Origin of the sequence: Enterococcus durans NBRC 100479 = LMG 10746 (genome assembly GCF_001544215.1) — a bacterium.
Classification (GTDB): domain Bacteria; phylum Bacillota; class Bacilli; order Lactobacillales; family Enterococcaceae; genus Enterococcus_B; species Enterococcus_B durans.
In genome coordinates this window covers 1-57671 of the sequence record NZ_BCQB01000002.1, presented here as the reverse complement: position 1 = coordinate 57671, position 57671 = coordinate 1, and the positions used below count along the sequence as shown (strand labels likewise).

Annotated in this window: 47 protein-coding genes (1 of these 47 running past the window's edge); 38 read left to right on the top strand and 9 right to left on the bottom strand. The window is 38.8% G+C overall.

Going from position 1 to position 57671, the window contains the following annotated elements:
• Both purK and purB read left to right on the top strand, forming a co-directional pair.
• A protein-coding gene (purK, locus tag ED2_RS00935; RefSeq protein ID WP_005876455.1) for a 5-(carboxyamino)imidazole ribonucleotide synthase crosses the window boundary here: on the top strand, positions 1–583 show its 3' portion. Its footprint begins 542 nt before the window's first position; the window shows 583 of its 1125 coding nt (coding positions 543–1125); its start codon lies off the left edge, out of view; the stop codon is at positions 581–583.
• A 13-nt stretch (positions 584–596) separates the two neighbouring features.
• The gene (purB, locus tag ED2_RS00930) at positions 597–1892 is read left to right on the top strand and encodes an adenylosuccinate lyase (protein WP_016176769.1); all 1296 of its coding nucleotides are present in this window, start codon (positions 597–599) and stop codon (positions 1890–1892) included.
• 141 nt (positions 1893–2033) lie between these two features.
• Here purB and ED2_RS00925 read toward each other — a convergent pair whose 3' ends face one another.
• Positions 2034–2408 carry a hypothetical protein gene (locus ED2_RS00925; RefSeq protein WP_005876458.1) on the bottom strand — a complete coding sequence of 125 codons (375 nt, stop codon included), beginning with the start codon at positions 2406–2408 and terminating at the stop codon, positions 2034–2036.
• 253 nt (positions 2409–2661) lie between these two features.
• Here ED2_RS00925 and purC point away from each other — a divergent pair, with 253 nt between their 5' ends.
• The 28 genes from purC (at position 2662) to ED2_RS00785 (ending at position 37071) form a co-directional block, all read left to right on the top strand.
• The gene (purC, locus tag ED2_RS00920; RefSeq protein WP_016176768.1) at positions 2662–3378 is read left to right on the top strand and encodes a phosphoribosylaminoimidazolesuccinocarboxamide synthase; all 717 of its coding nucleotides are present in this window, start codon (positions 2662–2664) and stop codon (positions 3376–3378) included.
• Between the two features lie 29 nt (positions 3379–3407).
• Positions 3408–3662 (top strand): phosphoribosylformylglycinamidine synthase subunit PurS, encoded by a 255-nt coding sequence (purS, locus tag ED2_RS00915; RefSeq protein ID WP_005876462.1) that lies wholly within the window; start codon positions 3408–3410, stop codon positions 3660–3662.
• A gap of 1 nt (position 3663) precedes the next feature.
• Positions 3664–4338 carry a phosphoribosylformylglycinamidine synthase subunit PurQ gene (gene purQ, locus ED2_RS00910; protein ID WP_016176767.1) on the top strand — a complete coding sequence of 225 codons (675 nt, stop codon included), beginning with the start codon at positions 3664–3666 and terminating at the stop codon, positions 4336–4338.
• A gap of 1 nt (position 4339) precedes the next feature.
• Complete coding sequence (gene purL, locus ED2_RS00905; protein ID WP_016176766.1) at positions 4340–6562, top strand: phosphoribosylformylglycinamidine synthase subunit PurL; 2223 nt, start codon at positions 4340–4342, stop codon at positions 6560–6562.
• Entirely contained in the window at positions 6547–7986 is a 1440-nt protein-coding gene (purF, locus tag ED2_RS00900; protein ID WP_005876468.1) for an amidophosphoribosyltransferase, read from the top strand. The genes purL and purF overlap by 16 nt, the downstream gene beginning before the upstream one ends.
• Before the next feature lie 23 nt (positions 7987–8009).
• Positions 8010–9056: a phosphoribosylformylglycinamidine cyclo-ligase gene (gene purM, locus ED2_RS00895; RefSeq protein WP_016176765.1), complete on the top strand. Its 1047-nt coding sequence runs from the start codon at positions 8010–8012 to the stop codon at positions 9054–9056.
• Positions 9053–9643 carry a phosphoribosylglycinamide formyltransferase gene (gene purN / locus ED2_RS00890; RefSeq protein ID WP_005876472.1) on the top strand — a complete coding sequence of 197 codons (591 nt, stop codon included), beginning with the start codon at positions 9053–9055 and terminating at the stop codon, positions 9641–9643. The genes purM and purN overlap by 4 nt, the downstream gene beginning before the upstream one ends.
• Positions 9640–11175 (top strand): bifunctional phosphoribosylaminoimidazolecarboxamide formyltransferase/IMP cyclohydrolase, encoded by a 1536-nt coding sequence (purH, locus tag ED2_RS00885; RefSeq protein WP_016176764.1) that lies wholly within the window; start codon positions 9640–9642, stop codon positions 11173–11175. The genes purN and purH overlap by 4 nt, the downstream gene beginning before the upstream one ends.
• A gap of 16 nt (positions 11176–11191) precedes the next feature.
• On the top strand, positions 11192–12466 hold the full coding sequence (gene purD, locus ED2_RS00880; protein ID WP_005876475.1) for a phosphoribosylamine--glycine ligase: 1275 nt from the start codon (positions 11192–11194) through the stop codon (positions 12464–12466).
• Between the two features lie 114 nt (positions 12467–12580).
• Positions 12581–13495 (top strand): aldo/keto reductase, encoded by a 915-nt coding sequence (locus tag ED2_RS00875; RefSeq protein ID WP_005876477.1) that lies wholly within the window; start codon positions 12581–12583, stop codon positions 13493–13495.
• Between the two features lie 91 nt (positions 13496–13586).
• Positions 13587–14837, top strand: a complete 1251-nt coding sequence (locus ED2_RS00870; RefSeq protein WP_016176763.1) for a hypothetical protein — start codon at positions 13587–13589, stop codon at positions 14835–14837.
• A 228-nt stretch (positions 14838–15065) separates the two neighbouring features.
• Positions 15066–16043, top strand: a complete 978-nt coding sequence (gene guaC / locus ED2_RS00865; protein WP_005876481.1) for a GMP reductase — start codon at positions 15066–15068, stop codon at positions 16041–16043.
• Between the two features lie 242 nt (positions 16044–16285).
• Entirely contained in the window at positions 16286–17710 is a 1425-nt protein-coding gene (locus ED2_RS00860) for an aminotransferase-like domain-containing protein (RefSeq protein WP_016176762.1), read from the top strand.
• Positions 17711–18162: 452 nt separating this feature from the next.
• Positions 18163–19272 (top strand): pyruvate dehydrogenase (acetyl-transferring) E1 component subunit alpha, encoded by a 1110-nt coding sequence (gene pdhA, locus ED2_RS00855; protein WP_005876485.1) that lies wholly within the window; start codon positions 18163–18165, stop codon positions 19270–19272.
• 2 nt (positions 19273–19274) lie between these two features.
• Positions 19275–20252, top strand: a complete 978-nt coding sequence (locus ED2_RS00850) for an alpha-ketoacid dehydrogenase subunit beta (protein WP_005876487.1) — start codon at positions 19275–19277, stop codon at positions 20250–20252.
• Positions 20253–20274: 22 nt separating this feature from the next.
• Positions 20275–21915, top strand: coding sequence for a dihydrolipoyllysine-residue acetyltransferase (locus ED2_RS00845; protein WP_016176761.1), 1641 nt, complete (start codon positions 20275–20277; stop codon positions 21913–21915).
• A 7-nt stretch (positions 21916–21922) separates the two neighbouring features.
• Complete coding sequence (gene lpdA / locus ED2_RS00840) at positions 21923–23329, top strand: dihydrolipoyl dehydrogenase (RefSeq protein WP_016176760.1); 1407 nt, start codon at positions 21923–21925, stop codon at positions 23327–23329.
• 257 nt (positions 23330–23586) lie between these two features.
• Complete coding sequence (locus ED2_RS00835; protein ID WP_016176759.1) at positions 23587–24156, top strand: hypothetical protein; 570 nt, start codon at positions 23587–23589, stop codon at positions 24154–24156.
• 465 nt (positions 24157–24621) lie between these two features.
• Positions 24622–24897, top strand: coding sequence for a UPF0223 family protein (locus tag ED2_RS00830; protein WP_005876495.1), 276 nt, complete (start codon positions 24622–24624; stop codon positions 24895–24897).
• Positions 24898–24901: 4 nt separating this feature from the next.
• Positions 24902–25684, top strand: a complete 783-nt coding sequence (locus ED2_RS00825) for an inositol monophosphatase family protein (RefSeq protein WP_005876497.1) — start codon at positions 24902–24904, stop codon at positions 25682–25684.
• Positions 25685–25835: 151 nt separating this feature from the next.
• The gene (gene typA / locus ED2_RS00820) at positions 25836–27665 is read left to right on the top strand and encodes a translational GTPase TypA (protein ID WP_016176758.1); all 1830 of its coding nucleotides are present in this window, start codon (positions 25836–25838) and stop codon (positions 27663–27665) included.
• Positions 27666–28365: 700 nt separating this feature from the next.
• Positions 28366–30129, top strand: coding sequence for a DNA helicase RecQ (recQ, locus tag ED2_RS00815; protein WP_016176757.1), 1764 nt, complete (start codon positions 28366–28368; stop codon positions 30127–30129).
• Between the two features lie 128 nt (positions 30130–30257).
• Entirely contained in the window at positions 30258–30560 is a 303-nt protein-coding gene (locus ED2_RS00810) for a DUF1507 family protein (RefSeq protein ID WP_005876504.1), read from the top strand.
• A 2-nt stretch (positions 30561–30562) separates the two neighbouring features.
• Entirely contained in the window at positions 30563–31729 is a 1167-nt protein-coding gene (locus ED2_RS00805) for an FtsW/RodA/SpoVE family cell cycle protein (RefSeq protein ID WP_016176756.1), read from the top strand.
• Between the two features lie 21 nt (positions 31730–31750).
• Complete coding sequence (locus tag ED2_RS00800) at positions 31751–35179, top strand: pyruvate carboxylase (protein ID WP_060789672.1); 3429 nt, start codon at positions 31751–31753, stop codon at positions 35177–35179.
• Between the two features lie 15 nt (positions 35180–35194).
• A complete protein-coding gene (locus ED2_RS00795; protein ID WP_016176755.1) occupies positions 35195–36322 on the top strand; it encodes a CAP-associated domain-containing protein in 1128 nt (375 codons plus the stop codon).
• A complete protein-coding gene (locus ED2_RS00790; RefSeq protein WP_005876512.1) occupies positions 36309–36755 on the top strand; it encodes a YlbF/YmcA family competence regulator in 447 nt (148 codons plus the stop codon). The genes ED2_RS00795 and ED2_RS00790 overlap by 14 nt, the downstream gene beginning before the upstream one ends.
• On the top strand, positions 36730–37071 hold the full coding sequence (locus ED2_RS00785; RefSeq protein WP_005876514.1) for a YlbG family protein: 342 nt from the start codon (positions 36730–36732) through the stop codon (positions 37069–37071). The genes ED2_RS00790 and ED2_RS00785 overlap by 26 nt, the downstream gene beginning before the upstream one ends.
• Before the next feature lie 93 nt (positions 37072–37164).
• Here ED2_RS00785 and ED2_RS14645 read toward each other — a convergent pair whose 3' ends face one another.
• Positions 37165–37326 carry a transposase gene (locus tag ED2_RS14645; protein WP_286011079.1) on the bottom strand — a complete coding sequence of 54 codons (162 nt, stop codon included), beginning with the start codon at positions 37324–37326 and terminating at the stop codon, positions 37165–37167.
• 508 nt (positions 37327–37834) lie between these two features.
• On the opposite strand from ED2_RS14645, the gene ED2_RS00780 reads away from it, so the two are divergent.
• On the top strand, positions 37835–43198 hold the full coding sequence (locus ED2_RS00780; protein ID WP_016176754.1) for a SpaA isopeptide-forming pilin-related protein: 5364 nt from the start codon (positions 37835–37837) through the stop codon (positions 43196–43198).
• Between the two features lie 646 nt (positions 43199–43844).
• Here ED2_RS00780 and ED2_RS00775 read toward each other — a convergent pair.
• Entirely contained in the window at positions 43845–44138 is a 294-nt protein-coding gene (locus ED2_RS00775; protein WP_016176753.1) for a hypothetical protein, read from the bottom strand.
• An 847-nt stretch (positions 44139–44985) separates the two neighbouring features.
• Here ED2_RS00775 and rsmD point away from each other — a divergent pair.
• The 7 genes from rsmD to holA all read left to right on the top strand — a co-directional run bounded on the left by rsmD (position 44986) and on the right by holA (position 52293).
• A complete protein-coding gene (gene rsmD, locus ED2_RS00770) occupies positions 44986–45546 on the top strand; it encodes a 16S rRNA (guanine(966)-N(2))-methyltransferase RsmD (RefSeq protein ID WP_016176752.1) in 561 nt (186 codons plus the stop codon).
• The gene (coaD, locus tag ED2_RS00765) at positions 45543–46034 is read left to right on the top strand and encodes a pantetheine-phosphate adenylyltransferase (RefSeq protein WP_005878700.1); all 492 of its coding nucleotides are present in this window, start codon (positions 45543–45545) and stop codon (positions 46032–46034) included. Before rsmD ends, coaD begins: the two co-directional genes overlap by 4 nt.
• Entirely contained in the window at positions 46024–47067 is a 1044-nt protein-coding gene (locus tag ED2_RS00760; protein ID WP_005878698.1) for a SepM family pheromone-processing serine protease, read from the top strand. The genes coaD and ED2_RS00760 overlap by 11 nt, the downstream gene beginning before the upstream one ends.
• Before the next feature lie 278 nt (positions 47068–47345).
• Positions 47346–48044, top strand: a complete 699-nt coding sequence (locus ED2_RS00755; RefSeq protein WP_016176751.1) for a helix-hairpin-helix domain-containing protein — start codon at positions 47346–47348, stop codon at positions 48042–48044.
• A gap of 373 nt (positions 48045–48417) precedes the next feature.
• Positions 48418–48951, top strand: a complete 534-nt coding sequence (locus ED2_RS00750) for a ComE operon protein 2 (RefSeq protein WP_005878694.1) — start codon at positions 48418–48420, stop codon at positions 48949–48951.
• Positions 48944–51196 (top strand): DNA internalization-related competence protein ComEC/Rec2, encoded by a 2253-nt coding sequence (locus tag ED2_RS00745; RefSeq protein ID WP_016176750.1) that lies wholly within the window; start codon positions 48944–48946, stop codon positions 51194–51196. The genes ED2_RS00750 and ED2_RS00745 overlap by 8 nt, the downstream gene beginning before the upstream one ends.
• Before the next feature lie 53 nt (positions 51197–51249).
• The gene (holA, locus tag ED2_RS00740; RefSeq protein ID WP_016176749.1) at positions 51250–52293 is read left to right on the top strand and encodes a DNA polymerase III subunit delta; all 1044 of its coding nucleotides are present in this window, start codon (positions 51250–51252) and stop codon (positions 52291–52293) included.
• A 311-nt stretch (positions 52294–52604) separates the two neighbouring features.
• Here holA and rpsT read toward each other — a convergent pair whose 3' ends face one another.
• The 6 genes from rpsT to ED2_RS00715 form a co-directional block, all read right to left on the bottom strand.
• On the bottom strand, positions 52605–52859 hold the full coding sequence (gene rpsT, locus ED2_RS00735) for a 30S ribosomal protein S20 (RefSeq protein ID WP_005878687.1): 255 nt from the start codon (positions 52857–52859) through the stop codon (positions 52605–52607).
• Between the two features lie 398 nt (positions 52860–53257).
• A complete protein-coding gene (locus ED2_RS00730; RefSeq protein ID WP_005878685.1) occupies positions 53258–53527 on the bottom strand; it encodes a hypothetical protein in 270 nt (89 codons plus the stop codon).
• Positions 53528–53797: 270 nt separating this feature from the next.
• Positions 53798–53926 (bottom strand): hypothetical protein, encoded by a 129-nt coding sequence (locus tag ED2_RS15875; RefSeq protein ID WP_005878682.1) that lies wholly within the window; start codon positions 53924–53926, stop codon positions 53798–53800.
• 67 nt (positions 53927–53993) lie between these two features.
• Complete coding sequence (locus ED2_RS00725; protein WP_005878680.1) at positions 53994–54449, bottom strand: DUF441 domain-containing protein; 456 nt, start codon at positions 54447–54449, stop codon at positions 53994–53996.
• An 82-nt stretch (positions 54450–54531) separates the two neighbouring features.
• Positions 54532–56451, bottom strand: a complete 1920-nt coding sequence (locus ED2_RS00720) for a heavy metal translocating P-type ATPase (RefSeq protein ID WP_005878678.1) — start codon at positions 56449–56451, stop codon at positions 54532–54534.
• Positions 56452–56726: 275 nt separating this feature from the next.
• Positions 56727–57560, bottom strand: coding sequence for an undecaprenyl-diphosphate phosphatase (locus ED2_RS00715; protein ID WP_005878677.1), 834 nt, complete (start codon positions 57558–57560; stop codon positions 56727–56729).
• Positions 57561–57671 lie beyond the last annotated feature (111 nt).

Below are 57671 nucleotides of genomic sequence, written 5' to 3'. Positions count from 1 at the left end.
GGAAGCATGGATCCCTTTTGAAAAAGAAATCTCGATCATGGTAGCAGGGAATGGTCAAGGCGAATATAGTACATTTCCAGTAGTTGAAAATATCCATCGTAACAATATTTTACACGAAACGATTGCACCAGCTCATGTTTCTAGTGAAGTAATCGAAGAAGCAGAGCGGATCGCTCGAGTAATTGCCGAAGCAGTGAGCTTGTCGGGCGTTCTAGGTGTCGAGTTGTTTTTGACGAAATCAGGTGGATTATACGTGAATGAACTAGCACCACGTCCGCACAATTCAGGACATTACTCCATCGAAGCTTGTTCGATGAGTCAGTTTGATGCCCATATCCGTGGAATTTGTGGTTGGCCATTGAGTGACAAAGTTCGTTTGCTCAGCGATGCAGTCATGGTAAACGTATTAGGAGAACAACTGCTTGAAAGTTATCATCTCATCGACAAGAAGCCTGACTGGCAATTTCATTTTTATGGGAAATCACAAGCGAAAAAAGGACGTAAAATGGGACATATCACCATTTTGACTGAAGATATCCAACAAACATTGGATGAAATAAAGAAAACCAATATTTGGGATTAAAGGAGAATAATTGATGCTAGAACGTTATACACGACCTGAAATGGGCAATATCTGGACAGAACAAAATAAATATCAAGCATGGCTTGAAGTGGAGATCTTAGCTGATGAAGCTTGGGCCGAATTAGGAGAAATCCCTAAAGAAGATGTACAAAAAATCAGAGAACATGCTTCATTCGATATTGACCGGATTTTAGAAATCGAAAAATCGACACGTCATGATGTTGTGGCCTTCACACGTGCAGTTTCGGAAACGTTAGGTGAAGAGAGCAAATGGGTCCATTACGGATTGACAAGTACAGATGTTGTCGATACAGCTTATGGCTATCAGATCAAACAAGCAAATGATATTTTAAGAGAAGATTTGAAACGTTTTACAGCAATTATTGGCGAAAAGGCAAAAGAACATAAGTTGACAGTCATGATGGGGAGAACGCATGGGGTACATGCTGAACCAACGACTTTTGGTTTGAAATTGGCTACTTGGTATTCTGAAATGAAGAGAAATATCGAACGTTTTGAACATGCTGCCAAAGGAGTGGAAGCTGGCAAAATCTCTGGCGCAGTGGGTACATTTGCCAACATCCCGCCTTTTATCGAAGAATATGTTTGTGACAAGTTGGGTATTCGCCCACAAGAAGTGTCTACACAGGTTTTACCACGGGATCTACATGCAGAATATTTTGCAACAATGTCCTTGGTTGCAACGAGTATCGAGCGTTTTGCGACGGAGATACGAGGATTGCAAAAATCTGAGACACGAGAAGTAGAAGAGTTTTTCGCTAAAGGTCAAAAGGGGTCCTCTGCAATGCCTCATAAGCGAAACCCGATTGGATCAGAGAATATGGCTGGGTTGGCGAGAGTGATCCGCGGTCATATGGTCACGGCGTATGAAAATGTATCATTGTGGCATGAAAGAGATATCTCACATTCTTCAGCAGAACGCATCATTTTACCTGATACGACGATCTTATTGGATTATATGTTGAATCGTTTTGGGAATATTGTTAAAAATCTAACGGTTTTCCCTGAAAATATGAAACGAAATATGTCTGCTACATTTGGCTTGATCTATAGCCAACGTGTCATGCTCAAATTGATCGACAAGGGTATGACAAGGGAAGAAGCTTATGACTTGGTGCAACCAAAAACGGCATATGCTTGGGACAACCAAGTACAATTCCGTCCGCTATTAGAAGAAGATCCAGCCATTACTTCGGTTTTATCGAAAGAAGATATCGATGATGCATTTGATTACCGTCATCATTTAAAAAATGTGGATGTGATTTTTAAACGGGTAGGATTAGAATAAACAACGAATAGTTGAATATAAAAAAGTTACTGCAGTGCTACGATCACTAGATCGATTGTGAACTATCAGAATAACCAAAAAGGGTACGACAAACGGATTGTCGTACCCTTCTTTTGTATTTATAACTGTAAGGTTCAAAAACTACGCGTAAACAGCGTGATCTCCATAAGCAAAATGTTGTGTATGAAGTAGCTGTAATAATTCTTCAATAAAAGTATAAGTGAATTCTTGTTGATCGTAGGTTACTTGAATTCGATAATGGTTTTTAAAAAGTCTTTGTTCATGAATTTGGCAGATGACCAAATGATGCTTCGTGTTTGTTTGGAACTGAAACGTTCTTTTACGGCATTCCGTTCGTCGTTTAGCCGCACGGCGGATTTTACGGAAGGTATAAAAGCTCGTATCTTTGTTACATAAATAGACATCTTTGATTGAGAGCAAGTCATTATACAGACGGGCTTTCTCTTCTGGTGATAATTCCGATAAAAAACGTTTGGCATAGGTTGACTCTTCCATTCAATTACCTCCTTGAACAAAGTATCCAAGTTTATTTAATTCTACTATAGCACCATTTTTTATCTGTGTAAACGCTTGTCAAGATTTTCCATCAGCTTTAAAAGATAAAAACACGAACATTAGATAATTTTAATGGTGAAAATGTACATATTTTTATTGATTGATCTGACAAGCCTTGTTAAAATCAAAAGTGAAAACACGAACAAAAAAAGCGGTTTGCTGATGAACGTAAAGTAACTAAGGAGATGGAACTGTGGATAAGAGAGATTTGCTCTATGAAGGAAAAGCCAAGAAAATGTATCGTACTAGTGATGAAGAAGTGATTTGGATCGAGTATCTCGATCAAGCTACTGCGCTTAACGGTGCAATGAAAGATGAGATCGTTGGTAAAGCAGAACTGAGCAATCAGATCACAAGTAAGATATTCAATTATCTAAACGACCAAGGTATTGAGAATCATTTTATTAAACAACTATCAAAACACGAACAATTAGTAAAAAAATTAAATATCATTCCTTTAGAAGTAGTCGTGCGTAATGTCGCTGCGGGGAGCTTTTCTAAACGTTTGGCGATACCAGAAGGACAAAAGTTACCTCAGCCTATCGTTGAATTTTATTACAAAAATGATCAACTAGATGATCCATTTATCAATGATGAACATGTTTTGTTTTTGAAGGTAGCAACGATGGCGGAAATTGCTGAATTAAAGGAACAAGCAAAACGAGTGAATGATGCTTTAGTACCATTGTTCAAACAGATCGGCTTACAACTGATCGACTTTAAATTGGAATTTGGCAAAACCAGTGATGGAACTATTCTTTTAGGAGATGAGATTTCTCCTGACACGTGTCGCCTTTGGGATCTAGAAACGGAAGCCCACATGGACAAAGATGTTTACCGCCGAAAAATCGGTGAGATCGTTCCTGTATATCAAGAAGTATTGAATCGCTTAGAAAAAATCAATCAATAAAAAAACAATGGGTAAAAGGAGAAAAGCACATGTATTTTGTAAAAGTCTATGTCACCTATAAAGATTCTGTTTTAGATCCTCAAGGAGAAGCGGTCAAGAATGCCGTTCATCGTTTAGGGTATGACACTGTAGAAGAGATTCGAATCGGCAAATACTTCGAGATCCAAGTCTCTGCAGAGAAACAGGCAGTTGAAGAAACGATCGAAGCAATCTGTGACAAATTGTTGGCGAATGTCAATATGGAAACGTATCGTTATGAAATCGAACAATTGGAGGAAATCTAATATGAGATTTGCTGTGGTCGTCTTTCCTGGATCAAATTGTGATGCAGATATGTTATGGGCAATACGTGAAATCATGGGTGTCGAAGCCGATTACGTTCGTTATGATGAAACTTCATTAGCAGGTTTTGATGGTGTTTTGCTTCCTGGTGGATTCTCCTATGGCGATTACTTGCGTTGTGGAGCGATTGCCCGTTTTTCATCGATCATGGAAGAAGTGATTCGTTTTGCCGATGAAGGAAAACCAGTTTTTGGTACCTGTAACGGTTTCCAAATATTGACGGAAGCAGGCCTGCTTCCAGGTGTCTTGAGAAGAAATGATTCTTTACGCTTTATCTGTAAGTCAGTACCGTTAAAAGTGAATAACCAGACACCTTTTACTTCGGAATATGAGGCCGATGAAGTCATTCAGTTACCTGTAGCACATGGGGAAGGAAATTATTTTTGTGATGAAGAGACCTTACAGGAATTGAAAGAAAACAATCAGATTACCTTTACTTACGCTACTGAAAATATTAATGGTAGCGTAGCAAATATCGCAGGTATCACGAATAAAAAGGGGAATGTACTAGGTATGATGCCTCATCCAGAAAGAGCGATGGAAGAATTGTTGGGTTCAGAAGATGGAAAACGATTTTTTGCTTCAATGATCAAGAACTTTGGAAAGGTGACTGTTTGAAATGAAAACATTAAGTGAACCAAGTGCTTTAGAAATCAAAGAGAAAAAAATCTATTCACAGTGGGGATTGACTGATGAAGAATATCGCATGATCGAAGAAGATATTCTAGGAAGAATGCCTAACTATACAGAAACAGGTTTGTTCTCTGTGATGTGGAGCGAACATTGTTCTTATAAAAACTCGAAGCCCATCTTACGTAAATTCCCAACAAGCGGTCCGCAAGTTTTACAAGGTCCTGGTGAAGGGGCTGGGATCGTTGATATCGGTGATGGTCAAGCAGTTGTTTTCAAAGCGGAAAGCCATAACCATCCTTCAGCAGTTGAACCTTATGAAGGTGCAGCTACAGGAGTTGGAGGAATTATCAGAGATATTTTCAGTATGGGCGCACGACCAATCGCCATTCTAGATTCATTGCGTTTTGGTGAGCTAGATAATTCTCGTACGAAATATTTATTAGATGAAGTTGTAGCTGGTATCAGCGGTTATGGAAATTGTATCGGTATCCCAACTGTTGGTGGTGAGATCGCTTTTGACCCATGTTATGAAGGGAATCCATTAGTTAACGCAATGTGTGTAGGCTTGATCGATCACCAAAATATTCAAAAGGGACAAGCTTCAGGAGTCGGGAATTCAATCATGTATGTTGGTGCAAAAACCGGTCGCGATGGTATCCACGGTGCGACATTTGCTTCTGAAGAGTTCAGTCAAGAAGAAGAACAACAACGCTCAGCTGTTCAGGTAGGCGATCCATTTATGGAAAAACTTTTATTAGAGGCTTGTTTAGAACTTGTTTTAGATCATGCCGATATCTTAGTGGGAATCCAGGACATGGGGGCTGCTGGCTTGGTTTCTTCAAGCTCTGAGATGGCGTCTAAAGCAGGTTCAGGTTTGGTGCTGAGTTTAGATGATGTCCCACAACGGGAAAGCCATATGACACCTTATGAGATGATGCTTTCTGAATCACAGGAACGGATGTTGATTTGTGTTAAAAAAGGTGCAGAAGCACAAGTGAAAGAGTTATTTAAAAAATATGATCTGGATGCTGTGACGATCGGTAAAGTGACAGATGATGGACTTTATCGTCTATACCATCATGGGGAAGAAGTAGCGAATTTGCCAGTGGATGCGTTGGCAGAAGACGCACCAGTCTATGAAAAAGAAGCAAAAGAACCTGCTCGGATCAAAGAATTCAAAGAATTAGGGCAATATCAGCCAGTAATTACTGATCCTAACGAAGTATTACTTGATCTATTACGTCAGCCAACGATTGCTTCGAAACATTCGATTTATGAAACGTATGATTCACAAGTACAAACGAATACAGTGGTCAGACCGGGAAGTGATGCGGCAGTTTTACGGATTCGTGGGACAGAAAAGGCATTGGCGATGACTACTGACTGTAATGCTCGCTATATCTATCTGAATCCTGAAATCGGTGGGCAGATCGCTGTAGCAGAAGCAGCAAGGAATATCGTTGCAAGCGGTGGGCAACCACTAGCAATCACAGATTGTTTGAATTATGGCTCTCCAGATAAACCAGAAGTATTCTGGGAATTAAAAACATCTGCTGAAGGTATCTCTGAAGCGTGCAAAGTATTAGGAACGCCCGTTATTTCTGGAAATGTTTCTCTCTATAACGAAACAGATGGTCAAGCAATCTATCCAACGCCGATGATCGGAATGGTCGGCTTGATTGAAAAACAACAGAATATCACGACACAAGAATTCAAAGAAGCGGGGGATCTTATCTATCTGCTTGGTGAAACTTACGAGGACTTCAATGGCAGTGAACTCCAAAAATTACAATTAGGAAAAATCCAAGGAGATATCGAACACTTTGATTTGACGATTGAAAAAGAGAGCCAACAAATAGTGTTAGCAGCGATTAAGGCTGGAGTAGTCGCAAGTGCGCATGATTGCGCAGAAGGCGGGGTGGCTGTTGCCTTGGCAGAAGCAGCTTTTCCTAAAGGATTCGGCTTAGACGTACGGACGACAATGACAACAGCACAACTGTTCTCTGAAACACAGTCAAGATTCGTTTTGACGACTTCGTCAGAGAATAAAGCAGCTTTTGAAACAATCGTAGGCGAAAAAGCGACATTGATCGGGCAGGTAACCACGGAAAAAAGAATCACCATCCAAGCTTCTGATGGAAAAATCGATGTGGCTACTCAAGTTGCCTACAGAAACTGGAAGGAAGCGATCGAATGCCTTATGAAGTAAAGAGTTTAAATGAAGAGTGCGGGGTATTTGGCGTATGGGGGCATTCAGACGCTGCGAGTATCACTTACTTTGGTCTTCATAGTTTGCAACATCGTGGGCAAGAAGGAGCCGGGATCGTATCGAATGATCAAGGGAAACTGTTAGGTCATCGAGATCTCGGATTGCTTTCGGAAGTGTTCAAAGATCAAAGAAAATTAAAGGCGTTATCGGGTGAGGCTGCGATCGGCCATGTCCGTTACGCAACGGCGGGAAATGGAAGTGTCGATAATATCCAGCCTTTCCTATTTAAATTTTATGATCAGTCAGTTGGTCTAGCGCACAATGGTAACTTAACGAATGCACGATCACTACGAACAGAATTAGAAAAAGATGGAGCGATCTTTCATTCTAATTCTGATACAGAAATCCTGATGCATTTGATACGCCGAAGTGGTGAGCAGACGTTTCTTGGCAAACTAAAACATGCGTTGAATGAGGTGAAGGGTGGTTTTGCTTATCTTTTACTGACAGAAGACGCCATGATTGCGGCTCTTGATCCTAACGGGTTTCGTCCGCTTGCGATTGGACAAATGAAAAATGGTGCATATGTGATTGCTTCGGAAACTTGTGCTCTGGAGGTAGTGGGTGCCAAGTTTGTGCGTGACGTTCGTCCAGGAGAAATCGTGATCATCGATGATTCAGGTTATCGTATCGAAACGTATACAAAAGATACGCAACTAGCTATCTGCTCAATGGAATATATCTATTTTGCGCGCCCCGATTCCAATATTGCAGGGATCAATGTCCATACAGCGCGTAAGAATATGGGACGGAATTTAGCAAAAGAAGCGTTAGTCGATGCTGACATGGTAGTTGGTGTTCCTAATTCATCTTTGTCTGCTGCTAGCGGCTATGCTGAAGCAAGTGGTATCCCTTATGAAATTGGTTTAGTCAAAAACCAATATATTGCACGCACATTCATCCAACCAACCCCTGAACTGAGAGAACAAGGTGTCCGAATGAAACTCTCAGCAGTTCGCGGTGTGGTCGAAGGAAAGAGGATCGTGATGGTCGATGATTCGATCGTTCGAGGAACGACTAGTCGGCGGATCGTTCGTTTACTGAAAGAAGCAGGGGCGAAAGAAGTCCATGTCCGGATTGCTTCACCACCATTGAAATATCCATGTTTTTATGGCATCGATATCCAAACAAGAAAAGAGCTGATTGCAGCGAATCATAGTGTAGAAGAAATCAGACAATGTATTGAAGCTGACTCACTTGAATTTTTAAGTGAAGAAGGATTGATCCAAGCAATCGGTCTAGCGGAGGATGCTCCATATTCTGGTTTGTGTATGGCTTATTTCAATGGAGATTATCCTACTCCACTCTACGATTACGAAGAAAAGTACCAGGAATCATTAAAAGAAAAAGTATCGTTTTTTTGATTATTAAGGAGGACACGAACGAGATGGGAAATGCTTACGCGAATGCGGGTGTGAATGTCGAAGCAGGTTATGAAGTAGTCGAAAGGATCAAAAAGCATGTCAAAAGGACAGAACGACTTGGTGTAATGGGGGCTCTTGGCGGTTTTGGCGGGTGTTTCGAGCTTGGCTCATTCAGCTATTTGAAGGAACCGGTCCTAGTTTCTGGTACAGACGGTGTGGGAACGAAATTACTCTTAGCGATCGAATCTGGGATACACGATACGATCGGAATTGATTGTGTAGCGATGTGTGTGAATGATATTCTTGCGCAAGGTGCTGAACCACTCTATTTTCTGGATTATTTGGCAACAGGAAAGAATTCTCCAGAAAAGTTAGAAAAAGTTGTAGCGGGAGTAGCTACTGGCTGTGTTGAGGCCAATATGGCTCTGATCGGCGGCGAAACAGCGGAAATGCCGGGGATGTATACGGAAGACGAGTATGATCTTGCTGGTTTTGCGGTAGGTATCGCTGAAAAAGCGCAATTGATCACAGGAAAAGCAATCAAAGCTGGGGATGTCCTTCTTGGCTTGCCCTCTAGTGGTATTCATTCTAATGGCTATTCATTGGTGCGCAAAATCTTCTTTGAGAAACACGCTTTTGCATTATCTGATACGATCAGCGGATTATCAGAACCGCTTAGTACAGAGTTGCTAAAACCTACAAAAATCTATGTTTCTTCACTATTACCTATTATGAAAGAGCAAAAAATCAAGGGCGCAGCTCATATCACTGGTGGCGGTTTTGTTGAAAACATCCCCCGCATGCTGCCTGAAGAAACAGCGGCTCGCATCCAACTAGGTTCTTGGCCAACATTGCCGATCTTCGATTGTTTAGAAAAATACGGCGAAATTCCGACGAATGAAATGTATGAAATCTTTAATATGGGGATCGGGATGGTATTAGCAGTAGAAGCCACCGAAGCTGATGAGATCATGGAGAAAATACAAAAACAAGGGGAAGCTGTTTATCGTATTGGAGAAGTCGTGCCGTTAGAAACAGAAAAAGTGGAATTTGCTGAGGCAACAAGATGAGGATCGCAGTATTTGCTTCGGGAAATGGCAGTAATTTTCAAGCGTTGGTCGAATATTTCCGTGAAAGAGGGTTAACAGATCAATTTGTGTGGCTTTTTTGTGATCAACCGAATGCGTACGTTTTAGAACGTGCGAGTAAACTGGATATTTCGACAAGTGTGTTTTCTCCAAAAGAATTTCAGACGAAAAAAGCATACGAAGAAAAAATATTGGAATGTTTGTTGGACAAAGAAGTAGATCTGATTGTTTTAGCAGGATATATGCGGATCATCGGTTCTACTTTACTAGATCAATATGAATCACGGATCATCAATATCCATCCTTCTTTATTACCTGATTTTCCAGGATTACATGGTATTCGTGATGCGTTTGAAGCAGGAGTAAAGAAAACAGGAGTGACGATCCATTACATTGATAAAGGTGTTGATACTGGTCCGATCATTTGTCAAGAAAGTGTAGAAATCAAAAAAGGGGATACACTGGAAGAGTTAGAAAGACGGATCCATCAAGTAGAACATCGAATCTACCCAAAAGTGATAGAACAAGTTGTAAAAGAAATGAAGACGATGGAGGCTCATATAAAATGACAAGAGCATTAATAAGTGTGTCAGATAAAAAAGGCGTTATTGCGTTTGCTGAAGGGCTAATAGAAAATGGCATTGAGATCATCTCTACTGGTGGGACGAAGAAAGTGCTTGATGAAGCAGGTATTCCCACGATTTCAATTGAAGAAGTAACGGATTTTCCTGAGATGATGGATGGTCGTGTCAAAACCCTTCATCCAAAGATCCATGGGGGATTGTTGGGTCGTCGAGATCTAGCTAGTCATATGGAGGCCATGGCAGCTTCGCAGATCACGCCAATTGATTTTGTCTGTGTCAATTTATATCCATTTAAAGAAACGATCATGAAATCCGGTGTAACGGAAGAAGAAGCAATTGAAAATATCGATATTGGTGGACCAAGTATGTTGCGTAGCGCAGCTAAAAACCATCAGTTTGTGACAGCAGTCGTTGATCCTGCAGACTATCCTGTGGTTCTTTCGGAATTGAAGGAACTGGGGGGAACGTCCCTTGCAACGAGAAAAAAATTAGCTGCAAAGGTATTTCGCCATACTGCTGCATATGATGCTTTGATCGCACAGTATCTAACCGGTCAAGTAGCTGAACGCGAACCAGAAAAATTGACGCTTACCTTTGATCGAAAACAGGATCTTCGCTATGGAGAAAACAGTCATCAAAAGGCAGCGTTTTATGAAACGGCATTGCCGGAAAGTTATTCGATTGCCCAAGCACAACAACTTCATGGAAAAGAATTGTCCTTCAATAATATTCGTGATGCGGATGCGGCGCTACGGATCATGCGAGAGTATCAAGAACCGACTGTTGTTGCGTTGAAACATATGAACCCTTGTGGGATTGGTTCTGCTTCAACGATTTTTGCTGCTTGGAATGCTGCTTATGAAGCAGATCCTGTATCGATTTTTGGCGGAATCATCGTTCTCAACCGAGAAGTAGATCTGCCTACAGCTGAAGCGATGCATAAGCTTTTTCTAGAAATCATCATTGCACCATCGTTTACACCAGAGAGTTTAGAAGTATTGAAAACGAAGAAAAATATTCGATTGCTGACTGTTGATTTTACTGTGAAAGATTCCACGTATACGGAAGAAACGGTTTCTGTTTTAGGTGGATTATTAGTCCAAGACGAAGATGTTGCGATGGAAGAGAAACAAGATTGGCAAGTAGTGACTGATCGAAAACCGACTGAAAAGGAACTAGCTGCTATGGCTTTTGCATGGCGAGCGGTGAAACATGTAAAGTCAAATGCGATTGTTTTGGCAAATGAACATCAAACAGTAGGAATCGGTGCGGGACAAATGAATCGTGTGGGTTCTGTTAAGATCGCTATTGAACAAGCAGGAGCTAAGACCAAGGATGCGGTGTTAGCAAGTGATGCTTATTTTCCAATGGATGACTCTGTCGAATATGCCGCAAAACATGGAATCAAAGCGATCATCCAGCCAGGGGGAAGTATCAAAGACAAAGCATCCATCGATATGGCAAATAAATATGGTGTTGCAATGGTATTTACTGGTGTACGTCATTTCAGACACTAATACAAAGGAGTAGCAGATGAATATATTGATCATAGGTGCTGGTGGCAGAGAGCATGCGATAGGAAAGAAAATAAAACAGAGTCCGAAAGTTAACAAGGTCTATTGTGCTCCTGGTAATCCAGGGATGACCCTCGATGGCATCGAACAAGTAGATATCCATGAACTGGATCATCAAAAGTTGATTGAATTTGCCAAAAAAAATCAAATTACTTGGACGTTCGTTGGCCCAGAACAACCATTGTTGAATGGGATCGTCGATGACTTCCAAGCCGCTGGGCTAAAAATTTTTGGTCCAACTCAATCTGCGGCGATAATCGAAGGGTCGAAAAGTTTTGCAAAAGAGTTGATGGGAAAATTTGGCATCCCTACAGCTGAATCAGAGAACTTTACGACTTTTGCAGCTGCAAAACAATATATCGAAGAACAAGGGGCACCTATCGTTATCAAAGCGGATGGACTAGCTGCTGGTAAAGGTGTCGTAGTTGCTTTGACAGTGGAAGAAGCAGTTCAAGCTGCGAAAGAAATGTTAGAAGATCATCGCTTTGGAGACAGCGGAAAATTGATTGTTGTTGAAGAGTTTTTATCGGGAGAGGAATTTTCTTTACTGGCATTCGTCAATGGGAATGAAATATATCCGATGCCGATCTCACAAGACCACAAACGAGCATACGACAAGGATCAAGGACCAAATACAGGAGGAATGGGTGCGTATACGCCAGTACCACAAATCGCCGACGAGTTAGTGGAAGAAGCGATTCAGAAAATCCTTCAGCCAGCTGCTGATGGAATGGTAGAACTGGGACGTCCGTTCGTTGGTATTTTGTATGCTGGGTTGATTGCAACACCAACTGGGCCCAAAGTGATTGAATTCAATGCAAGATTTGGAGACCCTGAAACGCAAGTCGTCTTATCACGTTTGAAAAGTGACTTTGTCCAAGTAATTGATGAATTGCTTAAAGGGCAGGCACCAAGTGAACTTTTATGGGAGAATGAGGGGTATAACGTGGGTGTAGTTGTTGCAGCTGAAGGGTACCCGGGCGACTACTTAAAAGGGATGCCACTCCCTGATTTTTCAACTGAGGATGTGACCGTCTATTATGCAGGCGTAAGGAAAGAAGAGGGTAATTTAGTTGGATCAGGTGGGCGAATCTATTTGGTGGAGAGTTTTGGTAAAAGCTTGACTGAGGCAAGAACAAACATCTACACAGCGCTTGCGGCAAAAGATACGAATCAGACATTCTATCGAACAGATATTGGGGCAAAAGGGCTACGCGTAAAAACGAAAAGTTGAGAATAGGGCAAGACACCGTATTTTTCTGGAGAATAGAAAAATACGGTGTCTATTTTTAAAGCCTTTTCATTAAAGTTGTGGTAAAATTATCCCGAAAAGAAAGGAAGTTTTGAGATGAAACAGATTCAATTGGGTGCATCAAGTCAGATGGTTTCCTCTGTTATTCTTGGTTGTATGCGAATCAACGGAGCAAAGGATCCAGTAAAAGTGATTGAAACAGCTTACGATAATGGAATCAATTTTTTTGATCACGCCGATATTTACGGAGGCGGAGAATGTGAATCGATTTTTGCTGATGCGTTGGCAAAAACGTCGCTTAAACGAGAAGACTTATTTATCCAGACGAAGTGCGGGATAGTTCCTGGTGTTATGTTCGATTTTTCAAAAAAACATATCATTGAATCGGTAGAAGGAAGCCTTCAACGTTTGAAAATGGACTATGTAGATGCGCTTTTACTCCATCGTCCAGATACTTTAGTCGATCCTAGCGAAGTGGCTGAAGCGTTTGATGAATTAGAAAAATCAGGGAAAGTTCGTCATTTTGGTGTCAGCAATCAAAAACCGATGCAAATCGACTTGCTTAAGAAGTATGTGAAACAGCCATTACTAGCCAATCAATTACAATTTGGCTTAAAGCATTCTGGAATGATCGATCAAGGAATCCATGTCAATATGACTGATGATGGAAGCGTTGACCATGACGGTAGTGTATTAGATTACTCACGCTTGAATGATATGACTATCCAGGCGTGGTCTCCTTACCAATACGGATTTTTTGAAGGAGTATTTATTGGAAATGAAAAATTCCCTGAGTTGAATCAAGCATTGGATAACTTAGCTGAAAAATACGGAACGACTCCGACCGGTTTAGCAGCGGCGTGGATCTTGCGCCATCCTGCAAATGTGCAAGTAATTGCTGGGACGATGAATCCTGGAAGGATCGAAGAAATTGCGAAAGCGTCAGAAATCCAATTAACGCGCGAAGATTGGTATGAACTTTATCGTGCAGCAGGAAATATCCTTCCTTAAACAATATGGAGCCGTTAGTCAGTTGAGGTTGATCTAACGGCTTTTTTACATAGAAAAAAACACATAAACAAATAAAGAAAGGAAGAAGAACATGGCGACACATAAAGAACTGTTGAAAGCAGAGAAAAAAGCATTGAACAAGCTTTTTGTGAGGGAACTTTCCAATGTTAGGAAAGAAACTCTTGAACTTGATCAACTACAAAAAGCGATCGTGGTCCACGTTAATTATGGGAATAGCAAAGATAGAACAACTTTAGAGCAAAAATACGTAGATAGTCAGGTCGTTGATTTGTTGAATCAATATAGGAAAAAGATAGATGATCATTTGCCGAGATTACGCAGGGTGAAACAAATTGAAAAAGATATCGATTACGCCAAAAAATATTCCTATTATCAGGGTAGCCATACATTCAAAAGACTGAACTATGAAGAAGGGTGGGCTACATGGAAATTAGAGAATGCTGAAGGAATATACTATCCTCCTCCGTTGAAAAAGTATATCGAGCGTTTGAATACCTCTTATGATGACGTTCACCTAAATACAGTTATACCTGTACATCCAATGAAAAATAAACTATATCCAGGTACATATACCAAAAATAATTCCCTTAGCCGAAGAGTCCTACATACGCAAAAAGCTCGATTGAATAAAGAAGTGAAAGAACAAATAAAAGTGATTGAAATAAGTAAAAAGGAGTTAGATGAAATTAACGCAAAAATTCTCAACAGCTGTGAAGACATTGGCAAAACAATCAGTGAGCTTGAAGCATTGGAGTATCAGAATTTGTGTGTCAAGCATAGCGAGTGTTTTGTTACATACATTGATCAATTTGTGGCTCTGGATCAAGTAAGAACTAAGCTTCATCAAACAAGAATAGCGTTGGTACATCATACATCTTTGAATACAGAGAATAAAATAAAGTATATCAATGCTAGTCAAACACTCAAAAAAGTCAACTACACACAGGATTCGTTTGCTGGAAATCTTCAATTGGCGCTTAAAAAGTATCAATCTCCCCAAATCCTTGAATTTTATGATGTTTATACGAATCGAAGCAGTCGAGAGAGAATAGCTAAAGCATTAAAAAAAATGGGCAAGCTTTTAGCGAAAGTCGATAAAGAAAAAGAAGTTGTCGAGAATACGCAAGCGCCAAAAATAGAGCGAGGAACTCTTAATCATCCGGTGATAGAACGTGCTCAAAGTAATCAGTCGATCAACTCTCGGCGACTTGGTGTCGTCATCAATCAAGCAGTCGCTAACAGCATGAATGAGTCCTATATAAAAAGAAATCGGGAAACGGCTAAAAAAGTTGACCAACCTGATAGGAGATCGACGCTTTAAGAGCACGGGTCGCTCATTTTTATAATCAACTACATAAATACCCTTAAAAACGAACAATGGGCAAAAAACAAAATCTGTGAAAAAATGCTGATTCTGTTTTTTTGTTTGCTTTTTCTCTTGATTTTTTATTTCAATTAGGTTAAATTACATAGGGCGCTAAAAATAAGTGCTTTGAAAGTAAATAATGTTCGTGTTTTACCGTATTCGAACATCAGGAGGATCATGTCAATGAAAGTATTTGATTACGAAGATATCCAACTAATTCCTAATAAATGTATCGTGAATAGCCGTTCAGAGTGTGATACGACCGTTACTCTAGGAAAACACACATTCAAGATGCCTGTAGTACCGGCGAACATGCAGACGATCATCGATGACTCGATTGCAGAATTTCTAGCAGAAAATGGCTATTTCTATATCATGCACCGTTTTGATGAAGCGGCAAGAATCCCATTTGTCAAAAAAATGAAGGAACGCCAATTGATTAGCTCGATCAGTGTCGGGGTGAAAAAGGAAGAGTATTCTTTTGTAGAAGAGTTAGCCAAACAAGGATTAGCGCCTGACTATATCACGATCGATATTGCACATGGTCATTCAAATTCTGTCATTGAAATGATCCAACATATCAAAGCGCATTTGCCAGAAACTTTTGTGATTGCTGGAAATGTTGGTACGCCAGAAGCAGTCCGTGAATTAGAGAATGCCGGTGCTGATGCCACGAAAGTCGGCATTGGACCTGGGAAAGTATGTATCACTAAAATCAAAACAGGGTTTGGTACTGGTGGTTGGCAACTGGCGGCTCTTAGATGGTGCGCAAAAGCAGCAAGAAAACCGATTATTGCAGATGGTGGTATTCGTACGCACGGTGATATTGCGAAATCAGTCCGCTTTGGTGCAACGATGGTAATGATTGGCTCGCTTTTTGCAGGACATGAAGAATCACCTGGAGAAACTAAAGTGGAAAATGGTGTCGTATATAAAGAATATTTCGGTTCTGCATCAGAGTTCCAAAAAGGTGAAAAGAAAAATGTCGAAGGTAAGAAAATTTGGATCCAACATAAAGGATCATTAAAAGATACGCTGATTGAAATGCAGCAAGATCTACAGTCTTCGATCTCCTACGCAGGTGGAAGAGACCTTGAAGCTATTCGAAAAGTAGATTATGTAATCGTGAAAAATTCGATTTTCAACGGAGATACGATCTAAAGAAGATCGATGAAATAAAAACGGAGATAGCAGAAAGTTGTCTTCAATAAATAAGGAAAAATTCAGAGGAGTTGTTTTTCAAATTTCTAAGAATCTTATGTTATTGACACAACGCAGTGGTTAGCTCCGGTTTAGAGGGTGCGACAAAGGTGACTTTTCCTTTTGTCGTGCTCTTATTTTTTATTTTCTGTTTCTTTCTACGAAAAATCCGTTAAAATAAAGAAAAAAACTGGAGAAAAAACATGTGGAAAGAAATAGATAAAATGAAGGGACCAATCTATCGGCAAATGATGGATCAGATAATGAAAAATATCGAAAATGGCAATCTAGCTCCTGGGGAAAGATTGCCTTCTGAACGAAAATTGGCGGCTGAATTTAAGACGAATCGGACGACAGTGGTACGTGCGTTGGATGAATTACGTGCTCTGGGAGTTCTTACTAGTCGACAGGGAAGCGGACGCTATGTCAATCAAACGGAATGGGGAAAGTTTTCTGTTCCACGAATCAATTGGCGTGAACTTTTTTCTCAGCGCTATGAGCAAGTAGATGACTGGTATGAAGAACGGATCAAGGAAGCAAAAAAACAACCAGATTTTCTGGATCTTTTCTCCAGTGAAATGCCGAATAAACTATTGCCTGATGTACAATTTCCGGCACATACGATGGCAGAAATGATCACTGAAGAGCAAAAAATGACGGATCTAGGTTATCTTCCGTTAGTAGAAAAAATTGAAGGATATTTAAGTGACGAGTTTCAATTTGATTTTTCCCGCACACAGTTATTAGTGACGGTGGGAGGGCAACAAGCTATTTTTTTGATTTTACAAACACTTCTCTCCAATGGAGATGCAGTAGCAGTCGAATCACCTTCCTTTTTCTATCGTTTGGCTTTGTTTAGAGCAACAGGGACTCGGCTATTTGGTATTCCGATGGATGATGAAGGGATAGATTTGGCTATTTTAGAAAAGTCCATCCAAAAAAATAAAATCAAAGCTGTACTAGTTAATCCTAATTTCCAAAATCCTACCGGGAAAGTCATGTCGCAAAAACGGCGAAATGATCTAGTCGTACTGTGTAGGAAGTATCAGGTCCCGATTGTTGAAGATGATGTTTTTAGTGATCTTTCGTTTCAGGAAGTTGAAAACAGCCCTGTTTCTATCCATTCACTCGATCCTGAAAATGTTCTATATGTTGGTTCTTTATCTAGACTACTTGGGAAGACGACGAAAATCGGTTGGATAATCGGCCCCCAAACGTTGATCTTCAAATTAGCCAAAGCGCAACAAATGATGGAATTCTCCATGAGTATCTTTACACAAATTGCTGCCACTGCAGTTTTCGAAGAAAGTTATGATGCGAAACTAGCGCTTGTACGTAACCAGTTGCAGGAAAAAAGTTTGTTGTTGCAGAAATGGGCACAGAAGCAGAACTTTTTCAATGTCTGGCCAATCAAAGGTGGATATTATGCCTGGGTAACATGGGAAGGAAAGAAAATGACGGCAGAAATTGCAAGTGAAGCGGTGGCAAAAGGGTTGGGCGTAGCCCCTAGTTGGTTATTTGGTCGGGAGACGAATGGGATAAGGATCAATTTCAGCAGACTTGACCAAGATCGAATGATTGTTTTTGCCGAACGAATGGAAGAATTGGCAGGTTGGTTGCAAGCATAAACAAAATGAAGGAAAAAATAGTGCAACAGTTTGGAAAAAACCTGACTGTTGCTTTTTAGTTGAAAAAAATGCACATATAGGAGTAAATTAGAATATAAGTGTTTGTTTATTTTATCACTAATATCTTTAGAGGCTTTTGCTTGATTCGTGAAAAAGGTATAACAATAAGCTTTGTTTATAGTAACAGATAGTATATTGAAGGCAAAAAAACAAGGGATAATGGCGAAAAAATGTAAACCGCTTTCTTTATTGTGATTGACTTCACTAACGTTGTAATAAAGCGGATATCTGTAATTTTTTTAAATCGTGAAAATTTGGGCTTTAAGCTTGTGTTTCTTAATGATACGTGATAATTTATAAATGAAGACGGTTAAATAGTGATACAGATTATATCGCTGTTTCAATCGCAGAAAGATGAGATTTTCTTATAGATGAGAGAGGAATGTGTGATAATGGCAAACAAGAAAGCACCTATCGACTTCACTGCATTATTAGAAGAAGTCAATTCAGATTTTCCAGTATACCAAGCACTAGACCAAGATGGCAAAGTAGTAAATGAAAACCTTGTTCCTGATTTATCAGATGAACAATTAGTTGAATTGATGACGAATATGGTTTGGTCTCGTGTTTTAGATCAACGGTCAACCGCTTTGAATCGTCAAGGACGTTTAGGATTTTTCGCTCCAACAGCAGGACAAGAAGCAAGTCAGCTTGCAAGTTCATTTGCATTTGATAAAGAGGATGTATTGCTCCCAGGTTATCGTGATGTCCCTCAATTGGTTAAACATGGTTTACCTTTATCACAAGCATTCTTGTGGTCACGTGGACATGCGGCAGGAAACTTTTATCCAGAAGAATTGAAAGCTCTACCACCACAAATCATCATTGGCGCACAATATGTTCAAGCGGCTGGTGTAGCACTTGGCTTAAAGAAACGTAATAAGAAAAATGTAGTATTCACTTACACAGGTGATGGCGGTTCTTCACAAGGAGATTTCTATGAAGCAATCAACTTCGCTGGTGCTTACCATGCCAATGCAGTATTCTACATTCAAAATAATGGTTTCGCTATCTCGACTCCTCGTGAAAAGCAAACAGCTGCTAAAACATTAGCACAAAAAGCTGTCGCTGCTGGTATTCCAGGTATCCAAGTTGATGGTATGGACCCATTAGCAGTTTACACTGTATCTAAGATGGCACGCGATTGGGCAGTAAGTGGTAATGGCCCTGTGTTGATTGAAACGTTAACTTACCGTTACGGACCACATACATTATCTGGAGATGATCCAACACGTTACCGTACGAAAGATACGGATGACGAGTGGCAGAAAAAAGATCCATTGATCCGTTTCCGTAATTATTTGACTGAAAAAGGATTATGGTCAGAAGAAAAAGAAGAACAAGTTATTGAACAAACAAAAGAAGAAATCAAAGCAGCAATTGCAGAAGCTGATAAAATGCCAAAACAAAAAGTATCAGATTTCTTGAAAAATATGTTTGAAGTTTCACCTCAAACAATCAAAGAACAAATTGCAATCTATGAAGCGAAGGAGTCGAAATAATCATGGCACAAAAAACAATGATTCAAGCAATCACAGATGCCTTAGCGTTGGAACTAGAAAATGACGAAAATGTTCTCGTTTTTGGTGAAGATGTCGGTAAAAACGGTGGGGTATTCCGTGCAACAGAAGGATTGCAAGAAAAATTTGGCGAAGAACGCGTTTTTGACACTCCTTTAGCGGAATCAGGAATCGCTGGACTTGGCTTTGGATTAGCTCTTGAAGGATTCCGTCCGGTACCAGAAATCCAGTTTTTCGGATTTATTTTTGAAGCAATGGATGAAGTCGTTGCACAAATGGCACGTACAAGATACCGCATGGGCGGAACAAGAAACTTACCGATCACGATCCGTTCACCATTCGGCGGAGGTGTCCATACACCAGAACTTCACTCAGATAATTTGGAAGGATTGATCGCTCAGTCACCAGGGATTCGCGTAGTCATCCCATCAAATCCGTACGATGCAAAAGGACTATTGATTTCAGCTATCCGTAGTAATGACCCAGTCGTCTACTTGGAACATATGAAACTATACCGTTCGTTCCGCGAGGAAGTGCCAGATGAAGCATATGAAGTACCTTTGGATAAAGCTGCTGTCACACGTGAAGGTTCCGATGTTTCAATCATCACATATGGTGCAATGGTTCGTGAAGCAATCAAAGCAGCAGACAATCTTGCAAAAGAAGATATTTCAGTAGAAATCATCGACCTACGTACGGTAGCACCATTGGATGTGGACACGATCATTCAATCTGTTGAAAAAACTGGTCGTGTTGTAGTTGTGCAAGAAGCACAAAGACAAGCTGGCGTAAGTGCACAAGTGATTTCTGAAATCTCAGAACGCGCGATCCTTTCTTTAGAGGCACCAATCGGCCGTGTTGCAGCACCAGACACTGTCTTTCCTTTTGGACAAGCAGAAAATATCTGGTTACCTAATGCTGCTGATATTGAAGCAAAAGTGAAAGAAATCGCAGAATTCTAAGAAGAGGGGACGTAATTAAATCATGGCATATCAATTTAAATTACCTGATATCGGTGAAGGTATCGCAGAAGGTGAAATCGTCAAATGGTTTGTTAAAGCAGGAGATACGATCAATGAAGACGATACTTTATTAGAAGTACAAAATGATAAATCAGTTGAAGAAATTCCTTCTCCAGTAACAGGGACAGTCAAAAATGTTCTTGTACCAGAAGGCACAGTAGCAAATGTAGGGGATGTATTGGTAGAAATCGATGCTCCTGGACACGAAGATAACGAGGAAAGCGGTGGCGATGCTGGTGTAGCAGCCAAAGAACAAACACCAGAACAGCCTGCAGCTGAACCGACTGCTGACACTGAAACACAAGGGACAGATGGTGGCGTGTTTGAATTCAAGTTGCCTGATATCGGTGAAGGTATTGCAGAAGGTGAAATCGTCAAATGGTTTGTTAAAGCAGGAGATACGATCAATGAAGACGATACTTTATTAGAAGTACAAAATGATAAATCAGTTGAAGAAATTCCTTCTCCAGTAACAGGGACAGTCAAAAATGTTCTTGTACCAGAAGGCACAGTGGCAAATGTAGGGGATGTATTAGTTGAAATCGATGCCCCTGGTCATAACACTGCTCCATCAAGTGCAAAACCAGCTGCACCTGCTTCTGAAAAAGTCGAAACATCGGGATCAGCCGCTGTTGTCGAAGCTTCAGATCCAGATAAACGTGTGTTGGCGATGCCATCTGTTCGTCAATTCGCTCGTGAAAAAGATGTTGACATCTCTCAAGTGACGGCTACAGGAAAAGGCGGACGTGTGACAAAAGAAGATATTGAAAACTTCATTTCTGGTGGTGGGGTTCCTGCAAAAGCAGAAGAAGCAGCACCTGTAAAAGAAACTGCTTCTGCTGAAAAAGCTGAAACAAAACCAGCGAAACCAGCTCAAGCATTCAGGTCAAATCTAGGTGATCTAGAAGAACGCGTAGCATTGACTCCTACACGTAAAGCTATTGCGAAAGCCATGGTCAACAGCAAACAAACAGCGCCTCATGTGACGTTACATGATGAAGTTGAAGTTTCTAAATTGTGGGATAACCGCAAACGATTCAAGGAAGTTGCAGCAGCCAATGGAACAAAACTTACTTTCTTGCCATACGTGGTGAAAGCATTGACAGCTACAGTGAAAAAATTCCCTATCTTGAATGCTTCGATTGATGATGCAAAACAAGAAATCGTATATAAAAATTACTATAATATTGGTATCGCTACAGATACAGATCATGGGTTATATGTGCCAAACGTGAAAGATGCAGACCGCAAAGGAATGTTTGCTATCGCTGACGAAATCAACGAAAAAGCAAAACTAGCTCATGATGGAAAACTATCTGCTGATGATATGCGTAATGGAACGATCACCATCAGCAATATCGGTTCAGTTGGTGGCGGCTGGTTTACTCCAGTAATCAACTACCCAGAAGTAGCGATCTTAGGTGTCGGTACAATTGCACAACAACCGATCGTGAATGGTGAAGGTGAAATCGTCGTAGGTCGAGTAATGAAACTTTCTCTAAGTTTCGATCACCGGATCGTTGATGGTGCGACAGCACAACAAGCAATGAACAATATCAAACGTCTTTTAGCTGATCCAGAGCTATTAATGATGGAAGGATGATAAACAAATGGTAGTTGGAGATTTTGCTGTAGAATTAGATACAGTTGTAATCGGTGCGGGACCTGGCGGCTATGTAGCAGCCATCCGCGCTGCTGAAATGGGTCAAAAAGTTGCAATCATCGAAAGAGAATATATCGGTGGCGTTTGTTTGAATGTCGGCTGTATTCCTTCAAAAGCATTGATTGCTGCAGGACATCATTATCAAGAATCACTTGATTCCACTATTTTTGGTGTAACAAGCGAAAATGTTACTCTTGATTTTGAGAAAACACAAGATTGGAAAGAAAACAAGGTAGTTAAAACACTTACTTCCGGTGTTGGATTCTTACTAAAAAAACACAAAGTAGAAACGATTGAAGGAGAAGCTTTCTTCGTGGATGATCATACATTGCGTGTGATCCATCCAGATTCAGCACAAACGTATTCATTTAACAATGCAATCATTGCTACTGGTTCACGCCCTATCGAAATTCCAGGATTCAAATTTGGTGGACGTGTACTTGATTCAACTGGCGGTCTAGCATTGAAAGAAGTACCTAAGAAGTTTGTGATCATCGGTGGCGGTGTCATTGGTGCGGAACTCGGTGGTACGTATGCAAATCTTGGAGCCGAAGTAACGATTCTTGAAGGTTCGCCACAAATCTTACCAACTTATGAAAAAGATTTGGTCAAACTAGTGGAAGACGACTTTAAGAAAAAAGGAGTAACCGTCGTAACCAATGCCATGGCAAAAGAAGCAGTAGATAATGGCGATAGCGTAACAGTCAAATATGCTGTTGACGGGAAAGAAGAAACTGTGACGGCTGATTATGTCATGGTAACAGTTGGTCGCCGTCCAAATACTGATGACATGGGCTTAGAACAAGCCGGTGTTGAAGTTGGCGAACGCGGATTGATCAAAGTGGATAAACAAGGGCGCACGAATGTTCCAAATATATATGCGATCGGCGATATCGTACCCGGTGCAGCATTAGCCCATAAAGCAAGCTATGAAGCGAAAATTGCAGCTGAAGCTATCTCAGGCAAAAAGGTAGCTGTCGACTATAAAGCAATGCCGGCAGTTGCATTTACGGATCCTGAATTGGCTTCTGTCGGAATGACGATCAAAGAAGCAAAAGAAGCTGGACTAGAAGCGACTGCTTATAAATTCCCATTTTCTGGAAATGGTCGTGCCTTGTCACTTGCGAAAACTGAAGGCTTCATTCGGTTAGTCACAACAAATGATGATAATGTGGTCATTGGCGCACAAATCGGTGGTGTTGGTGCCAGCGATATGGTGTCAGAATTAGCTTTAGCCATTGAATCAGGAATGAATGCGGAAGATATCGCTTTAACTATCCATCCACATCCATCCCTTGGAGAAATCACAATGGATGCATCAGAATTAGCATTAGGATTACCGATCCATATTTAAAGATTAAAGAGAACTCTCTCTATCATTGAGTGATAATTGATTATCAATACGAGCCAAGTACCTAATTCCATTGAGTTAGGTACTTGGCTTTTTGTATGTACGTTAATTCTCAAATATGAAAAAATGGGACATCTGTCTATCTGGTTATTTGTTAAGATTCTCTTAGCGAGTAAATCTTTAGAACTTAAGAAAGAGTGGAGAACCGTGGTTTTTTGCTTTCAATCATAGATTGCTTGAATAAAAAAGGAGTGGAGAAAGTGAATAACCCAGAAAAAAATCCTGAAGAGGTTTATGTAGAGCCAACAACTAGAGATCTTAGAAATCATCCTCAAAGTGATAAGATACGGCAGATATTTGTTCGAAGTGAGGAAAATTTCTTTCGTCATTTATCGGATCTCTTTGTAAAAGAACCCGAAGTTTACGCTAAAGTTGAACAAATCATTTTTGATAAGTTCCAGTTTTCTGTTCCTTCGTTATTAGAAATGGTTGAACGAAAAGGAGAAAACATTCTACGTGCCCCAGTACTCTTGCCAGAATATGAAGAACAGCGAAAAGAAGCAGTAAAAAAAAAATATCTTGCCTGTCGAGATGAAGCGGAAACTGCAATCTTCAATGCCTATCATCGAAATGGATATTGCATCGCTGAAATTGTTTCGCCAAGTTTCAACCGCCTTATTGAAGAAACGAAGAACTTTGAAAGAAGAAGAGACAATGTGCGTTTTGCCGCACGTGCGCTTGAAGCTTGTCTTAAAAATCTACGTAGAGATAAGCCTATCAATCTGATCAATTTTTATACAAAACCGGCGAGACAGGGCAATGATAGATGAGTCGTGGTTGTTCTTTAGTTACAAGTGAGCAACAACTTCTCCCTAATAAAAACATATTGATGAACGAAGAAAAATCCACCAAGAGGCGAACAAAAAATGAGTGAAATCAGGCAATGACTTAAATTGCCTGATTTTTTGCCGTGATTGGAATGAGGCGGGGACAGAAGTGTTTAACTCCAAGAAATAAGAAGAAATTACGAAAATTGCTTTTCAAATTTTTGTGAATTTCGGCTTATTTAAGAAGGAGTTGCTTCTGCTCTCACCGTTTATTTGTTTTTAAAAAATGTGACAAAAATGCTTCTTACTTTTTCTCCCACGCTCAAAGGATGACGGGGATAGTGAATATGGAGGTTTAATTTCGTGCTACATAATTATATTATGTAGACTAAAAAAGTAAAAATAGTTGGTTGCTTGTTCTTTTCTATGATACACTGATTTTGATTATGATGAATAGGAGAATGAGCGATGCAAGAGTATCAATATCCATTAGACCTTGATTGGACGACCGAAGAAATGGTGATCGTCATGAAAATGTGGGAGGACCTAGAAACTGCAAATGAAAAAGGAATCGCGAACGATCAGTTTCTAAAAACCTATCAAAACTTTAAAACAGTGATCAAATCGATTGGTGAAGAAAAACGACTAGGCAGAGAATTTGAGAAAGCTTCTGGCTATTCCTTATATCGAACGGTTCAGGAAGCAAAAAAGAATACGAAAAAAATCTTGAAGATAAACAGGTGAAGACATGGAAAAACGAATCAGTGTGATCAAAGAGTGGCTTTATGAAGCAGGAGAAAAAATAAAAAATGCTGAAAATAAAAAGTTGACGATTGATCAAAAGACTAGTCGAAATGATCTCGTCACTAACATGGATCGTGAAATCCAAGCTTTCTTGATCGACAAAATCCACAGATTCAATCCAGAAGCCAAAATCCTTGCAGAAGAAGATGGATACAGTAAGGTAAACGATTTTACAGGACAGCTTTTCGTGATTGATCCAATCGATGGCACACTTAATTTTGTCGTAGAACGTGAGAACTTTTGTATTATGTTAGGAGTCTACGAAGATGGTAAAGGTCAGTTAGGGTTTATTTACGATGTCGTCAAAGAAGAACTTTACTGGGGTGGTAATGGAATAGGAGTGTATAAAAACGAAGAAGCATTGCCAAAGCCGCCCAACAGTGGATTATCTCAAGGATTATTAGGAGTAAATGGTTATTTGTTTAGTCATAACAGATTCAATGTCCGAACGATTGCAGAAAAAAGTATGGGAGCCCGCCTTTATGGATGTGCTGGTCTAGAATTGATTGCGATGCTAAAAGGGCATCATATTGGCTATATCTCTAATCTAAGCCCTTGGGACTATGCAGCGGGGAATATCTTACTAGAAGAGTTCGGAATGAAGTACAGTGGCATACTAGGTGATAAATTAAAATTCGCAGGACGTGAATATTATCTCGCTGGGACAGAGAAGGCTTATGAAGAAATGCGACGATTGATAAACGATTCACAATCCTCAAAATCATAAAAAAACCGTAAGTTTAAGAGAAAAATGGCGAGAATATTAATTTTCTCGAAAAAATGAAAACATTTTACTATATTTCATGAAAAAAATTTGCTATAATAAACAGTCGAGTAAAATTGCACTGTCATAAAGAACCGAGAAGGAGTTAGTTACATTGAACTATAGAAACGATATCCGTAACGTAGCGATCATCGCTCACGTCGATCACGGAAAAACAACATTGGTTGATGAATTATTGAAACAATCCGATACATTAGACGCACACACACAATTACAAGAACGTGCGATGGATTCAAATGCTTTGGAAAAAGAACGTGGAATCACTATTTTAGCGAAAAATACAGCGGTTGATTATAAAAACTACCGTATCAATATCATGGATACCCCTGGACACGCGGACTTCGGTGGCGAAGTTGAACGTATTATGAAAATGGTAGACGGCGTTGTTCTAGTTGTTGATGCTTATGAAGGAACGATGCCACAAACACGTTTCGTATTGAAAAAAGCATTAGAACAACATATTACACCGATCGTCGTTGTAAATAAAATCGACAAACCATCTGCACGCCCAGAGTTTGTTGTTGATGAAGTACTAGAATTATTCATCGAATTGGGTGCTGATGATGATCAATTAGATTTCCCAGTTATTTACGCTTCAGCATTGAATGGAACTTCAAGCTTGTCTGATGATCCTGCTGACCAAGAATCAACGATGGCACCAGTTTTCGATACGATCGTTGAAAAGATCCCTGCTCCAGTAGATAACAGCGACGAACCTTTACAATTCCAAGTATCATTGTTAGATTACAATGACTATGTTGGACGTATCGGGATCGGCCGTGTTTTCAGAGGAACCATCAAAGTAGGGGACCAAGTAGCCTTGATCAAACTTGACGGTTCAGTTAAAAAATTCCGTGTAACGAAATTGTTCGGTTTCTTCGGTCTAAAACGTTTAGAAATCCAAGAAGCAAAAGCTGGAGATTTGATTGCTGTATCGGGTATGGAAGATATCTTCGTCGGCGAAACAGTTACACCTGTTGATCACCAAGAAGCATTACCGATCTTACACATCGATGAACCAACTTTACAAATGACATTCTTAGTAAATAATTCACCATTTGCTGGGCGCGAAGGTAAATTCGTCACTGCACGTAAAATTGAAGAACGCTTGATGGCTGAACTTCAAACAGACGTTTCACTACGTGTTGAACCAACAAACTCTCCAGATGCTTGGACTGTTTCAGGTCGTGGGGAACTACATTTATCGATCTTGATCGAAAATATGCGTCGTGAAGGCTATGAATTACAAGTATCACGTCCAGAAGTTATCGAAAAAATCATCGATGGTGTAAAATGCGAACCATTTGAACGTGTTCAAATCGATACTCCAGAAGAATACATGGGTAGTGTAATCGAATCATTGAGCCTACGTAAAGGCGAAATGCAAGACATGATCCATACTGGAAATGGTCAGATCCGTTTGACATTCCTAACACCAGCACGTGGCTTGATCGGTTATTCTACTGAATTCCTTTCTATGACACGCGGATATGGAATCATGAACCATACCTTCGATCAATATTTACCAATGTTACCAGGACAAATCGGTGGACGCCACCAAGGTGCTCTTGTTTCGATCGATGCAGGGAAAGCAACAACTTATTCCATCATGAGTATTGAAGAACGTGGAACAGTCTTTATTGAACCAGGTACAGAAGTATACGAAGGAATGATCATTGGCGAAAACAGCCGTGAAAATGACTTGACTGTCAACATTACAAAAGCAAAACAAATGACTAACGTACGTTCTGCTACGAAAGACCAAACATCTGTCATCAAAAAACCAAAACAATTAACATTAGAAGAATCATTAGAATTCTTGAATGATGATGAATATTGTGAAGTAACACCAGAAAGCATTCGTTTAAGAAAACAAATCTTGAACAAAAATGTTCGTGAAAAAGCGTCTAAAAAGAAAAAATAATGCGTGATCAAGCATCATAGAAGGAGGGGATAAAATCCCCTCCTTTTTTAGTTTGTCAGTCACAGTACTGAAAGAAAATGATTCTTTAGGCGATACTATAAAAGTACAACTACAATCGAGACCAATAAATCTAGTTGGTTTTGTACATAGCTGAAAATAGCTGATTCTCTAGTAATGTTGTTCAAATATAAAAAGTTCGTAGCATGGAGTGATCTAGTACATCAGGTTAAGTGTTATTTATCTATAAAAAATATTTTTGGTATGCTTAAGATAACAAGTGTGTAATTGCTGCTATCACTGCCGACTAAGTAGGATAAAAAGCCTTTAGCTATGCTATTTTACAAAGAGGCTGCAAAAATCAAAGGGCGTGATGAAGTGCGCGTTTCAGCTAATGTGTCCCCTAGCATGGAAAGAAAATAGTTTATTCTAAAAATTCGATTGTGGTGATTATGCTCAGCTATTTCTGTGGAGAAGTAGATTTAGAAATAGAGAAAAACACACGAAATAACGGAAAAAGTCTATTAAAAGACTTTTTAAAAACTCAAAATAAGCTCTCTGATGTTTCATAAATGCATTTTGTTTCACGGATAAAAGGGTTGTTCTGAGTGACAACGAGAAGTAAAATAGTTCTTGCGTAATCTATTTAAATGAATGAAATATTGCCATCATTTTCTTAAAATATGTATAAAGTAGGGATAAGATGAACGAATTACTAAAAAAATATTTTGGCTATGACGAATTTCGCCCAGGGCAAAGGGAAATCATTCAAAAAGTGATGGAACATGAAGATGTGCTGGGTATCATGCCGACAGGAAGTGGGAAATCGGTGTGCTATCAGTTGCCAGCGTTGATGCTAGATGGTTTGACGATCGTCGTTTCACCCTTGATATCCCTCATGAAAGATCAAGTAGATGCGGCTAACCAGTTAGGGATAGCTGCAACATTTATCAATAGTTCGTTGAATGGCTATGAAACAGCAAGACGTTTCCAAGAACTTGAACAGAGGGAGATCCAGTTGCTCTATGTTGCACCTGAACGCTTTATCATGCCAGATTTCATTCGTTCGATGCAACATTGGAATGTCCAACTGCTTGCCATTGATGAAGCACATTGTATTTCCCAATGGGGGCATGATTTCCGTCCAAGTTACCTTCAAATGGCAGAAAAGTTGAATGAGTTGATCCAACGGCCAATCATTGTTGCATTAACAGCAACTGCAACGATAGCTGTAGCCGAAGATATCAAAAGACTTTTAAAGATTCCAATCAAAAATCATATCCAAACCGGGTTTGCTCGCGAAAATCTACGGTTGCAAGTAATCAAGGATCAAAAAAAAGAACAATATTTGGTCGAATATCTGCGTATGAATCAGAAACAATCCGGCATCATCTATGCAGCAACACGCAAAGAAGTTGACCGTATCTATCATTTATTAAAAAAGTTTGGTTTCAATGCTGGTAGGTATCATGGTGGCATGAGTGAACGGGAACGAACGGAAATGCAAGAAGCTTTTCTGTACGACCGCGTAGAGTTATTGGTGGCTACCAATGCTTTTGGAATGGGGATCAATAAAAGCAATATCCGCTTTGTCGTCCATTATCAAATACCAGGTTCTTTGGAGGCGTATTATCAAGAAGCAGGTAGAGCGGGAAGAGATGGTCTTCTAAGTGATGCTATCTTGTTATTTGCACCGCAAGATATCCAGATCCAGAAATTTTTTATCCAGCAATCACAACGGGAAGATTCTCAAAAGCAAAAAGAATATGAAAAATTAAAAGCTATGACCGAGTATGTCTACATTGAGGATTGTTTGCAGCAATATATCTTAGCTTATTTTGGAGAAGATGGTGTACCTTGCGAGCGTTGCGGTAACTGTTTAGATGATCGAGAGTTGATCGATGTTACGAAGGAAACACAGATGGTTTTATCCTGTATCAAACGAATGGGCGAAAACTATGGGAAGCAGATGTTGATGAAAGTGTTAGCTGGATCGAAGGAGCAAAAAGTGAAAAACTTCGGATTTGATCGACTTTCTACGTACGGTTTATTAAAGAAATACGCGCAAAAAGATATCTTGCAGCTGATCGAATTCCTTATCTCTGGTGGTTACTTGCTCTCTGTGAGTGGAGAGTACCCCGTTTTGAAGGTCACAGAGTCAGGTATCGCTGTTCTTACTGGAAAAAAACAAGTATTTAAGAAAGAACCAAAGAAAGTAGTTCAACTTTCAGATGAAGCTGCAGACAGTCTGTTTGAAGCATTACGAGAACTGCGAACAGACTTAGCTTCTGAAGCTGGTGTTCCACCATATGTCGTTTTTTCTGATTCGACGTTAAAGGAAATGAGCCAACAAAGACCACAAAACCGACTGGCATTTCTGCAAATAAAAGGTGTCGGTCAAAGTAAATTAGATAAATACGGAGAAGCATTCCTAGCCGTTATCAAAGAAGCACAAAGCGAAAAATGAAAAGTGAGTCCATCGTGCAAAACAAAAGGATAAAAAAAGGGAAAATCACCTTACGAAAACCGTGATTTTTCCCCGTTGGATTTTTAAGTATGTTATAATAAATAAACTTAGAATGGGGGTAGGCGTAGATGGATTCTCTGTCAAATGAATTTGCAGTCCAAGTATTGAAAGATGAAGCTGAACGGATCAAACGCTTGATCAAAAATCAAAAAAACAGCTTATGTATCTCGCAATGTAAAGCTTTTGAAGAAGTAGTGGATACGCAAATGTATGGATTCTCACAACAAGTCAATTTTGCGATACGTGTGGGGATAGTCGAAAAAACAGAAGGTCAGCTATTGCTGAGTGAATTAGAGCGTGAACTGAACCATTTATATAGTGAAGTTTACCAAGAAAATTATGATAAAAAAGAAATTGGCAAGGAGGAGTAAACTTGCCTAAGAAAGTTAAAAAAAGGCATTTATTAGACTATAGCATATTGATCCCATATTTGATTCTATGTGTATTGGGATTGATCATGGTCTATAGTTCGTCATCATATTTATTAATGGAAAACGGGACAAGCCCTTCCGCATCATTTTTTAATCAAAGTAATTTTTGGGTCCTGAGTCTAATTGTAATCGGGCTGCTTTACAAAATGAAAACCGATGTTTTGAAGAATCAGCGGTTGATCATGGCAGCAATCGCTGTGCTGACGATTTTACTTTTGATCGTTTTATTTTTTGGTAAAGAGATCAATGGTGCAAAAGGATGGATTCAGATCGCTGGATTTACGATCCAACCTGCAGAGTATTTAAAGATCATCGCAATCTGGTATTTGTCTTGGACTCTTTCCAAACGACAATACAGCATCCAAAAAGATTTTATCGGCACGGTCAAACGACCTCTTGCTTTGGTATTGGTATTGACGGCTATCGTTGCAATCTTGCCCGATTTTGGGAACGCAACTGTCATCTTTTTGATTACGTTGGTTTTGCTTTTAGCAAGTGGTATCAACTATGTATATACATTAATCGTTGGATTTGGCGGAGTTGGTTTAAGTGTGTTTACTATCTGGCTAGTCAATATCACTCACGGGAAATTTCTTCCTGAACGATTGCAATATATCTATAATCGTTTTGCTATTTTTCAGAATCCTTTTTCCGATGAACTCAATAGAGGGCACCAAATGGTCAACGGCTATTATGCGATGTTCAACGGTGGTCTATTTGGCCGAGGATTAGGGAATAGTATCCAGAAAAAAGGCTTCTTACAAGAAGCACAAACCGATTTCATCTACGCGATCGTAGTAGAAGAACTAGGTGTTATCATGGGGATCCTGATCCTTGCTCTACTATTCTTTATGATCACTCGGATCATTTTAGTAGGGACGCGTTCAAAAGATCCATTCAATTCATTATTGTGTATCGGGATCGGAGCAATGTTCTTAGTTCAAGTGTTCGTAAACCTTGGAGGGATCACTGGTGTTATCCCATTGACAGGTATTACTTTCCCATTTTTGAGTCAGGGCGGTTCTAGTCTCTTGATGCTCTCGATCTGTATTGGTTTTGTATTGAATATCAGTGCAGATGAGAAAAGAAAAAGCTTAGGTTTATACTAAAAAAGATGTAGGAGTGGTTCGATGGAAAAAGTTTTAGTTGCTAACAGAGGAGAGATTGCGGTACGTGTGTTCCGTGCTTGCACAGAATTAGGAATTAAAACTGTTGGTATCTACGCTGAAGAAGATGAGTATTCAGTGCACCGGTTCAAAGCAGATGAAGCATATTTGATTGGACAAGGGAAAAAACCGATCGATGCGTATTTAGATATTGAAGGGATCATCTCGATTGCAAAACAATGCGGAGCAGATGCTATTCATCCAGGATATGGATTACTATCTGAAAATTTAGGTTTTGCACAACGTTGTAAAGAAGAGGGGATCACTTTTGTCGGTCCCGATTTACATCATCTTGATATTTTTGGAGATAAAATCAAAGCAAAAGCAGCAGCAATCGAAGCTGGGATCGCATCAATTCCTGGAACAGATGGCCCGATTGCGAGTGTAGAAGAAGCACTAGATTTTGGCGAACGCTATGGTTATCCAATCATGATCAAAGCAGCTCTAGGTGGTGGCGGACGTGGGATGCGTGTCGCTCATGATGAAAAAAGCGCTCGAGAAGGATATGAACGTGCAAAAAGCGAAGCAAAAGCAGCGTTTGGTAGCGATGAAGTCTATGTAGAAAAATATATAGCGAACCCTAAGCATATCGAAGTCCAAATCCTTGGAGATAAGCATGGCAATGTGATCCATTTATTTGAAAGAGATTGTTCTGTTCAAAGACGCCACCAAAAAGTTGTAGAAGTCGCACCTTGTGTGTCCATGAACGAAGAACAGCGTCAGCGAATCTGTGAAGCTGCTGTCCAATTGATGAAACATGTGGGCTATGTCAATGCTGGAACAGTCGAGTTTTTGGTTGAAGGAGACGATTTTTACTTTATCGAAGTCAATCCTCGAGTGCAAGTAGAGCATACGATCACTGAAATGATCACAGATGTCGATATTGTAACGACACAATTATTGATTGCACAAGGAAAAGATCTGCACAAAGAAATCGGTTTGCCAGAACAATCAGGGATCAAGCTCAATGGTTCGGCGATCCAGTGCCGAATCACGACAGAAGACCCGTTGAATCATTTTCTTCCTGACACAGGGAAAATCGATACTTACCGTTCTCCGGGTGGATTCGGCGTCCGTTTAGATGTCGGGAATGCTTATTCTGGTTATGTCGTTACTCCTTATTTTGACTCTTTATTAGTTAAAGTTTGTACGCATGCAGCTGATTTTGACACTGCGATCCAAAAAATGACACGTTGTCTGAAAGAATTTCGGATCCGTGGAGTAAAAACCAACATTCCATTTATGTTAAACGTTATTTCTCATCCTGTGTTCCAATCCGGTAATGCAAAAACAACGTTTATTGATAATATAAAAGAACTATTTGAATTTCCTCGTTTGAGAGACCGTGGCAATAAAACGATGAAATACATCGGTGAAATCACTGTCAATGGCTTCCCAGGAATCAAAAAAGGGGAAAAACCATTTTATGACAAACCACGTCTACCTAAAAAACTGATCACTCGGGATGAGTATCTCACAGCGAAAAATGTTTTAGATAATGAGGGAGCTGATGGATTAGTCCAGTGGATCAAGAACCAAGAAAATCTGCTATTGACTGATACGACCTTTAGAGATGCGCATCAAAGTTTATTGGCAACTAGAGTACGGACAAAAGATTTCAAAGAAGTTGCCCGTTTAACAGGCGAGGGACTTCCAGAACTTTTCTCAAGTGAGATGTGGGGAGGCGCCACTTTTGATGTGGCCTATCGTTTCTTGAATGAAGACCCATGGCAAAGACTAAGAAAAATCCGTTCCTTGATGCCTAACACTTTATTGCAGATGCTGTTCAGAGGATCGAATGCAGTAGGATACTCGAATTATCCAGATAATGTGTTAGTGGAATTTGTGAAAGAAGCGGCGGCACAAGGAATCGATGTCTTTCGGATTTTTGATAGCTTGAACTGGACACCTCAAATGGAAAAAAGTATTCAAGCAGTCCGAGATACAGGGAAAATCGCAGAAGCCGCAATCTGCTATACTGGCGATATCAACGATCCAAGTCGCGCAAAATACAATGTGCAATATTATAAAGATATGGCAAAAGAGCTTGAACAACTAGGGGCGCATATCATAGCAATCAAAGATATGGCTGGATTATTAAAACCTCAGGCAGCCTATCGTTTGATTAGTGAATTGAAAGAAACAACTGATTTACCGATCCATTTGCATACACATGATACTAGCGGAAATGGAATCATCACCTATTCAGCAGCAACCAAAGCTGGGGTGGACATTGTCGACGTAGCCATGAGTGCGATGAGTGGAAATACGAGTCAACCGAGCATGAGCAGTTTATATTATGCGTTAGTCAATGGTCCTCGCTTACCTGAGATCAATATCCAAAATGCACAACAATTGAACCATTACTGGGAAGATGTACGCATGTACTATAAACCATTTGAAAATGGGTTGAACGCCCCTGAAACAGAAGTCTATATGCACGAAATGCCAGGGGGACAATATTCAAATCTCCAACAGCAGGCAAAAGCAGTCGGTCTAGGACACAAATGGGATGAAATCAAACAGATGTATCACACAGTCAATTTAATGTTTGGTGATATCGTTAAAGTAACACCGTCATCAAAAGTGGTGGGGGATATGGCGTTATTCATGGTCCAAAATGATTTGACGGAAGACGATATCTATGAAAAAGGAGACACCTTGAGTTTCCCAGAATCAGTTGTCACTTTCTTCCAAGGTGAATTGGGACAACCAGTTGGCGGATTCCCTGAAAAATTACAAAAGATCATTTTGAAAGGAAGACCTGCAATCGATGTCCGTCCAGGTGCTTTAGCTGAACCAGTCGACTTTGAACAAGTCAAAAATGAGTTAGCTGAAAAAATCGGTTATGAGCCTAAAAATGAAGAAGTTTTGAGCTATTTGATGTATCCTCAAGTCTTTTTAGATTATCAAAAAGCATACAATCAATTTGGCGATGTGACTTTATTAGATACACCAACGTTCTTCCAAGGGATTCGCTTGGGTGAAACAGTGAATGTCCAAATCGAAAGAGGAAAAATCTTGATCATTCGGTTGGATGAGATCGGTGAACCAGATATTGAAGGAAATCGCGTGTTGTTCTTCAATCTGAATGGTCAACGCCGCGAAATACTGATCAAGGATACTTCGATCATCAGTTCAGTTCAAACACGTTTGAAAGCTGAACCAACGAATCGCGAACAAATCGGGGCAACGATGTCAGGTTCTGTGCTAGAAGTGTTAGTGAAAAAAGGCGATAAAGTGAAAAAAGGTGACACTTTGATGATCACAGAAGCGATGAAGATGGAAACGGCGATCGAAGCCCGTTTTGACGGAGAAATTGCCCATATCTATGTGGCAAACGGTGATTCGATTGCGTCAGGTGACCTCTTGATCGAAGTGACTGAAAAATAAAGGTGGTGGGTCAGCATGAAACGGCTAGGATTATTTATCTTGATATTGCTATCAGTGATCGTCGCATTCTACATGCAGCCGGTATTGTTCCCACCCGTGCTAGAGGCAAAAAAAAGCCAAGAACAACAGACACAAAACCAGATGACGACGTGGAAATACCAGGAGCTTAAAGCAACTGGTTTTTCCACCTATATCGGAAAGCCAATCGAAGAGTTAGAACAGCATTTTGGAAAACCATATGATCGCTTAACTTCTGGATTTGGCTTTGAAACTAGATACTATCAGGATATCCAAGGACAATGGTCTTTCGAAGCAAATATCCAAGATGATAAAGTAGAAGCCGTCAAAGTATTAAAAGCAGATCATGAAACGATCGCACCTTTTACGCTTGGTATGACGATGCAAGATTTAACGGATATCACGACCATTTATACAAATTTCACATTTGAGTATCAAGATACAGAAGTCGGTATTGAGCTGATGGAAGAGGATATGAATTATCGACCACTGCTCGCCTTTGACAATCAGACTTTTGGTATTTTGTTTTTTGATCAAAGTACAGGTGATTTGTTCTCAGTAGTATATTTGAGTAAAGATAGTTTACTGAAATTGTTGCCTTATCAAGTGTTTGGTGAAGGGTTACCTCATTATCAATTAGAGGATGATGCAGATTGGGAAGAAATCAATCAAGCAAAGGAAAATAAAAGTTTTATTTTGTTGAATTCTTTGAGAAAACAAGATGATTTACCACTTTATCGAAGAAACATCAATTTTTCAGATAAAACGAATTTATTACTACACGATTATTTGAAAAAGCCAGAAGAATTTCTTTCAGAAGATCGGTTAGCAGAATGGAAGCAAACATTGGGTAGTGCAAAAACGGCTACAAAATTTACCCTAGCCAAAGACGAACTGGATAAGTTAACAGGAAAAGGCAAATTACAGCATGTCAATGGCGTGTTTACTCACCCTGTCATCGATCCAACGTTCACTTTTTTATTTTTGTATAGCGATCCATACTATCATGATCGTTTCTTGCTTGATTCCCCTGATCAGTTAGGAATTGCTTTTTCTAAAGAAAATATGATAGTCTTGATGCAAGAAGAAGTTGAGGAGAGTAGCGATAGCAGTGATAATCAATGAAGAATTATTTGTTTTAGAAGATCAATGTAAACGTTTGGCGAAATGTATCATTGAAAGTCATACAATGAGCGAATACATGAAAACAAAAAAACAGATGGAGCAATCGGAAGAAGTTGCGCAGTTAAAAGCGGATTTCTTCAAAAAAAAAGAAGACTATGAAAAGATTGCGCCCTACAAAGAGTATGCGCCAGGGTACAAAGAAACGTATTTGGCTGTTAGAAAAGCCAAAAGACAACTTGATTTGAATGACTCAGTCGCTGCCTTTCGGATACAAGAAACCCAGCTTCAAAATATACTCGATGAAATCAGTCGAGAGCTTGCACAAGCTGTTTCTTCGGAGATCAAGATCGATGCAGGCAATCCTTTCTTTGAAAAAGGAAGACATGCTGGATGTGGAGGAAACTGTCATGGAAACAGAAAACAATCAATTTGAAATAACGAAGCGACGTGGACTGATCGTCTGGGTCTATAGCCTGAAACAACTAAAGAATCTCAAGAAGTTTGGCTTGCTTCATTATGTTTCAAGAAAAATGAAATACGTGGTCATCTATTTGAACGAAGAAACATTCGATCAAACAGAAGAACGAATCAAAAAATTACATTTTGTACGCAATGTAGAGCGCTCATACCGCCCAGATATTGAAATGAATTTTGCAGAAAAAATCGGATCAAAAGCACAAGTGAAAGATGATGGGTTCGAAGTAGAAGAAGCCAATACCAAAATTCGCTTGGCAGACCATGTATTCTAATTGTCTATATGAATAAAAGGTTCTAAGTCAAATAGTGTTGTTTTGAATTAAATCATGAAAAGGAAACGTTTCGGCGTTTCCTTTTTTGTGTAATTAAATGATCTCGTAAAGATTTTGTTGGATCAGAATTCTCTTTCTAAGATGACAAAACGTTCTAAAGCCAAATGCGATTCTTTTGATGACTTTGATCAAGTTGTTTTTACCTTCCAGTTTGCCGTTAGAAAAAGAAATATTCGAATCTTTAATATTTAGTATTTATTTGATCATTTTGATATTCTTATTAGTGGACATTTGGTTTTCCTCCTATGATTGGGTTCAGCGATTTAATTATAGGACAACCAGATGTGTTTTTGTTATAAAAAAATAATTGGCGTTCCTACTCCTAAGAGTAACAACTCCAAATATTATAGAACCTTTATTTTGTCATGATTTAATCATACTAGAGAACGATATGTTTTTTTTATATCTAAAATGAACAATGGGGCTGAAGAATCAATTTTGATTCATCAGCCCCATAAATTATAGAACCCCTTTTTTGAGTGTCCATACGTAAATTTGATTCATGGATACAATGCAACACTGTCTTTTAATCAGTCAAAATAAGTGGTGGATCATCTTCAGAAAAATAGATCAGGCAGATGAAACAAGTGTTATTATTTGTGTAGTTAATAAAATTTAAGGATAATAATAGTGGATGTATTGTTACTTTTTTCCACAAACAATTGAACAACTCAGTAATTAGAAAGGTAAAGGTGTAATTACAATGAAAAAGTTTGTCTATTCTATGATGTTATTCAGTTTGTTAGGTAATTTTTTCACACCCATCGTTGCAATAGCAATGGAAAACGGAGAAGGAGTATCTACTACTGCAAGTGAAAAAACCATAAATTCTACATCAGGTGATACCCCAAAAACACTGCAGACAGAATCTGTTCCTCCTACTAAAGAGTCATCAAGTACTGAAGAAAGTATTACCGTCGAGAATCACCTTCAGTTTGATCAAGCAAGTGAGTTTGTTGATTCAGCTGAGAAGAATGAATTAGCATTGAATTTAGTCGGAAATATCACTAGTTCTACTGAAAACAATCAAGCGATCACTTTTGAAATGGCTAAGTTATTTGTATTGAAAGATGCCAAAGATGAAGAGAAGAATATCCTGAATGACCAAAAAGAAATAATCGGAAAGTATACGGTTGATACAACGAAAAGTGGTACCCAATTTACATTAGATTTTAATAAACTAAGTAAAGGCGATAACCGTTTCCGGCTTGTTTTACTAGGGATGAATACACGCGGACCAAATCGAACGGTTGATTTTTATCAAAAAGATAAAAAAATATTTCAATTAAACTTGCCAAAAGAAACAGAGTCTACTACACAGACAATCGAAACCAAAGAAACGTCAACCGAGAATAGTCAATCTGACACTCAAACAACGGCAACCACTGAACGGACTAAAAACGCAAGTAGTAATCAAAGTAAGAATGTGAATAAAGCAGTCCTTTCACCCGAAACAAAGAGTGAAGATGCTGGAGCAACACAGGATTCTAAACAAATGGATGAATTATTTGAGAAGTATGCTCCTGGTGATAACTTCGTGAAAAAAATTAAATTGACAACTGAGACTAACCCAGCAACGATCGATTCAGTCGTTGTGTTTCAATTGGACTTTGAGATTCCTGATACTGTCCGAACTGAAATGATGCCTGGTGATTATTACGAGATGGATTTTCCACAAGGATTAGAAATCAGGGACCCTTCACCAAAAGGAGATTTACTGGATAAGAATAAAAATAGCTATGGTACTTACGAGTTTGATGCAAATACGCAAAAAATGCGTATTGTTTTTACGAAACAAGACAATATGGAGTTTTTGCCAGCCAGTAGTGGTTCAGTTTCAGCTGATGTACATTTTGATAAAAAGAAAATCACTCAACCAGGCGAGACAACGATCACTTATCCGAGTAAAACGAATATCCCACCTGCTACTTTCATAATAAAACCATCTAGTGGAGCCTCTCTTAGTAAAGCAGGTCATCCAGATAGAGTAAATAGTCCAGATAAAGTGATTTGGGATATAGACTTCAACAAAGATTATAGCGACTTATCTAAGCCATTGATACGTGAACATTTTCCTGATCAACTGGTATTTGATAAACAGGAGAAAGGCACAGTTTCTGTTTATCCGTTGAATCTGGATTTTGATGGAAACGTGGTGGGAGTAGACACGATACCTCTTGATCCAAAACAATATACAGTAGAGAATGATGGCTCGATTCAATTCAATATGGCTATCCAACAACCTTACCGCATCGTTTATACTACAACGATCAAAGATTCAGTAAAACCCAGTGACGGTGGAAAGCTAACAATAGGAAACAACGTGGAATTAATTACAGATACAACGAATCTACAAGCTTCGGCTTCTGTCGACCTTACTTATGAAAAAGCATTAGAAAAAGTTAAAACTGATTATGATCCTGTCAAACAAGTCTATAGTTGGCTGATTCGTTACAACTATGGTCAAAAAGAATTAACAGCTGACAATGTGATCTCAGACACGTATTCGGCAAATATGGATGTCGATCCGGATAGCTTTGCTATTTACCAGGTCAATTTTGACAGTGATGGTACTCCAGTCAATGGCGCACCAATCGATCCGAGTGTTTATACAATTGACACGACCAATAATCCATTTAAAGTAACATTTAAAAATAATGTACAGGCTGAAAAAGCAATCAATATCACCTACAAAACAAAGGTCAATAAAATCGTCTCAGACAACTCTGGTATAAAGATAACGAATCAGGCACGGACTGAAAATCTCTCTTCATCGGCAGAAGTCCAAGCGAACCCTACACAACAAGTAATCATCAAAAATAAACCAACACTTGATGTAGGAAGGAAATCAGCTCATTATGTGGTTGATATAAATAAAAATAAGTATGAACTGGAAAATGCCCTTTTTACTGATACAATGAGCTACACAGATGAGGGGTATGTAATTTTTCCAACTAAAGTAAAAGTACCAGACAAGCAATCAGACTATGGGGTGATCATCCGTGATGTCTCAGAAAATGATCACATTTTAACAGGAGCAGTCCAATTTTTGGATGTGCATGGAAATGTAATGAACATGATAGGGGATGATACTACAGCTGACTATGTTCTTTCTGTGCATTTAACTGATTCTCAAAAAGGATATACGGATTTTAAGATAAAATTCCAAAACAGCTACGCAAAGACGAGACATCAGTTCCAAATGGAATATTATGTCTCCTATAATCAGTTTAATGAAGAGTTCGAAGACCCAAATACGAGTATCAATTATGCGAATACAATCAAAGTTAATTTTGACAATAACGGTGAATCCTATGAAGCTTCCAGCAGTGCAGAGTTTAAAACAAACACTCAAGAAACACAACAAGGAATGAAGTTTGGCAGCTATGATCCAGCAACGAAAGAATTCACATGGACGATCGTGACCAACTATAATAACTTAGGGGTATCAAGAATTTATTTTCATGACCCAATCACTGGAAATCAAGTCTATGAACCGAATTCATTAGAGGTAACACGAGGAACAATCAATCATAACGGGCAGTTTCAAGCAACTACCAGTGATCCCTATAAAGGCAATCAGGTGGGGAAAAACTATCTTAAAGTAACTGACCCAGCACCAACCAGCGAGAACCAAGGAACATTAACTATAGATCTGGGTACAGATGAAGAGTACATTCAAGGCTGGAATGTGACAGGGGCTCCAATGGTCTTTCAGATCCAGTTCAAAACATCTTTGAAAAATCAGATTGTGTACGATCAATCTACGTATAGCAATGTGGCAAATATTGATGTCAAGGGGATTAAACAAGATTTACCCGCTTCAGTCTCCGTGGCGTTCGGCGGACAATCTATTTTAAAAGATGGAAAATACAATGCACAAACTGGTAAAGTTGATTGGCAATTGGTGATCAATCCAAATCAATCATGGCTATCAAACGTTAAAGTTGAAGACAAACCAAGTGCGAATCAATTCATAAAAGCAAGTAGCTTCAAACTTTATACAGGAAAATACTCAGGAACGGGCAGTTCGATCACTGTGGAGCCAGATCAGCCCGTACCGACCAATCAATACAAAGTTCAGATCGATACTGACTCGACTGTAGGACAACAAACATTTACTGTAGATATGTCCGGTATCAAAGAAAAAAAGGATCCAAATCATGAGAACGAGTTTTTAAACGGAGTAATCGAAAAACCGTATGTGTTGGTTTATGAAACTGAACCGAATTTTACATCTAAAACTGAAACGGTCACTAATGATGCCATCATTTCAAGTGAGGGTGCTGAATTACCTTGGAAAGACACAAAGAAAGATGTTCAAGTGACTATTCAAGAGTCCGATGGTTTAGCGTATGGAACAAAAGGAAAAATCATTGTTCAAAAGGAAAATGGGCAGGGGGGAGTCGTTCCTAATGCTGTTTTACAATTGCTACGAAAAAATACTAAGACCAACCAATCCGATATCATTTACCAAGTAACAACAGACAAGCAAGGAATGGCCATATTTGGTAATTTGATTGCTACTAGCCCAATATATGAATACTCTGTCAAGGAGATCGAAGCACCAGAAGGTTATACAATTTCTCCTGAGCTACTAGTAGGAAAAAAAGTATTGATCAATACGGACAGCACTCCATTGACTACTTTGATTAAAAATGAACCAATCAAATTAATTTTTAATAAAACAGATGGAGAAGGGAAGCAACTATCTGGCGGATTATTTAGTTTGTTAAAAAATAAAGGAACTAAAGAAGCACCAAATTATGTTTCCGTACAGACTTTTGCAGCGCGAGAAAGAGGCGTAGATTTATCAGGTCTTAGCGACGGCCAATATCAAATCAGCGAATCAATGGCACCGGAGGGGTACCAAATCAATCAAACACCGATCGATTTTGAAGTAAAGAAAAATGCCGACAATACACGAAATGTTTTCGTAAACGATCAAGTGGTCTCAGATGGCGTATTGACGCTAAAAAACTACCAAGGTTCAGCCGTATTGAAGAAAACCGATGAGGCAGGTAAAACTCTTGCTGGTGCCCAGTTCAATTTGCAACATGCAAAACTAAATACAGGTGATTTTAGTGATTATGGGAATCAAAAATCTTATATTACAGATAATAATGGACAGTTGAATCTAACTGGCCTAGCCCCAGGGAAGTATAAATTGAAAGAAAGCAAAGCACCAGAAGGCTACTACTTGAATACGGAAGAAATTGCTTTTGAAATTCCTCAAATAGCAACTGGCAATGAGGCACCAATCCAGTTGAATGATGGCAAAGCATTGATCAATTATCAAGGAACTGCGATAGTAACAAAGAAATCTGAATCTGGGGAATTATTACGAGATGCTATCTTTGAAGTCCAAACAAGTAGTGGAAAAACAGTCCAAACAAATTTAGTGACTGATGAGAATGGGAAAGTTACAGCTAAAAATCTTGCTCCTGGTGCGTATCAATTTGTCGAAACCAAAGCGCCAAATGGGTACATGCTCAACACCCAACCGCTACCATTTACCATTGATACAACATCGGCAGGAAAGCCAGCGGCAGTGACTGCTAATTTTGTAAACTACCAAGGTGGAGTTGAACTAATAAAAATCGACGCTGAGGATAGCAACAAATATTTGGCGAACGCGGAATTTCAATTACTTGATAGCAAGGAAACAGTCTTGCGTAAAGAACTTAAGACGAACGGGGAAGGAAAACTAGCACTAAACGATTTGGCACCTGGAAAGTATTTCTTTAAAGAAACTAAAGCGCCAGAGGGCTACCAATTGTCAGATAAGCTAGTTGGATTTACGATCCCAACGAAACACAACGGTAAACCCAAACAAATGGAGGTAGTAGTAAAAAATAGTGCGAATACTCCAAGTAGAACGACTCAATCGACCAAACCGGATCAATCAATCAAACCGGATCAGTCTACCAAGCACCAGCAATCTGGAAAAGGATATTATCCGAAAACTGGTGAGACTAAAAGCATGATCATGATCATTGGAGGGGTGATCCTTGTTCTAGTTATCGTTGGAGCCACTTATCTACGAAGAAAGCAACACGAAAAATAAATTTAGAAGGGTGGAGTAGCAGGATTCAACTCTGAGAAATAAGTTTGACTTATTTTCAAAGCCGTTGCCCTGTTTCCATCATTTGTGCATGTTTAGACTGTGAGGCAAAAGCATTTCTTGTTTTTGTCTCACGGTCTTTTTGTCTTTCGAGGAATCACTAAAAGGAACATGAACACACGTATGGATCTTTTTTTAGGGAAAGAACACGAAGACTGTGCCATAACAAAGCCAAAAAAGCGTTATTGTAAGTTTTGCGGAACTAGAAAACTCCTTTTGACTAAATGAATAGCTGTAACCATTCATTGATCAAAAGGAGTGTCTATCTTATCTCTATCATTTTTTGAGAAAAGGATTGAGAATCTGCAACTCTAAAAATATAGATAAGAAATCAAATAGGCTATAAAAAACGCGTAGAGGCCACAAATAAGATTTAAAATACCTAATAGTCTGACTGATCGAACCACTTTATTCATTGTTTCAAGAGGACGTAAAATAACCATCAATGGGTTATCAGGATGGGTTTCCAAATAATCCATCCAGAAAGCATGTTCTTTATCAGGCTTTGGTGTAGACAAAGCGATCACTGAGATGTAGATGAAGAGTAATCCTAAACTGATATACTCGCCAATAAAATTATCGGAAATGATTAATCCTTCCCTACTCCAACTGTAATAAATAGCAAGAGTGTTAAAAAAATTACGAGTTTAAAATTAGAATAACCGGTAAAATAAATTTTAAAGTAGGCTCTAATACACTCTTGTCTGTATTTCAAATCCTTATCAGATAAATCGGGATATCTCTCTTTTAATAAAGCATTTTGTTCATCTATTCTGGTTTTGTTTCTTCTTCCTCGAAGAATCGCAAGAAAAAAGTTTAGAAATAAAAGTACACAAAAAATAATTAAGTGGATGTTCGGGTTTAGATAACTGTCAATTTCCATAGAGATACCTCGCTTGATGTTTAGATTTTTCTTTAAAATAATCTTGTTTTGTAAAGCTTAAGACTTATGTTTTAAATTTCTTATGTCGGTATTGTATCAATCATAGCGGTATGTTCAGAATTATGAGATGTAGATTTGAGCGCCAAAGATGATTGTAGAAGTTCTTTTTTTGATTGATGTAATATTGTCAGAGACTTTCGCTCCTTTCATTTTAAATTTAGTACCAGTTTAGACTCTATCCATAGCTTTTGTCTCATTGGAATTATCGACGCATCTACTTCATACCAGAAAACCAATTAGCCAATAGTTATGATATAATTCTTTATTTGCTGGAAGTAAATCAGCTCACCACCCTTGATAGAATGGTAACTAGTTCTAAGACTTAAATATAGTTTAGTTATTTTAATGGAAAAGTCAAGACAATATAATGACAAGAAACTGAAATTGTCTGTATATTGTAAAAAATGTATCGCAGTTTCATAGACAGAAGAAGCGATTCTAGACAATGGTTTATTGCTTTAGAACTATTCACTTTAAAATGTTGTTCTTGATTATTAGATCTAAACCCGTTCCAGAAGATGGATGAGCGTTTCAAAAACACAAAGGAAATGAATCACCCACTAAGCATCGTGTAATTTGGCACAGTTGCTTGTACATTTTACGGTACTATTGGATGAAAGAAAAAGAGGATGGAACTCTTGTTCTATGAGGATCTACATTTGTATCAGTGCTAGAGGGGAGATTGGGTACCATGTTGGTTGTTTCCACTAATTTAATGGGAATCCAAGTTTTTTTTTCGCTTTTTTTGGTATACTAATAGCAGTACGATTTTAAGAGGAGTGAGTAAATGCGAGTCATTTCAGGAGAGTATGGAGGACGGCGCTTGAAGAGCCTGTCTGGGCCTAACACACGTCCGACAACAGATAAAGTAAAAGAATCAATATTCAATATGATTGGCCCTTATTTCGATGGAGAAGAAGTATTAGACTTATTTTCCGGAAGTGGTGGTTTAGCCATCGAAGCAGTATCTCGAGGTTGCTCGCATGCTGTTTGTGTAGATAAAAACTACCAAGCGTTGAAAATCATCAAAGAAAATATTGCAATAACAAAAGAGCCAGAAAAATTTACTACGCTGAAACTTGATGCAGACAAAGCAATCGAAAAATTAGCGCAACTTGGGAAAAAGTTTGACTATCTTTTTCTTGACCCACCTTATGCTAAACAACAGATCATCGAACAAATCGAAAAAATGTCGGCACTTGATCTTTTCAAAGAGGAAGCTGTCATTGTCTGTGAAACAGACAAAGCAGTGGAATTGCCAGAAAAAATCACTTGTTTCGAGCAAATCAGAAAACAAACTTACGGAATCACTTCTGTGACAATATACCGAAAAGAGGACGATAGATGAAAAGAGCGCTATTTCCAGGAAGCTTTGATCCATTGACAAATGGACATTTGAATACGATTGAACGAGCAGCGAAACTATTTGATGAAGTAGTGATTGGTGTGTTTGTGAATACCTCAAAGAAAAGCCTATTTCCTGCTGAGGAAAGAGTGGCATTGATCAAACAGTCAGTCCTACATATTCCGAATGTCAAAGTCGTTCATCAGGAAAGTCAATTGACGGTAGAGACAGCTAAAGAATTGGGTGCAACTGTGTTGATCCGAGGAGTTCGCAATATCAAAGATTTTGAATATGAAAGAGATATCGCCCAGATGAATCATCATTTGTCTAACGAACTTGAAACAGTCCTTTTATTAGCTGAACCAAAATATAGTCATATCAGTTCTAGTTTATTGAAAGAGGTTCTTTATTTTGGCGGAGATGTAACAGAATATTTACCAGATGCAATCAACGAAGCATTAGCTAGAAAGCGTGAATCTAATGAACTTTAAAAAGTGGTTAAAAACGATTCTCGTTATTTTTCTGGGAATCTTTATCGTTGGCTTCGTAGTCGTTCCCCTGCCTTACTATGTAGAGTCACCAGGAGCAACGATCAATTTAAAGGAACTAATCACAGTGAATGATCAACAGGATAAAGCATCTGGTTCATTCTCTTTGACTTCTGTCGGCATTCGCAAAGCAACAGGTTTTCTTGCAGTAAAAGCAAAATTATCTAAATTTGAAGACTTGATCAGTGAAGAAGAGTTGACTGGTGGTGCGACGAATGAAGAATACAATCAGATGCAGCGTTATTACATGGAATCCTCTCAAAATGCAGCAATCGAGCAAGCATTGAAGTTAGCAAAGCTCCCTTATGAGATGGAGTTTAAAGGTGTCTACGTCATGAGTGTAGAGAAAAACTCTAATTTCTACGGTAAATTATCTGTAGGAGATACAGTGACAAAAGTTGATGGACAAAGCTTTAAGAGTGCAGAAGCATTTATGGAGTATGTGAAGAGTCAAAAAGTAGGGGACACTGTCAGCATCACCTATCTGCATAATGGAACAGAAAAGGAAACTTCAGGGAAACTGATCAAACTTCCAACTGATAAAAAAGCAGGTATCGGAATCACTTTGACAGATCATACAGCCATCAAATCTGATACACAAGTAACGATTGATTCAGGATCGATTGGCGGACCATCTGCCGGTTTGATGTTTACACTTGAGATCTATGAACAATTGACAGGAAAAAATCTTCGTCAAGGCAAAGAAATTGCTGGTACCGGCACGATCAATAGTGCAGGGGAAGTTAGCCGAATCGGTGGGATCGACAAAAAAGTTGCTAGTGCAGATCAAGCAGGTGTCGAAGTATTCTTTGCACCAGATGATGAGATTTCTAAGGAAATGAAAAAAGAATATCCAGAGTTACAATCAAATTATGAGGAAGCAAAAAAAGCAGCGAAAGAACTCAATTCATCAATGAAAATCGTTCCTGTAAAAACAGTACAAGATGCGTTGGACTATTTAGAAAACATGAAATAGTCTGCCTTTATTCATAGAGTGTGAGTGAGACAAAAGTAAGAAACACTTTTGTCTCATTCTTTTTTTTTAAAATTTCCGAAAAACCTGACTTTTGGATGCCGTATATTCGAGAGTCTGTAGCAAAACTGTAGAGTTGTCCCACATTATTTTTTTATGGAAGAATGATCGTTTGAATGATAAATCTAACCTTTTTACGTATTTGATTGTGAAGAGCAAAGTAGCACTTATCACTAAGAAGACAGAGGCATTCGCTATATTCAGTGAAAGGAATTGAATGAATGAAAAAAATCTACCAACATATCATTGATTCGCCTAAGCTTATTATCAGTGTTTTATTGAGCATAGCTCTTTTATTTCTTGGAACAGGGCTATTAGTGGGGAGGATCATTAGTCAAAAGGATGATGGACATGTGCCATTGAACCTTTCCTTAAATAGTTCTAATAGTTCTATAGTTACAGAAGAAAATATGCGGGAGGAGAAGAAAACTTACAAAGAAACAAGTAAAGAAACTATTCCGGTGATCAATTATGTAGATGTAAAAGGGGCGGTGAACAGGCTAGGCATCTATTCCTTTTCTTTGGAAGAAAGAGTCCATGACGTAATAGAAAAAGCCGGGGGATTGACGGATACAGCTGATGGGAATCAAATCAATCTAGCAGCAAAGTTGATAGACCAACAATTGATTTATGTACCCGTAATTGGAGAAGAGATACCTGAAGCAGCTAAGGGCCAACAGTCTCATCCAGTCGAAGAGACTGAAAAAAACGGTCAGGAAGAAAAGATAAATCTCAATACAGCAGACTTGGCACAATTACAGCAGATACCTGGGATCGGCAACGTAAAAGCGCAAGAGATCATTCGCTATAGGGAAGAAAAAGGTTCATTTCAAAAAATAGAAGAATTGCAAGAAATAACAGGAATAGGTGCAAAGACAGTCGAACAGCTTAGAAATTGGGTCACAGTCACTGGTGAATGAACTATTCAAACACGTACGGTCCACAGTTTTACATACTTTTATTTCATTAGAATGGATCATATGATTTGCAGTTGTCTAAGTATATATTTAGCAGCACATATACCAAAAATCGAGGGAATGTGGTAAAGTTTCAGTAGATGATTTACCTATAGTGATTAATAGATTCCCATGACTAAAAAAAATGTTCAACAAACTAAAAATAGTTTCGCAACTAACGTATGTTTTAAGTGAAGACTAGGTCTCATTCAGTGAGTAAGTACGGCTGAATAGTTTTAACAGGTGGGAACGCAATCAGTAAGCTATACGAATCAAAGAATCACTATTTATTAAAAATGTAAATAACTTTCACTTTGAAAATGCGAGGTGCTAATGGATGATGGAAAATAATGAGAGACTAGACCATACAAACAATGAATCAGGAAAACAAACAAATGAGCGTATCCCATGGGATCAGTATTTTATGGCTCAAGCAGTGCTGTTATCTTTGAGAAGTACGTGTACTAGATTAGAAGTAGGTGCGACATTGGTTAGAGAAAAGCGGATCATCGCAGGTGGCTACAACGGAGCTGTCAGTGGCGATGTCCATTGCATCGACGAAGGATGTTATGTAGTAGATGGTCATTGTTTGCGTACCATCCACGCAGAGATGAACGCATTGTTGCAATGTGCTAAGCTAGGTATCCCGACAGAAGGATCGGAAATCTATGTGACACATTTTCCTTGCTTGGCTTGTACGAAAGCCTTGTTACAAGCGGGGATCAAAAAAATCAATTATCTTCATGACTATCGAAATGATCCTTACGCACAAGATCTGATCAAGCAACTAGGTGTATCCGTTCACCAAGTGTCTTTAGATTCAACTCATTTTTCAAAATTACAAAAAGAATTATCAGGGGAACATGTTTAACGAATATTGCGATCGATTGCAAAATCGGTTGATTTTTCCAGCGATTTCTTCGATTTTTATCTGTTTACTTTATTACGTAGACCAAGGGTATTGTCGAATGATTTTCGCTGGCTTTTTTTGTTTTTTTCTGATGAAAGAAGGAAAGTGGGTCGCATCCATCTGTATGTTATGCAGTATATTGGTATTGGTTTCTTGTTGGATCAGAGAAACAGAAGCGATTGATCTTCGAAAGAAAATAGAAATTGTTGGAGTTATTTCAGATTCCATCAAAATAAATGGCGATAAAGTGACCTTTTTTGGAAAGACAGCAAAGCAACAAAAGATCCAATTAGACTATCAGCTAGACACGCAGCAAGAACGGGATTCATTTATCCAAATGACAAAACAAACCGTTCAACTAAAAGTAACTGGTGAATATCAAGCCCTTGAAAGGAAGAGCAATGAATTTGCTTTTGATCAGACAGTATATTTTAAAAATCATCGAATAAGTGGGCGTTTTAAAGTGGCAGCGATCCAAAATGTCAAACAAAAGACAACCTGGAAAGACTTTCTAACACGAAAAAGGAGAGAATTTACTCGTGGTATCGAGGAAAGATTCCAGCCAAAAACAAGTGTTTATATGAACGCACTTTTATTTGGTTATAAAGATCACCGATTTATAGAATCGGAGCCTCTTTTTAGAGAAACAGGCCTGTTACATCTTTTTAGCCTATCAGGAATGCATATCCAATATTTTTTGGGGTGTATGTATTATCTTTTTCGTAGAGTTGGGGTTAGACTATCGGTCAGCTTTCTTCCGCTAGCGGTGTTAACTATGGGATATGCTATTTTAGCAGGAGGCTCGATTTCTGTTTTAAGAGCAAGCAGTCTTTTTCTAATCAAACTAGTCTTGAAGCTTTTGAATATCCAACTGTCTTCATTAGATTGTTTTTCACTTACACTTTGGATCATCTTATTGATTGAACCACTTGCACTTTTTCAAGTAGGTGGGCAACTCAGTGTGCTGATCAGTTTTTTCTTTGTTCAATTATCCAGCAATACACAAAAATATCAAGGAGTCAGGAGGCTGTTGCTATTTACTTTAGCAGTCTTTCCGCTAACTGCTTGGCATTTCTATGAATGGCCCATTCTAGGGAGTGTCTTCACGGTTCTTTTTTCTCCTTTATTTATTTCTTTTTTTCTTCCTTCTTTTGTCCTGCTTTTTCTCTTTGGTCATTCTTTTCCGAATGAGTGTCTTGATTGGCTTGAAACTGGCATCCAGTTATTCGAACATTTGCTTGGATCATTGGATTTTTCCAATGTGATCACTGGACGTCCACCGTTGCTATTCGTTTTTTTCGCTATTGTCTATATTTTATGGCTGAATGAAAAGAAGTCAGAGAAGCTATTCCCTTTGTTTGCAAAGGCATTGATTGTACCAACTCTCCTATTAGGAATGCGTTATTTTCGATTAGAGTCTAGTATCTCCTTTATTGATGTTGGACAAGGAGATGGGATGGTACTGACTGCACCACATCATCAAGAAACAATAGTGATTGACACTGGAGGCATGTTTACATTTGAGAAAGAGGACTGGCAGAAGCGGACTGTAAGACCATCTGCAGAATACAATTTGGTTCCATTCTTAAAAGGAAAAGGCATCAGTCGGATTGATAAATTGGTTTTAACCCATGATGATATCGATCATATAGGTGAACTAGGAACACTTGTTAAGCATTTTAAGATCAGTAAGGTGTACATCGGTTGGGGAGCAGGAAGGACTGAGCCTCTTAAAACACATCTCTCAGATTTAGAAAAGGCTGGAACGATGATCGCTGAAGTCAAACAAGGTGACTATATCGAAGGGTACTTCAACTTGTTCGTAGTATCGCCTGATAAGAAGGGGGATGGGATGAATGAAGATTCCATTGCATTATCTATGCTACATAAAACGCACTCTTTTCTTTTTCTGGGAGATTTAGATAAACAGTCAGAAGAGCGTATAGGGGACAGGTATCCTGAATTAAGAGCGGATGTGGTGAAGTTAGGCCATCATGGGAGCCAGACGTCTAGCAGTAGTAACTTTATCGAACAGTTGAATCCAACCTATGGGATCATTTCTTGTGGTCAAAACAATCGATACGGGCACCCACATGCTGAAGTGTTGCAGGAGATGGATAGTTTACAGATAACGATTTTAAGAACAGATACACAAGGAGCATTTCCTTTACCTGGCATCCATTTTGGGCACCTAAAGGCAGGATAGGAACAATGCTGGACTAGCATTTCATTCGCGCACATGGTAGGATAAATTGGAAAGTGGTGAGTGAGATGAGTATCCAAGCAGATTTACAAAAAATCCGAAAAGAAAAGCTTGCTCCTTGTTATCTTGTCTTAGGTACAGAAAAATTTTTACAAGATCAAGTGAGAACTGAAATCCTGAAAAAAATAAAAATTGATGGAGAAGATGATCTGAATTTTTTGAGTTTCGATATGGAAAATTCAAGTATTGATGAGGTCATCGCTGAAGCTGAAACCTTGCCTTTTTTTGGGGATCAACGGTTGGTTTTTGTTGAAAATCCCTATTTTTTAACTGGAGAAAAAGGAACGAATGGCATCGATCAAAATACGGACCTATTAGTGAATTATCTGAAAGAGCCATTAGAAACAACTGTATTAGTCATCTTTGCCCCTTATGAAAAGTTAGATGAACGTAAAAAAGTGACGAAACAGTTAAAGAAAACAGCAATCACAATTGATGTAAAACAATTAGATGAAAAAGCAGTGCGACAGTATTTATTGAATACATTAGAGAATTCGGAAATCAAGATGGATCGACAAGCCATCGATTTATTTTTGCGGCTAACGGACCTTGATTTGTCGAAGATGATGCGAGAATTACAAAAAATCTTACTTTATGGGCAAGAACAAGAAGTAATCACTGTTAAAGAAATTGAACAATTAGTGCCAAAAACATTAGAACACAATTTGTTCGACATGACGCAATATATCTTATCTGGCCGTACGGAACAGGCATTGCGACTTTTTCAAGACTTAGTGACTCAGGGGGAGGAAACAATCAAAATCAATGCGATTCTTCTTTCCCAGATACGTTTGTTCTTACAAACAAAATTCTTAGTAAAGATAGGTTATCAGCAAGCGAACATCGCTGAAACATTGAAGATCCATCCTTATCGAGTAAAATTGGCGATGCAAGAGGTACGGAAATTTGATGAACAAACCCTGAGAAGGTTATTTGATGAATTGGTGGAAATGGATTATGAAATCAAAAGTGGAAAGATCGAAAAAGAATTAAGCTTTCAACTTTTTGTATTACGGACAGGGGAATTATTGAAACGATAAAAGAAAATAGGCGGGCTTTGGTTTTTATGAAGGAAATCGAGTCAATCGAAGAGGTCGAGACAAAAGTCGTTTAGGTTTGAGGAATTGGAGAGAAAAGAGCGTGGGACAGAAGTAAGAAACAATTTTGTCCCAGCCTCTAAAAATGAATAAACGGTGGGAGCAGAAGCAACTCCTTCTTAAATAAGCCGAAATTCACAAAAATTTGAAAAGCAATTTTCATTAATTTCTTCTTATTTCTCGGAGTTGAACACTTCTGTCCCAGCCTCTTGCTTATTTTGATAAAATAAAAAAACCGGCCGCAGCCGATTTCCTTATTTAGCGATTTTTTTGCTTAAACGAGATTTGTCGCGGTTAGCTTTGTTTTTATGGATTAGACCTTTTGATTCAGCCATATCAACAGCTTTAACAGCTTCTTTATATAACGCATCTACGTTGTCAGCACCTGAAGCTACAGCATCTTCAAATTTTTTGATTGCAGTACGCATAGCGCTTGTTTGAGATGAATTTTTTACATTCGCGTTTTCGCTTGTACGAACACGTTTGATTGCAGATTCAATGTTTGGCATTAGTTTCACCTCCGATAAAATAAGTTCTTACGCGTGTTACCGCATAATTCAACATTCATTATTATACCTAAATCATGCTATCTTTGCAATATCAACATGACAAGTTTTTTTCCTTAACACTAAAAGAAAGAAAGATTTAATAAATTGGTGCCTGTTACGAAAGAGTTGCACAACCAAAAAACGCTATTGTGGGAGACAATAGCGTTCAACCAAACGAGATAAGATTATCTTTTTAAACAAAATTTGAATGGGACTGTTTGGTACCAAAACATTATATAACAAGGATAATCGTTTGCAAAGCTTTTTTTGAAAAGGGATACGAACCTTGTTGATAAAGGAATTAGAACGATACCATACTAAAGTTATTTTATAACCTGTAACCGTTGGCATTACTGGTATTATTCTGGAGTGCCGATAATTTTAATATATTCATCGATATTTTTGATCATCATTTTTTTGATGACTAATTGATTACGGCGATTCCATTTTCCGCTAACTTCTAAAACATATTTGTTTAATGGCAAGCGTAAAATATATTTCGCAAGATAACGATCCTTCAAAAGACCATTGATCACTCGATCTTCAAGCTGAAGATTCAACCCAGTCAACATCATTGGTTGCTCTTGTAAAACATACGTATCAATTAAAAGACCTTCAAAAGTTTCCATGAGCGTCTTCCTTTCTATAGCTGAAACATAGGAACAAACCTTTACATAATAAGAAATAAAGTTGTTCTGCAGTCTAGTATAACAAAAAAAAGAAGAAGGAGGCAAAAAGAAACAACAATTTGTTCTCTAACGCCTCTCGCATTTAGCAAAAAGTATAAAAAAAACTACCAGACAGAATTTTTATCATGTCTAGTAGTTTTTTGCAATTTGTCTGTTTGATAGAAAGAATAAAAATAGCATACACGTCATAACTGCCCAACAGCTGACAAGCTAAAAATAGGTATTAAATACATTTTGGATCAAATCGGGGAATAGGAGATAAGCTAATCCTAAAATCAATAAAATAGCTAACAAAAACCAGCCAATCGTACCGAAAAAATATCTTAATTTTTCTAACATGTAATCACCTCAGAATAATTATAGCACGAACAGCTGGAATCACTCAGCCAAAACACTTTAAAAATAGCTATTTCCCAAATGCAAACAATTGCAGGATACAGTAGGCAATCCCAGAAGCAATTACTGGACCTGCGGCAATCCCTTTTAAAAAAACAACACCTAAGATCGTACCGAAGACTAAGGCTACAGTAATCTGCGGATCAGAAGCAATCAGTCCAACTCCTTTTGATGAAAGGACTGCTACCAAACCGCCACAAAAGATGGCAACCCAGCCCATCGGTGATTTAAATGCATCTAACAAATCTTTTAAACTGATCTCCCCAGTAGCGATAGGAACTAAAATTGCAGCCGTAATGATCGTAACGCCAATATTGATCCCTTTCCCTTGGAGCCAAGTCAAGATTAACTTTGATGAGGGAAGTAACTTGAGTAACAGAACAAAGCCTGTGGCGATGATCAAACTTTGATTTTTAGCTAATAATGCGACGAGCATGATCAGTCCTAAAAAAAGCCAACTTTCCATAAATAAAGAACCTCACTTTCCTTCAATCCATCATATCATTTTTTTATATCGGACAAAAGGGAAGGAGGTAATAATAGGCTGATCAAGTTAGGTGAACCTTATATAAAGGACAATTTGCACAACGAGTGGTAGCTTCTTTCGACTCCTTTAACGGTTTTAATAAGCGTAGTCCATTCAGTATGACCAAGATCGTACTACCTTCATGCCCAATCACGCCAAAGGGTAGCGTCAGGAATTGGAAAAAATTAGATAAAATCAACAAGCAGATCACCGCAATGGAGAAAATGATATTTTGTTTGATGATCTTTTTCATTTTTAAGGACAACTGGTGTGCATAGACTAACTTATCTAAGGCGTTATGGACCAATACGATATCCGCAATCTCCATCGCTGCATCTGTTCCTTGGCCCATGGCGATCCCTAAAGACGCAGTAGCAAGTGCAGGCGCATCATTCACTCCATCTCCAACCATCGCATTTGTCTGGTATTTTTCTTTTTCAGTTTGGATATAGGCTGTTTTTTCAGCGGGTGTAGAATTCGCATAGAAAGAGTCGATTCCGACTTGAGAGGCAATTGCCTTTGCAGTACCTTCATTGTCACCAGTTATCATGCTAGTATGGATCTTTTGTGAACGGAAGTAGGCGATTGCTTCACTCGCATTTTCTTTTGGTACGTCTAGTAAACCGAGCACCGCCATCAATTGATCGTTTTTAGTCAGAGCAATCACTGTTTTTCCTTGTTCCTCTAACTGCTGGATCGTTTTAATTTTGTCTACATCTTCGGAAGAAAGAGCTGATTTATTTAATTTGCCAACAGCCCAATGTTCATTTTGATAGATGGTTTGGAGACCCAAACCTGTGATTTCTTCAATGGACAGTTGCTGTATATCTTGTGGCAGTTCCAAATCGAAATGAGTGACGATTGCTTGGGCCAATGGGTGAGTGGTCTTTTTCTCCATTGAAACAAGGAGTTGTTGAGAAAGCTCTTTTTCTGCAAAAAAGTAACTATCTGTGACAACTGGTTTGCCTTTGGTCAACGTACCAGTTTTATCAAAAGCGATTGCTTTTAACTCAGCTAACTGTTCTAAATAGATGCCGCCTTTTATCAATACGCCTTTTTTAGCCGAGTTAGACAGAGCGGCTAAGGTAGCTGGTGTGGCTGATGCTACAAGGGCGCAAGGGGAGGCAACGACTATTAACACCATCCCACGATAAAAGCTTTCTTGAAAACTCCAACCGAAAATAAAATAAGAAATGGCGATCATCAAAGGGACAATCAACAAGACTAGTTTGACATACGTATTTTCGATACGTGAAATGAAGGAGGCAGTTTTAGTTGGTGTATTTTGTGCTGCTTCGACTAGTTTGATGATTTTAGCAAAAACGGTATCGTCACTTTTCTTTGTGACAGAGATAGTTAGAGGATTGCCTTGATTTAATGTACCCGCTAAAACTTCATCTTGAAAAACTTTTTCTACTGGAATCGATTCACCGCTGATCGTTGCTTCATCGATTATTGCTCGTGGGCTTTCTAATAGGCCGTCGATAGGGATCGTAGCGCCTTTTGCGACAAATACGCGATCACCAATAGACAAGTTTTCGATTCCTGTTTCTTGGATCTCACCCGAATCGGTCAAACGTTGTGCGATCCGCGGTTGGATATTCATCAAAGCAGTGATCTCTTTTTGACTCTTACTTGTAGTATATTCTTCTAATGCACCACTGAGACAGAAGATGAATGTCAGCATGGCTCCTTCAAAAAAGTTACCGATCAAGCAAGCACCAATGGCAGCAAGAGCCATCAATAGATCCACATTCAATGTTCGGTCATTCCATAGCTCTAAGAGACCTTCTCGTGTTTGCTTGAACCCACCGACAATAATGGCACTTAGGTAAAGATATGGTGCCAGACTAGCAATAAAGTGATAGGAAAGCCAACCTGTAACCATTAGTAAAAGACAAGCGATTGCTAACATAAATGGATTGTATTTTATCTTGTTCATTGTTCTCCCTCCTTTGCAAAATCAATATAACATATAATGGATCTAATTGATAATAAAATTAGCTAATTGAGAACGATAATGGTTATCAATTAGCTATGATCCGTTAATTTATCAAATTTAAATTATAATTATTATAAATATGAGAGTAAAAATAAACCGGCTTATCTCGGAAATAGTGAAAACTATTTTCTGATAAGCCGATTTAAAAGATATAGTTGAATAGGTAATACCTGATTCTAAAAGCAGAGAAATATCTGCTTATTCATGAGAGGCTACTACATGGCAATGAACCAGTATCCAATCAAAATAACGCCTAAAATGATTCGGTACCAACCGAAAGCAGTAAAGTCATTTTTCTTCAAGTAATTCAATAAGAATTTGATAGCTAATACTGAAACAATAAATGAAACTAAAGTACCTACAAGTAGGACGATCGTTTCTTCTGTTTTGAAAGAATTTCCTTCAGCAAGATATTTGACGATCTTCAAACCACTTGCACCGAACATTACCGGTATACCTAAGAAGAATGAGAACTCAGTTGCGACAAATCTTGAAGCGCCAATCAAAATAGCTCCTAGGATCGTTGCCCCAGAACGTGAAGTGCCAGGCACTAGTGCTAGTACTTGGAATAATCCAACTAACAATGCTGCTTGGTAAGTAAAGTCGTTAAGGGTGGTCCAACGCGGTTTTTTCGTTTTATTTCTTTTTTCCACAATGATAAAGGCAATCCCGTAAACAATCAAAACGATTGCTACTGGCAAGAATTTATGGAAATGTTCTTCTAACCAATCATCTAATGGAAGACCAATAATAATAGCAGGGATACAAGCGACAACGACTTTAAACCAAAGAGTCCATGTATCCTTTTTTTCAATTGTTGTCTTGCTTGGTGAAAAGGGATTTAACTTGTGGAAATATAACACGACGACTGCCAAGATCGCTCCTAATTGGATCACGACATTGAACATCGACATGAACTGTGTGCTAGCATCCAGTTTGATAAACTGATCGGCCAGAATCAAATGACCAGTACTACTGATCGGCAGCCATTCAGTAATCCCTTCGATAATACCAAGAATCGCTGCTTTAATGATATTTGCAAAAAACATAGTTTCCTTCCTTCCCAAATAAAAATACATCATTTAGTATACCGTTCTTTGTTTCTAAAACCAAATTGTTTCTCAAAGTTAAGAAAAATTTGAGAATTTCCAAAGAAAAAG

Excerpts from the sequence above, each read along its gene's own strand:
- purM (WP_016176765.1), top strand. The coding sequence starts at position 8,010 with ATGGGAAATGCTTACGCGAATGCGGGTGTGAATGTCGAAGCAGGTTAT.
- ED2_RS00800 (WP_060789672.1), top strand. The coding sequence starts at position 31,751 with ATGGAAAAAGTTTTAGTTGCTAACAGAGGAGAGATTGCGGTACGTGTG.
- ED2_RS00715 (WP_005878677.1), bottom strand. The coding sequence starts at position 57,560 with ATGTTTTTTGCAAATATCATTAAAGCAGCGATTCTTGGTATTATCGAA.
- coaD (WP_005878700.1), top strand. The coding sequence starts at position 45,543 with ATGAAAAGAGCGCTATTTCCAGGAAGCTTTGATCCATTGACAAATGGA.
- purS (WP_005876462.1), top strand. The coding sequence starts at position 3,408 with ATGTATTTTGTAAAAGTCTATGTCACCTATAAAGATTCTGTTTTAGAT.
- ED2_RS00780 (WP_016176754.1), top strand. The coding sequence starts at position 37,835 with ATGAAAAAGTTTGTCTATTCTATGATGTTATTCAGTTTGTTAGGTAAT.
- ED2_RS00760 (WP_005878698.1), top strand. The coding sequence starts at position 46,024 with ATGAACTTTAAAAAGTGGTTAAAAACGATTCTCGTTATTTTTCTGGGA.
- pdhA (WP_005876485.1), top strand. The coding sequence starts at position 18,163 with ATGGCAAACAAGAAAGCACCTATCGACTTCACTGCATTATTAGAAGAA.
- ED2_RS00745 (WP_016176750.1), top strand. The coding sequence starts at position 48,944 with ATGTTTAACGAATATTGCGATCGATTGCAAAATCGGTTGATTTTTCCA.
- ED2_RS00830 (WP_005876495.1), top strand. The coding sequence starts at position 24,622 with ATGCAAGAGTATCAATATCCATTAGACCTTGATTGGACGACCGAAGAA.
- ED2_RS00810 (WP_005876504.1), top strand. The coding sequence starts at position 30,258 with ATGGATTCTCTGTCAAATGAATTTGCAGTCCAAGTATTGAAAGATGAA.
- ED2_RS00925 (WP_005876458.1), bottom strand. The coding sequence starts at position 2,408 with ATGGAAGAGTCAACCTATGCCAAACGTTTTTTATCGGAATTATCACCA.
- ED2_RS00720 (WP_005878678.1), bottom strand. The coding sequence starts at position 56,451 with ATGAACAAGATAAAATACAATCCATTTATGTTAGCAATCGCTTGTCTT.
- ED2_RS00825 (WP_005876497.1), top strand. The coding sequence starts at position 24,902 with ATGGAAAAACGAATCAGTGTGATCAAAGAGTGGCTTTATGAAGCAGGA.
- ED2_RS00875 (WP_005876477.1), top strand. The coding sequence starts at position 12,581 with ATGAAACAGATTCAATTGGGTGCATCAAGTCAGATGGTTTCCTCTGTT.
- purB (WP_016176769.1), top strand. The coding sequence starts at position 597 with ATGCTAGAACGTTATACACGACCTGAAATGGGCAATATCTGGACAGAA.
- ED2_RS00775 (WP_016176753.1), bottom strand. The coding sequence starts at position 44,138 with ATGGAAATTGACAGTTATCTAAACCCGAACATCCACTTAATTATTTTT.
- recQ (WP_016176757.1), top strand. The coding sequence starts at position 28,366 with ATGAACGAATTACTAAAAAAATATTTTGGCTATGACGAATTTCGCCCA.
- ED2_RS00795 (WP_016176755.1), top strand. The coding sequence starts at position 35,195 with ATGAAACGGCTAGGATTATTTATCTTGATATTGCTATCAGTGATCGTC.
- ED2_RS00785 (WP_005876514.1), top strand. The coding sequence starts at position 36,730 with ATGGAAACAGAAAACAATCAATTTGAAATAACGAAGCGACGTGGACTG.
- purL (WP_016176766.1), top strand. The coding sequence starts at position 4,340 with ATGAAAACATTAAGTGAACCAAGTGCTTTAGAAATCAAAGAGAAAAAA.
- rsmD (WP_016176752.1), top strand. The coding sequence starts at position 44,986 with ATGCGAGTCATTTCAGGAGAGTATGGAGGACGGCGCTTGAAGAGCCTG.
- ED2_RS00755 (WP_016176751.1), top strand. The coding sequence starts at position 47,346 with ATGAAAAAAATCTACCAACATATCATTGATTCGCCTAAGCTTATTATC.
- purN (WP_005876472.1), top strand. The coding sequence starts at position 9,053 with ATGAGGATCGCAGTATTTGCTTCGGGAAATGGCAGTAATTTTCAAGCG.
- ED2_RS00750 (WP_005878694.1), top strand. The coding sequence starts at position 48,418 with ATGATGGAAAATAATGAGAGACTAGACCATACAAACAATGAATCAGGA.
- purQ (WP_016176767.1), top strand. The coding sequence starts at position 3,664 with ATGAGATTTGCTGTGGTCGTCTTTCCTGGATCAAATTGTGATGCAGAT.
- lpdA (WP_016176760.1), top strand. The coding sequence starts at position 21,923 with ATGGTAGTTGGAGATTTTGCTGTAGAATTAGATACAGTTGTAATCGGT.
- ED2_RS15875 (WP_005878682.1), bottom strand. The coding sequence starts at position 53,926 with ATGTTAGAAAAATTAAGATATTTTTTCGGTACGATTGGCTGGTTTTTG.
- purD (WP_005876475.1), top strand. The coding sequence starts at position 11,192 with ATGAATATATTGATCATAGGTGCTGGTGGCAGAGAGCATGCGATAGGA.
- purF (WP_005876468.1), top strand. The coding sequence starts at position 6,547 with ATGCCTTATGAAGTAAAGAGTTTAAATGAAGAGTGCGGGGTATTTGGC.
- ED2_RS00870 (WP_016176763.1), top strand. The coding sequence starts at position 13,587 with ATGGCGACACATAAAGAACTGTTGAAAGCAGAGAAAAAAGCATTGAAC.
- rpsT (WP_005878687.1), bottom strand. The coding sequence starts at position 52,859 with ATGCCAAACATTGAATCTGCAATCAAACGTGTTCGTACAAGCGAAAAC.
- purH (WP_016176764.1), top strand. The coding sequence starts at position 9,640 with ATGACAAGAGCATTAATAAGTGTGTCAGATAAAAAAGGCGTTATTGCG.
- ED2_RS00860 (WP_016176762.1), top strand. The coding sequence starts at position 16,286 with ATGTGGAAAGAAATAGATAAAATGAAGGGACCAATCTATCGGCAAATG.
- ED2_RS00730 (WP_005878685.1), bottom strand. The coding sequence starts at position 53,527 with ATGGAAACTTTTGAAGGTCTTTTAATTGATACGTATGTTTTACAAGAG.
- ED2_RS00845 (WP_016176761.1), top strand. The coding sequence starts at position 20,275 with ATGGCATATCAATTTAAATTACCTGATATCGGTGAAGGTATCGCAGAA.
- guaC (WP_005876481.1), top strand. The coding sequence starts at position 15,066 with ATGAAAGTATTTGATTACGAAGATATCCAACTAATTCCTAATAAATGT.
- ED2_RS00850 (WP_005876487.1), top strand. The coding sequence starts at position 19,275 with ATGGCACAAAAAACAATGATTCAAGCAATCACAGATGCCTTAGCGTTG.
- ED2_RS00725 (WP_005878680.1), bottom strand. The coding sequence starts at position 54,449 with ATGGAAAGTTGGCTTTTTTTAGGACTGATCATGCTCGTCGCATTATTA.